Origin of the sequence: Streptomyces sp. RG80 (assembly GCF_040446465.1) — a bacterium.
Classification (GTDB): Bacteria; Actinomycetota; Actinomycetes; order Streptomycetales; family Streptomycetaceae; genus Streptomyces.
Map to the genome: position 1 here is coordinate 277,394 of NZ_JBEAAJ010000002.1, position 54,438 is coordinate 331,831.

The window sequence follows — 54,438 nt, forward strand, 5'->3', positions numbered from 1 at the left end:
GCCGACGATGTGGTGGGCCAGGTCGAAGGCGGTGGTGTCGCGCAAGGTGCCCTTGACCGCGGTTCCGACGGGGGTGCGCTGGGCGGACACGATGACTGCCTCGGACATGGACGCCTCCAACTCGGTCAGGACACTGGGTGAGAACGCGATGAGAGCTCGGATGAGAATGTTACTCTCGCAAAACCAGAACATGACTCGCAAGGGAGCCGTCATGCAGATAGCAGGGTCGTCCGCGGTCGTGGTCGGCGGGGCGGGGGGTCTGGGCGAGGCGACGGTCCGCCGCCTCCACGCGGCGGGCGCGGCGGTCGTGGTCGCGGACCTCGCCGACGACAGGGGTCGGGCCCTGGAGAAGGAGCTGGGCGTCCGTTACATGCGCACCGACGCCACCAGCGAGGAGGACGTGCTGGCGGCCGTCGCGGAGGCGGAGTCGCTCGGCCCGCTGCGGATCTCGGTGGACACGCACGGCGGCCCCGCGAGCGGCGGACGCCTCATCGGCCGCGACGGCGAACCGCTGGACCTGGCCGGCTTCCGGCAGACCGTCGACATCTACCTGACCGCCGTCTTCAACGTCCTGCGTCTGACCGCCGCCGCCATGGCCCGCCACGAGCCCTGCGACGAGGACGGCGGCCGTGGCGTCGTCGTCAACACCGCCTCGATCGCCGCGTACGAGGGCCAGATCGGCCAACTCCCCTACGCCGCCGCCAAGGGCGGGGTCGCCGCCATGACCCTGGTCGCCGCCCGCGACCTGTCCCCCCTCGGCATCCGTGTCGTCACGATCGCACCGGGCACCTTCTTGACCCCCGCGTACGGCAAGGCGGGTGACCAACTGGAGGCCTACTGGGGCCCCAAGGTCCCCCACCCGCGCCGGATGGGCCGCTCCGCCGAGTACGCGGCCCTGGTCCAGCACCTGTGCGAGAACGACTACCTCAACGGCGAAGTCGTGCGCCTCGACGGGGCGTTGCGGTTCCCGCCGAAGTGACGGCGCGGCGGGTCTACCCGCCCGTCAGCCGCGCCAGGGTCACCCGGAAGTCCTCCGTCTGGAACGACTGCTCCTCGGCCGTGGTCGCGAAGTCGAGGGTCGCGAGGACCGCTCGTTCCAGGTGCAGGTTGAGGAGCCGTTTGGTGCTCTCGACGGCCTGCCTGGGCAGTTCGGCGATCCGCTTGGCGCAGGCCGTGGCCTCGGCCAGGGGGTCGGCGACCACGTGGTTGGCCAGTCCCATGGCGACGGCCCGTTCGGCCGGGATCCGGGCGCCGGTCAGGGCGTACTCCTTGGCGAGCAGCAGGCTGGTGTGCAGGGGCCAGGTCAGCGGGCCGCCGTCGGCGGCGACGAGGCCGACCTGGACGTGCGGGTCGGCCAGGTAGGCGGACTCGGCGAGGTAGACCGTGTCGCTGAGGGCGACGAGGCTGCATCCCAGGCCCACGGCGGGCCCGTTGACGGCCGCCACGACCGGGACGCGGCAGCGGACCATGCCGAGGACGATGTCCCGGCCGTGGGCGATGGTGCGGGCGCGCAGGTCCGCGTCCTGTCTGATCTCGTCGAGGTAGGCGAAGTCGCCGCCCGCCGAGAACGCCTTGCCCGCGCCCGTGAGCACGGCGGCGCGGGCGTCGCGGTCCTCGCTCAGGCGGGGCCAGAGTCGGGCGAGGCCGGTGTGGAGGGGGTCGTTGACGGCGTTGAGGGCGTCGGGCCGGTTGAGGGTGATGATCCGCAACGGGCCGTCGGCCTCGACCTGGATCTCCTCCGGCATGCCGTACAGGTTCACGTCAGGCTCCCAGTCCGAGGATGCGGTCGGCGATGATGTTCTTCTGGATCTGCGAGGTACCGCCCATGACGCTCTGCGCCCGGCTGTAGAGGTAGGCGTTCAGGGACTCCGCGTCGCGGGTGCCGCCGACCGCCAGGGCCGCGTGTCCGACCGTCTGCTCGGTCCAGGTCATGAGCAGCTTGTCCAGCGACCCCTCCGGGCCGTGCGAGACACCGTCGAGCCGCTCGGACAGCCGCCGCCGTACGTGCAGCCGCAGCATCTCCGTCTCCACGACCGCCCAGGCGAGCTCCGGCGGCGGGGTCCCCTCGGTACGGGCCGCGAGCTCGCGCACGAGCTTGCCGTACCGGGCCGAGAAGCCGAGCGTGGCGGGCTCCCGCTCGTGTCCCACGACCGTCATGGCGAGCGCCCAGCCCTCCCCCGGCGCGCCGACCATCTGGTCCGCGGGCACGGTCGCGCCGTCGAAAAGGACCTGGCCGAACTCCTTGGTCACCCCGCTCATCATCTTCAACGGGCGCTGCTCGACGCCGGGTTGGTCCATGGCGACGACGAACGCCGAGATGCCCTTGTGGCGGGGAGCGGCCGGGTCGGTCCGGGCCAGGAGCAGGCACCAGTCGGCGACGTCGGAGTAGCTGGTCCAGATCTTGTGGCCGCGCAGGACATAGGTGTCGCCGTCGCGGGTGGCCGTGGTGGTGAGGGAGGCGAGGTCGGAGCCGGCGCCGGGTTCGCTGAAGCCCTGGCACCAGCGTTCGGTGCCGTCGATCATGCCGGGCAGGAAGCGGCGGCACAGCTCCTCGCCGCCGTGCCGGCCCAGGCCCTGGACGAGGTAGCCGAGGCTGGGGCGGGGCGGGGTGCCCGCGCGGGCCAGTTCCTCGTCCAGGATGACGTCGTAGACGGGCGGCAGCTCCTGACCGCCGTAGGCCTTGGGCCAGGACAGGCCGAAGAAGCCGGCCGCGTGCAGGGCCCGGTGCCAGTCGCCCTGCCGGGCCCAGTAGGCGTCGCCCGAGGTCGGGAACGTGCCGGCCCGCTCGGTCAGCCAGGTCCGCAGCCGGCTCCGGAAGGCGGCCTCTTCCGGGGCGTCACGAAAGTCCACGGTCGATCTCCTCCAGGCGTACGGGGAACAGTTCGGTGGACGTCAGGGCCCGGCGCAGATGGACGTGGGCGAGGCAGTCCCAGGTGTTGCCGATGCCGCCGTGGACCTGGATCGCCGTCTCGCAGACGGTGCGGGCGGCGCGGGCGCAGTAGAGCTTGGCGATACGGGCCGCCCGGATCGCCTCTTCGGGCGGCAGCTCGTCGACGGCCCATGCCGCGTGCCGCAGGACGCTCACCGAGCCCTCGATCAGGGCCAGTCCCTCGGCGAGCGGATGGGCGACGGCTTGGTGCCGTCCGATCGGCCTGCCGTACTGCTCACGCAGCTTGGCGTGGTCGACGGCGAGCGCGTGGGCGCCGCGGGCCGTGCCGACCAGGTCGGCGGTGGTGGCCACGAGCCCCAACGCCCTTCGCCGGGCGGCAACTTCACCGGTCAGCGTCCCGACGGGTTCCGGTGGTCCGGTGACGCAGGCGTCGGGGCGGGTCAGGTCGGGTCCGGGCAGCTCGGGGCCGAGAGCGGCGGCCAGTACACGGTCGCCCTCGGCGAAGACGCCCTGCCGCAGGCCGCGCGCGTCCCGTGCCTGGCCGTCCACGACGACGGTCGCCGAGGAGATCCCGGGGGCCAGGTCGTCGGCGAGCACGGGGCCGAGCAGTGGTACGTCGACCAGACCGCGCCCGAACTCCTCGACGACCAGGGCGACTTCCACCCCCGACGCGCCGTCCGAGCGCAGTGCGCGCCACCCGGTGGCCTCGACCGCCTTCTCCAGCCGCGCGCGTCGGTCGGTGTCGTCCAGGTCGAGGACGGAGCCGGGTCCGAGGTCGTCGGCCAACCGGGCGGCAGCGGACCGTAGTTGGCGTTGCTCAGGGGTGAGACGTACGTCCATGACGCTCCTTGAGGACCCGGCGCAGGACCTTGCCGGACGGGAGTCGGGGGATCTCGGGCACGAACTCCACCTGGCGGGGCCGCTTGTAGGAGGCGAGCCGGGACCCGACGAGGTCGATCAGCTCGGCCGCCGCCACCGGGCGGGTCGTACGGACGGCCGCGACGATCGCCTCGCCGTCCGCCGGGTCGGGCACGCCGAACACCGCGCAGTCGGCGACCGCGGGATGGCCGTGAAGGACGGCCTCGACCTCCGCGGGCGCCACCTGGAACGCCCGCACCTTGATCATCTCCTTGGAGCGGTCGGTGAGCCGCAGCCAGCCGTCGGCGTCGACGCTGCCGACGTCCCCGGTCCGGTACCAGCCGTCGTGGAAGGCCTCCGCCGTGGCCTCGGCGGGCAGGTATCCGGCCATCAGGGAGTCCGACCGCACCTCGATCTCCCCGGTCTCGCCCGCGCCGACCGTCGTCCCGCTCTCCAGCGACACCACCCGCACACTCACCCCGGGCACGACCTGCCCCGCCGTGTCCAGACGGGCCCCACCGAGGGGGTTGCAGGCGATGACGGGCAGCTCGCTGGCCCCGTAGGCGGGCACCCAGGGGACGCCCGTGCGGCGCGTCACGGTCTCGGCGACGCTCGGGGTGACCGGTGTGGCGCCCCACATGATGTAGCGGAGCGAGGTGAGGTCGTACGACTCCAGTTCCGGGTGCGCGGCGAGGGCGAGCGCGATCGGGGCGACGGCCATCTCGACGGTGATGCGGTCGAGTTCGATGTGGTGCAGCAGCCGGTCCAGGTCGAAGCGCCGGTGCAGCCGCAGCCGGGCGCCGGTCTCCAGGGCGGTCACGATGTTGAGCAGGCCCAGGATGTGCGAGGGCGGTGTGGCGATCTGGATACGGTCCCGTGCGGTCAGCCGCAGGGCGTCCCGCCAGTGCCGTACGGCGGCGGCGAGGGACTCGTGGGTGTGGCGTACGGCCTTGGGCATACCGGTGGTGCCGGAGCTGAACACCAGGACGGCGTCGGCCTGTTGTGGGGGTCGCTCGAAGGAATCCGGCCCGGGTGCGATCGGCTCGTCCAGGTGCCGCATCGGCATGAGCTCCGCCAGTACCGGGTGGTCGCCGACGGCGTGCCCGGGACCAGTGACCTCCAGGGCGTGTTCGACCTCGCCCCGCTTCCAGGCCGGGCTCAGCAGGACGACCGCCGCGCCGAGCCGCCAGACGGCCTGGACGGCGCTCACGAACTCGGGCCGGTTGGACGACATCAGCGCGACCCGGTCACCCGCCCGCACGCCCCGGCCGTGCAGCTCGTCGGCCAACCCGTCGGCGAGGCCCGCCAGTTCGGCCAGGGTGTACTCCCGGTCCTCGAAGACCAGCGCGGCCCGTTCGCTCATCTCTCGCCCCCGCCCGTTGAGAGGGTCCCATCTACTCGATGAGAATAGTATTCTCGCATTGACAGAACCTTGATACCAGAGCTCGAGGAGGGCGTCCATGGCGAGCCCCGCCCTGTTCCGGCGTGCCACCGTCGTCAAGATCGTCCAGGAGACACCCGACGCCCGGACCTTCGTCCTCGACCCGCACGACGGCCCGTTCGCCTACCAGGCGGGGCAGTTCTGCGTCTTCCGGGTCCGGGTGAACGGCAGGGATCTGCTGCGCTCGTACTCGATGTCGAGCGCGCCGGAGACGGACGCCGAGCTGATGACGACGGTCAAGCGCGTGCCCGGCGGCAAGGTCTCGAACTGGCTGCACGACCATCTCGTCGAGGGCGACGAGGTCGAACTCACCCAACCCCGGGGGCTGTTCTGTCTCCGTCCGGCCGAGACACCGCTGCTCGGTTTCAGCGGCGGCAGCGGGATCACCCCGATCCTGTCGCTGGCCAAGAGCGCGCTGGCGACGACCGGCCGCCCGGTGCGGCTGCTGTGCGCCGACCGGGACCGGGCCTCGGCCCTCTTCGAGGCGGCGCTGGCGAAGCTGGTGGCCGACCACCCGGACCGGCTGACGGTCGTACGCCATCTCGACGCCGACCGGGGTTTCATGGGGCCGGACGCGATACGGGAGTTCGTCGGCGCGGACGGTGGCGCGGACGCGTACGTGTGCGGGCCTGAGCCGTTCATGGAGCTGGTGGAGTCGGCGCTGCCGGGGCCGGGCCGGGTGTTCAGCGAGCGGTTCGGCGGGGCGCCGAGGCCTGCGGCGGCGGTCCCGGAGACGCCCCCGCCGGATCAGGGCACCGTGACCGTCGTCCTCGGCGCCAAGCGTGCCTCCGTGCCCAAGCACCCGGGCGAGACCCTGCTCCAGAGCGCCCGCCGGGCCGGTCTCACCCCGCCCTTCTCCTGCGAGGCGGGCAACTGCGCGACCTGTATGGCCAGGATCACCGAGGGCAGCGCGACCATGCGGGTGAACGACGCGCTGACGGCGGACGAGGTGGCCGAGGGCTATGTCCTGACCTGCCAGGGCGTGCCCGACGAGGGATCGGTCACCGTCGTCTACGAGTGAGCGCCCAGCTCGGGCGGCGGACTGTACACCGGCTCGTACCCGGCGACCCTCACGGGGCTGCCGACGAGCCGGAAGTCACCGGCCCGCACGATCATCTCCGGGGTCGCATCCAGCGCCTCGGGGAGCGTGCGGACGGCGGCGGCCGGGATGCCGAGCGGCCGCAGCCGCGCCTCCCAGCCCCGGGCCGTGTCGGCGCCGAGCGCCCGCGTGACGGCGTCGAGGACCTCGTCCCGGTGCGCGGCGCGCTCGGCCATGGTCGGGAAGCCCTCGATCCCGGTCTCGGCGGCGAAGGTCTTCCAGAAGCCGTCGTGCGTGATGAACAGCGCCAAGTGCCCGTCGGCCGTGGGGAAGAGCTGGGCCGGCACATAGTAGGAGTGGGCGCCGTACGGCAGCCTGCGCGGCTCGACGCCGTCGTTGAGATAGGCGGACGCCCGGTAGTTGAGCTGGGCCAGCATCACGTCCCGCAGCGCCACCTCGACCTGCCCGCCGCGTCCCGAGACGATCTGCGCGAGCAGGCCCAACGCGGCGGTCAGGCCTGCGGAGTTGTCGACCGAGGAGTATCCGGGCAGGGTCGGCGGGCCGTCGGGGTCGCCGGTGAGGGCGGCTACCCCGGTGGCGGCCTGGATGACGTAGTCGAAGGCCGGGTCGTCGCCGCCGTCGAGGCCGTAGCCGGTGACGGCGACGCAGACGATCCGCTCGTTGTGCCGGCGCAGACTCTCGTACGTCAGCCCCAGCCGCCGTATGACCGACGGCTTGAGGTTGACCAGGAGGGCGTGTGCGTCGGCCGCCAACTCGCCCAGGCGGGACTGCCCTTGGTCCGTGGTCAGATCGAGACGGACGCTGCGCTTGCCGCGGTTGATGCTGGCGAAGTAGGCGGCGCCGACCTGTCGTGAGAGGTCCCCGCCGGGCGGTTCGACCTTGGTGACCTCGGCACCGAGGTCGGCGAGGAGCATGGTCGCGAACGGGCCCGCGAGGATGTGCCCGACCTCGAGAATGCGCAGACCCGCGAGGGGCCCGGGAGCCGCTTCGGCGTCGCGCCGGGGCTCTCGCCCGTCGGCCCTCACCTCAGTTCCGCCGCGACGCGCGCGATCATCTCGCGGGTGCGGCGTTTGGAGGCGACGAGTTCGTCGCGGCTCTCGCCGAGGGGCAGCAGACGTACGGAGAGGTCGGTGACGCCGGCGTCGGCGAACCGCCTGAGCCGTTGCAGGATCGCGGTCTCGTCGCCCGCCGCGCACAGGTCGCCGACGTCGCGCGCGTCGCCATAGTCCAGCAGGCGCTGGTAGTTGGGGGAGATCTCGGCCTCGCCGAGGATCCGGTTGGCGCGTTCGCGGGCGGCGTCGGTCTCGGAGGGGCGGCACAGACAGACCGGGATGCCCGCGACGATCCGGGGTGCGGGGCGTCCGGCGGCCTCGGCGGCCTTGGTGATACGGGGGACGACGTGCTCGGCGACGGCGCGTTCGTCGGCCATCCACAGCACGGTGCCGTCGGCCCGCTCGCCGGCGAGGGTCAGCATGACCGGTCCCAGGGCCGCGAGGAGGATCGGCAGCGGGGCCACGGGGGCGAGGTCGAGGGGGTTGTGGACGGTGTAGGTGCGGTTCTCGACGTCGATCGGGCCCGGGCCGTTGCGGGCGGCGTCGAGGACGTCGAGGTAGTCGCGGGTGAGGCCGGCGGGGCGTTCGTAGGGCAGGCCGAGCATGTCCTGGACGATCCAGTGGTGCGAGGGGCCGACGCCGAGCGCGAGGCGGCCGCCGGTGGCCGCCTGGGTGGAGAGGGCCTGGCGGGCGAGGGCGACGGGGTGCTGGGCCTGGAGGGGGACGACCGCGGTGCCCAGCTCGATGCGGCTCGTCCGGGTTCCCATCAGCGCCACGGCCGTCAACGCGTCGTAGTCCGTGGGTATCTGCGGGATCCAGGCGGTGTCCAGGCCGGCCGACTCGGCCCACTCCGCGTCGGCCAGCAGCCGCTCGGTCTTCCGCGCGCTGTCCCCCCGCTCGGGCCCGATCATGACTCCGATCCGCACGTTCCCTCCAGATGTCAGGTCAGATGTCAGGCGCCAGGTGTCAGGCGAGGTGTCGGGGCGCGGTGAGGGCGCGTACGTCCGCCACCACGACGTCCAGGGGTGTGCCGGTGGGGAACACGGCGGCGGCGCCCGCGGCCTTCAGGCGCGGCACGTCGGCGGGCGGGATGGTGCCGCCGACGACGACCGTGATGTCCCCCGCGTCCGCGGCCCGCAGGCCCGCCACCGTCCGGGCCGTCAGCGCCAGATGCGCCCCGGACAGCATGCTGAGTCCGACCATCGCGACGTCCTCCTGGACGGCGGTCGCCACGATGTCCTCGACCTTCTGCCGGATACCGGTGAAGACGACCTCGAAGCCCGCGTCCCGCAAGGCCCGCGCCACGATCTTGGCGCCGCGGTCATGGCCGTCGAGGCCGGGCTTGGCGATCAGGATCCTGGCGCCCATCAGAACACCACCGGCTGCCGGAACTCGCCCCACACGTTCTTGAGGGCGGTGACCATCTCGCCCACGGTGCAGTAGGCGCCCGCGCAGTCGATCAGCGGGCCCATGAGGTTGTCGGTGCCCTCGGCGGCCCTCGACAGCGCCGCGAGCCGGGCCCGGACGGTGGCGGGGTCCCGCTCGGCCTTGACGCGGGCGAGCCGTTTCAGCTGGACCTCGCGCCCCTTGGCGTCGAGTTCATAGGTGGCGACGTCGGGGGCGGGCTCGTCCTCGTCGACGTACCGGTTGACGCCGATGACGGGCCGCTCGCCCGCCTCGACCGCCCGGTGCAGACGGTAGGCCTCGTCCGCGATGAGCCCTTGCAAGTAGCCGTCCTCGATCGCCCGGACCATGCCGCCGTGCCGCTCCAGATCCGCCATGATCTCGACGATCCGCTCCTCGGTGGCGTCGGTGAGCGCCTCGACGAAGTACGAGCCGCCGAGCGGGTCCGCGACGCGGGCGACGCCCGTCTCGTGAGCGAGGATCTGCTGGGTGCGCAGGGCGAGCGTCGCCGACTCCTCGCTGGGCAGGGCGAAGGGCTCGTCCCAGGCGGCCGTGAACATCGACTGGACGCCACCGAGCACGGAGGCCAGCGCCTCGTAGGCGACCCGGACGGTGTTGTTGCGGGCCTGCGGCGCGTACAGCGAGGCACCTCCCGCGACACAGCCGAACCGGAACATCGCCGCCTTGTCGGAACTCGCCCCGTAGCGCTCGCGGACGATCGTGGCCCAACGCCTGCGGCCCGCCCGGTACTTGGCGATCTCCTCGAAGAAATCGCCGTGCGTGTAGAAGAAGAAGGAGACCTGCGGGGCGAACTGATCGATCGTCATGCGCCCGCGTTCCAGGACCGTGTCGACGTACGTCACCCCGTCGGCGAGCGTGAACGCCATCTCCTGCACGGCGTTGGCCCCGGCGTCGCGGAAGTGCGCGCCGGCGACGGAGATCGCGTTGAACCTCGGCACCTCGGCCGCGCAGAACTCGATGGTGTCGGCGATCAGCCGCAGCGACGGCTCCGGCGGCCAGATCCAGGTCCCGCGGGAGGCGTACTCCTTGAGGATGTCGTTCTGGATGGTGCCGGTCAGCTTCGCCCGGGGCACGCCCCGGCGTTCGGCGGCGGCCACGTAGAAGGCGAGCAGGATCGCCGCCGTGCCGTTGATGGTGAAGCTGGTGCTGATCCGGTCCAGCGGGATGCCCTCGAAGAGCACCTCGGCGTCGGCGAGGGTGTCCACGGCGACGCCGACCCGGCCGACCTCCTCGCTCACCTCGGGGTCGTCGGAGTCGTAGCCGCACTGGGTGGGCAGGTCCAGCGCCACCGAGAGTCCGGTGCCGCCCTGCTCCAGCAGATACCGGTAGCGACGGTTGGAGTCCTCCGCCGTACCGAACCCGGAGTACTGCCGGAGCGTCCACAGCCGCCCCCGGTAGCCGGAGGCGTAGTTGCCGCGCGTGAACGGGAAGGTCCCCGGTTCCGGCGGCTCGACGACCCGGTCCGCCGGTCCGTAGACCGGCCGGAGCGGGATGCCGGACGAGGTCTGGGCGAAGTCATTCATCGTTCGGATACGCTACTTGCAGAAAATGAGAATGCCAATACCGCTACGGAGAATCGAACCCCGTCTACGCTCACCGCATGGAACCGGTGGATCTCGACGACTGGCACACCGCCGATCCCGCGCGGGTCGCACAGGCCGCCGCCCGGATCGCCGACTCGCTCCCTCTGACCATCGGCATCGCCACCCGGCAGCCGCCGGAGCGGTTGAGCGCACTCCTCCAGCCGCTGTCACTGACGCTGGCCGGACCACAAGTGGACGCCACTCGGCGCGAGTTGATATCTGTGCCGGACCCGTGGAAGGCATACGCCGAACTGACCGAAGTCGGCGATCGCCGCCCGCAGACCACCGTGACGCTGGACCGGCTGCTGCGCCAGACACCCTCGCTCGGCACCCTCGACGGGCTGGCCGCCGAGGCGGCGGCGTACTCGATGCTGCTGGGCGGGAAGGAGTTCGCCGCCTGGCTGACCGAGCGCGGCCCCCGCGCCGCGCCGCCCCTCGACGGGGAGTGCGTCCGGCTGCGGCGGGACGGGGGCAGACTGTCCATCCTGCTCGACCGTCCCGAACGACGGAACGCGTTCGCCTTCCGGATGCGCGAGGAACTCTACGACGCCCTGGAGCTCGCCGTTCTGGACGACATGGTCACGGAGGTCGAACTCACCGGCGTGGGGCCGGTGTTCTGCAGCGGCGGCGACCTCGCCGAGTTCGGCACCGCCCGCGATCTCGTGGCCGCGTATCTGGTACGGCTCGACCGGGCACCCTGGCGGCTCGTCGACCGGCTGCGGGACCGGGTGACCGTCCGGGTGCGGGGTGCGGCCGTGGGTGCCGGCGTCGAGATGGCCGCCTTCGCCGGGCATGTGGTGGCCTCGCCGGACGCCTTCTTCCTGTTGCCGGAGGTGGGGATGGGGCTGGTGCCCGGCGCGGGCGGCACGGTGAGCGTGCCGCGCCGGATCGGACGCTGGCGGGCGGCGTGGATGATGCTGAGCGGGGCCCGGGTGGACGCCGCTACCGCCCGGCGCTGGGGGCTGGTGGACGAGATCGACGGCCATGAGCGCTGACGTTCTGCTGCGCGACGTGCGGGTTCCTTCGCAGGCGGGACTGGTGGACTGTCGGGTCCGCGGGGGCATCGTGGCGGAGATCGGCCCTCGGCTACGGCCGCGCGACGACGAGCCCGTCCTACGAGGTGAGGGGGGCGCCCTGCTGCCGGGGCTCGCCGATCACCATCTGCATCTCGCGGCCATGGCGGCACTGGACTCGTCCCTCGACGCCTCCGGCGTCCCGCGCGACGAGCTTGCGTCCCTGATCGCACGGGCCGTCCCCGGCGAGGACGGGTGGGTACGGGCGGTCGGGTACGACGAGGTGGTCCACGGCGACCTCGACCGGGACGTCCTCGACGGGTGGAACCGGGTGCTGCCGGTGCGGGTGCAACACCGCTCCGGCGCGCTGTGGGTGGTCAACTCGGCCGGGCTGGAACGGCTCGGGGACACCGGAACCAGGCTCGAACGGCTCGGAGACACCGGCGTCGAGCGCGGGCTGCTGTGGCGTGCCGACGCCTGGCTGCGCGAGCGGCTCGGCGCGCGGCCCCCGTCCCTGCGGGCGGTCGGTGCCCGGCTGGCCGCTCTCGGGGTCACCCATGTCGCGGACGCCACGCCGGACGCGGGGGCAGCAAGGGTCGTGCCCGACGCGGTGCGGCGCGGTGAACTCCCCCAGCACGTCATGGTGATGGCCGCCGACAGCGACCCGGCGGAACATCCCCGGCTGAGCGTCGGCCCGGTGAAGCTGGTGGTCGCCGACCACGCGCCCCCTGACCTAGCCGACCTCACCTCACGCATACGGCGGGCCCACACCGCGGGCCGCCCGGTCGCCGTGCACTGTGTGACCCGCGTAGCCCTCGCCCTGACCCTGGCCGCGCTGGACGGGGCGGGCGGCATGCGGGGCGACCGCGTGGAGCACTGCGCGGTCGCCGACACTTCCCTGGCACGGGAGTTGGCGGTACGCGGCGTCCGGGTCGTCACCCAGCCGACGCTGGTGACCCGGCGCGGCGACGACTACTGGGGTCGCGTGGATCCCGAGGACCGGGCGGACCTATGGCCGTACGGCGGTCTGGTGCGGGCGGGCGTCCAGGTGGCGGCGAGCAGCGACGCACCGTACGGGGACCCCGATCCCTGGGCCTGTCTACGAGCTGCGGCCGAGCGGCTTACCCCTTCCGGGCGGGTGCTCGGTCCCGGCGAACGTGTCCCGGCCGACGTGGTGTTGAGCGGTCTGCTGTCCCCGCTGCACGATCCGGGAGGGCTGCCACGGCGCGTCGAACCGGGTCGGCCCGCCGACCTCGTACTTCTCGACCGGCCGCTGGGCGAGGCGCTGTCCGCGCCCGACGCCGGGCATGTGCGGGCCACCCTCATCGCGGGGCGGGTGGTGTACGGATGAGGGCGTTGTCGGCACCCAGGTCGGCGGCGGCCCCCGCCGGGACCGGCGGTCGCGGCGGGAGCACCCGTCGGGTGTGGCCGGACCACGGGCAGGTCACTGTCCATCCGTCGGCGTCCCGGCGTACCGGATGCGGCCCGTGCTCCGGCTCGGGGGCTCCGGCGAAGGCGGCGGCGACATCGCGCATCGAGACGTCGATCAGCTCCCCGCCGCCTCTGGCCAGGGCCGTGAACGCGCCCAGGGCGCCGGCCAGTCCGGTGAGCGGGTCGGCGATCGCGTCGCCGCAGAAGACCGGGCCGTACGGCGTCCGCGCCACCAGTCCCCCGGCAACTGCGGCGTCGTCGCCGAAGGCGACCCGGTCGGGGTGGCTCCTGCCGTAGCCGGTGACAGCGACCCACACCTTGCCCGGGCGGTGCTCCAACCGCTCGACGGCAAGGCCCAGTTGGGCGAGCGCGCGCGGCCGGGACGCCTCGATCACCACGTCGGCGGCATCGACGAGTTCGGCGAGCGCCGTACGCCCCTCGGCCGTGGTGAAGTCGACGGCGACGCTCTCGTGGCCGGCGTGCAGCCAGTCGTAGAACCGTCGGTTCCCGGATCTGGCGCCGTCGGGTCTGCGCGTGCTCTCGACCTTGACCACCCGGGCACCCGCGAGCCCCAGCAGGTGGGCACAGAGGGGGCCCGCCCAGAGGGAGGAGAGATCGACGACGAGGACGCCGTCGAGGCCTGTCCTCGTGGCGGGTCCGGCGATGCGTGAGGTGCGGTAAGGCGTGTCGACCGGTGGGGGCCGGGTCGGCAGCGCGGCGGCCGGGAGCCCGAACAGGCGGACGTGCTCGGCGAGTTCACGGGCCTCGGTGGCGCGGGCGGCGGTGGCGAGGTCCTGCCACGGGTCGTGGACGTCGGTGCGGCCGAGGATCGCGGGGACCAGGTCGAGGTCGTCGGGGCGGGCCAGGGTGATGGCACACCAGCCGTCGGCGGCCCGCAGCAGTCGGGTGGCGCCGCCCGCGGAGGTCCGGCCGCGCCGGGTCAGGCCGAGGGCGCCGGCGCGGGCGCCGAGGAGGAGGGCGGGGTCGATGTCCACGGGGAGCGCGTCGACGAACTCGCGCAGGCGGGGCATGAGGCCGCCCGGCGCGAGGAGCGGCGGGCCGTCGTCCTCGCCGGTGAGCGCCATGGCACCGGACGCGGCCCAGTCCAGGTGCGGGCATCCCGGGTCGGGATCGTCGGGGTCAGGGCTCATCGACCGCGTTCGCACTGCGGTGTCGCTGCGGGAGCCTCTTCAGGGCGATCTCCCCCCACTGGAGGTTCGACCGTTCGAAGGCCATGCCGCCGAGGAGGGTGAGGTAGGGGCCGATGCGGTCGGCCTCGGCGAAGTACTCGTCCTCGGTGCGGCCGGCCAGCATGCGCTCCCGCATCCGTTCGTAGCGGGCCAGTTTGGCGGTGGACCGCTCCACGCGTTCGACGACCGCGGCCCGTACGGCGTCGGCGTCACCGATGTCGACGCACTGGACCTTGACCATCAGCTCGTCACGGATGGCCGTCGGCTTCGCGGGCACCTCGGCGATGTAGGCGCGCAGAACCTCCCGGCCGGCCTCGGTGAGGGAGAACAGCCGCTTGTTGGGGCGGCGCTCCTGCTCGACCACGCGGGCCGAGACGAGCCCGTCGGACTCCATCCGCTCCAGTTCGCGGTAGAGCTGCTGCGGGGTGGCCATCCAGAAGTTGGCGACGGAGGCCTCGAAGCCCTTGGCGAGGTCGTATCCGGAGGCCTCGCCCTCCAGGAGGGCGGCCATCACCGCGTTGCGCAGAGCCATGCCCTCAACCTAATTGATTACTCAGAGGGGTGCGTAGGCGCAGGCAGGAGCACCGGGAGCAGTTCGGGGCGCTTGGCCCGCCGGCCGTCGCCGGACGACCGGCCACGGACCCGGCGTACGAGCCACGGGCCGAGGAAGGTGCCGGCCCAGCGCAGTTCGCCGCCGACCGTGCGCAGTCCGGAGGCGGTGCGCCGGTCGGCGGGCAGGGGCAGGGTCCAGCTGTCGTCGCTGCCCGGCAGGCCGAGGGCGTCGGCGACCGCGGCGGCGATACGGGCGTGGCCGAGCGGGCTGGCGTGCAGCCGGTCGGCGCTCCACAGGCGCGGGTCGGTCACGACCGGGTGGTGCGAGGTCTCGGCGACCACGACACCGTGCCGGGCCGCCGCCTGGCGGATGCGGTCGTTGAGGGCGAGGACGCGGGGGCGGAGCGGCCGGGCCAGCGGGGTGATCCGGGCGACGTCCGGGAAGGTCACCGTCGCCACGCGCGCGCCCTGCGCGGTGAGCGCGGCGAACATCGCCTCCAGGTGTCCGGCCACCTCGTCGGCGTCGAAGCCCGACCGCAGCAGGTCGTTGACCCCGGCGACGACGGTGGCGAGGTCGGGCCGCAGGGCCAGGGCGGGCGCGAGTTGCTCGGCCCGTACCTGGCCGGCGAGACGGCCCCGGACGGCGAGGTTGGCGTAGCGCAACTCCGGTGTGTGCCGGGCGAGTTGCTCGGCGAGCCGGTCGGCCCAGCCGCGCAGTCCCGCCGCGTCGTCGCCGTCGCCGCACCCTTCGGTCTGGCTGTCACCGAGGGCGACGTAGCGCAGGGGCCCGTTCTCCGTCATGACCGACCGCCTCACCCAGTCAAGGAGTCACCTACTCACTTCGTTGACTATAACGGGAGTGGCCTCCTCACCCAAGGGGCGGTGCGCACGCCCCGCGAGCAGCAGCGCGCCCGCGACCATTCCCGAGGCGAGACCCAGGATGCCGACGGCGGTGGCGAGGCTGCCGACCACGGTTTCGAGGCCGATGAGGATCAGCGGGCAGACGAACTCGCCGAAGAAGAAGGCCGCCGTCCACAGGCCGGTCCCGCGGCCCCGGTCGGCGTAGTCCAGCCGCGACATCGCGACGGTGAGCAGGGACGGCAACAGGACACCCGTACCGAGGCAGTTGAGCACCGCTCCGGCGATCAGGAGCACGGGGCCGTTCGCCAGTCCCATGACCAGGAATCCGGTGCCGCACAGCGCGAAGACGACAGGCAGCCGGTCCGCGGGCGCGCCCGGCAGCCTGGTGAAGGCGATCGATCCGGCCACCGTGGCGGCACTGGCGAGAGCGGTGGCGAGGCCGATGGTGCCGGTGGAGGTGACGCCCAGGTCGTCCAGGAGATAGGCCGTTTCGACGGGCACGGTGTAGAACACCATGGCGCCGAACACCGTCAGCGCGCAGATGCCGGCCAGCCGTCTGACAGGGAACGGGCGTGCCTCGGCGGCGGGTTCGGTGATCTTCTCCTGGTCCGGCTTGGACAGGGTGGTCGCCATCAGGGGCGCCAGCAGCAGGCCGACCGCGTAGATCCAGAAGGGCGCGCGCCAGCCCGCCGAGCCGGCCGCGCCGCCGATCACGAAGAACGCGGTGGCGGAGGCGGATGCGCACATGGTCTGGAGGGCGAGATAGCGGTCCCGGACACGGCCCGTGTAGTAGTCGCCGATCAGCGTGGTGCAGCAGGTCATGATGGCGGCCTCGGTGATGCCGACGAGCACCCGGGAGGCGACGATCGCACCGAGTGAGTCCAGCCAGAGCGGTGCGGTGCCGAACAGTGCGTACAGCGAGGTCGCGACGACCAGCAGGCGTCTGCGGCCCAGCCGGTCGACGATGACGCCCGCGAAGGGGGCCAGCAGGGCGAGCGCCAGCGCCGGGACGGTCAGGACCACCGGGACGAGGGTCTTGGCGCCGGGCACCGAGTCGAAGTGGTCCTGCATCTTCGGCAGCACCGGGGCGATCAGGACGGCGCCGAGGACGGGCAGACAGCTGCCCGCCATGAGGAGAGGGGCGCGCAGGGGGACGGATCCGGGCATGGCGGGGCTCCACATGCGGTGGCTGGGGGTGCCGCGCCGCAGCAGGGCGGTCGCGCACCGGCGGGGACTGCGCCCGAAGCGGCGGGCGTCAGGAACTGCCCCGACTATGAGCGAGCGCGGGGTCCGCGCCTAGCCCTCAGCCGATCGATCTCCCGGATCGGGATCATCCACGACCTGGATGCCCGGCCCGCCCGCGACCGTCCGCTCGCCCTGATCCGCCGCTGCCTCCGCCACCGCCTCCGCCTCCCTCACCGTCACCGCCTCCGGCACCGCCGCTCCGACCCGCGCCGCCGTCTCGCGCAGCCACATGTGCGCGGCGTCATGGGTGTGCACCGGATGCCACCACAGGGCCTCCTGCAACGGCACCGTCTCGTAGGGCGCCCCCATGATCCGCACGGGTGCGATGCCGCGCAGCCGCTCGGCGAGGAGTTCCTGGACCAGGGCGATGCGCCGGGTGCCGGCGACCAGGAACGGCAGCACCTGGAAGCTGTCGACGGACACCTCGACCTTCGGTTCGATGCCCAGCATGCCGAGCTGGCGGACGGCCGGAGCGTCGTAGGTGCGCTGGTACGTCACCCAGGGCAGCCGCGCCACGTCGTCCCGGGTGAGCCGCTCGCCGACCTCCGGATTGTCGTCGGCGACCAGGAAGACCCACTGGTCCCGGTAGAGCTCGGTCGCGGGGAAGCCGCTGATGATGCCGTGCGGCATGAGGAGACCGTCGGTCGTGCTCAGCAGGGTGCCGGCCTGCTCGATGATGCCGGGCGGCGTCTGGACGAACCGCAGCCGGATACCGGGGGCCTCCTCGTGGACCGTGCGGGCGAGTGCGGCGCCGAAGACGGCCACGGCGTAGTCGGAGGAGACGATCGTGAACTCGCGCTCCTCGCTGGCCGGATCGAAGTCGGCCTGACTGGTGAAGAGGCGCTCCAGCAGGTCACAGGCGGTCGAGGTGCGGTCGAGGAGGACCTGGCCGAGGGCGGTCAGTTCGTAGTGGCCGCCGACGCGGGAGAGCAGGTCGTCGTCGAAGTGGCGGCGCAGCCGGGAAAGGGACGCGCTCATCGCGGGCTGGCTCAGACCGACCCGGCGCCCGGCGCGGGTGACGTTGCGCTCCTCCAGCAGGGCGCGAAGGGCGACCACGAGGTTGAGGTCGAGGCTGGCCAGGTTCATCGCGCGCCCTTCGGTCGTCATAAGCCGTCTTCATAAACCGCGTGGATGATCCGCATCCACGGAATCGATTTCCCAGATTACGAGAGGAGGGCCCAGATTAGTCACATCGCCATCAGGAGGACACGCCCGTGAAACCTGCAGCCTTCTCCGGACCGTTCGCGCTCGGTACCTTCTCCGCCCCTGACGAGGCCCCTTTCCCCGGCCTCCTGGTCCCCGAGGGGCAGGTGCTGGACCTTCGGACGGCTCTCGACGAGCCCGCCCCGACGACCCGCGCGGTCCTCGAGCGCTGGACCGAGCTGCTGCCCCGCCTGCACGAGCTGGCGGCTGACCCGACAGCCGGCCGCCGCCCCCTGGACGGCCTGCGCGTGCACGCCCCCGTCGAGCCCCGCCAGATCTTCCAGTCGGGTGCCAACTACCGGCAGCACGTGATCGACCTGGAGGTCGCCCACCGCTCCCCCGACGATCCGCGCACGGTGGAGGAGGCACGGGCCGAGATCGCGGAGATCATGGACCGGCGGGCGGCCGAGGACCTGCCGTACGTCTTCATCGGCCTGCCGAGCGCGATCACCGGCCCCTACGACGATGTCGTACTCCCCGACTGGGCCGAACAGCCGGACTGGGAACTGGAGTTGGCGGTCGTGATCTCCCGGCCCGCCTACCGGGTGTCCGTCGAGGAGGCCCTGGACCATGTCGCCGGGTACACGATCGCCAACGACCTCACCGACCGCGCCTCCGTGTTCCGCCGGGACATGAAGGCCATCGGCACGGACTGGCTGCGCAGCAAGAACGCGCCCGGCTTCACCCCGCTCGGCCCCTGGATCGTGCCGGCCGGATCGCTCGCCGACCCCGGTGACCTGCGGCTCACGCTCAAGCTCAACGGCGAGACCATGCAGGACGAGTCGACCGCGGACATGCTCTTCGACGTCGCGCGGATCGTGTCGTACGCCTCGCGGACGTCCCGACTGCTCCCCGGTGACCTGGTGTTGACGGGCTCCCCGGCCGGAAACGGTATGCACTGGGGCCGGTTGCTGCGGGACGGCGACGTGATGGACGCGTCGATCACCGGTCTCGGCGCACAGCGCACCCGGTGTGTGAAGGAGGGGTCGTGAACCCCGACGACCCCGAGGGCGCGATCGCCGAGGCCGCCAAGGTGTGCTCCAACTGGGGGCGTTGGGGCGAGGACGACGTGCTCGGCACCCTCAACTTCCTCGACGAGGCCAAGCGCCGGGAAGGCGCCGCACTCGTGCGGCGCGGTGTGAGCTTCTCCCTCGCGCAGAGCTTCGACATGAACGGCCCGCAGAAGGGCTGGCGGCGCCGCACCAACCCGGTGCACACCATGCTCGACACCGGCACCGACGCGGCCCTCGGCAACCAGGGCTTCCCGCACGGCATCGGCGGCGCCGACGACGTGATCGCGATGCCCTTGCAGTGCTCCACCCAGTGGGACGGGCTCGGCCACATCTTCGACCACGGCCGGGCCTGGAACGGCCGGGACGCGGCCCGCACCGTCACCTCGGACGGGGACCTCGTCACCGGCATCGAGCACATGGCACCGTATGTCGCCGGGCGAGGTGTCCTCCTCGACGTGGGTCAAGTGATCGGCGAGCGGGGCGAGTTGCCCGACGGCTTCGCCGTCACCGAGGAACACCTCGCGGCCACCGCCGAGGCGCACGGCGTGCATGTCGGCCGCGGTGACATCGTCGCCGTCCGCACCGGGCGGCTGGCCCGCGCCCGGCGCGAGGGCTGGGGCGACTACGCGGGCGGCGACTCCCCCGGACTGTCGTTCACCACGGCCGGCTGGCTGCACCGCACGGAGATCGCCGCGATCGCCACCGACACCTGGGGCTTCGAGGTGCGGCCCAACGAGTTCGAGCACGCCTTCCAGCCGCTGCACCAGGTCGCCATCCCCCACATCGGCCTGCTGATCGGCGAGATGTGGGACCTCGACGCCCTCGCCGCGGACTGCGCGACGGACGGCCGGTACGAGTTCTGGCTCACCGCCGCGCCCCTGCCCATCACCGGGGCCGTCGGCTCCCCGGTCAACCCGATCGCCGTCAAGTAACCCGCGGAACAAGGGAGTTCCCCATGAGCACACCCCGCACAGTCCTCGTCATAGGCGGCGGCGCCGCCGGCAACGCGGTGACGATCCTGCTGCGCCGTGCCGGCGTCACGGTGGACCTGATCGAGGCCAGACCCGACTGGAACGCCACCACCGGCTCCGGCATCACCCTCCAGGGCAACGCCCTGCGCGTGCTGCGCGAACTCGGCGTCTGGGACCAGGTCGAGGCGTCCGGCTTCGCCTACGGGGAACTCGGCGTGACCACCCCCGACGGCACCGTCGTCCACGTCGAGCAGGACATCCGCACCGGCGGCGAAGACCTGCCCGCCACCCTCGGCATGCAGCGCCCCCAGCTCCAGCGGATCCTCATCGACGCGGTCCGCGCCTCGGGCGCGACGGTCCGGCTGGGCACCACCGCCGAGAAGCTGACCCAGGACACCGACGGCGTCTCCGTGCGCTTCAGCGACGGCACCGAGGGCCGCTACGACCTGGCGATCGGCGCCGACGGCCTCAACTCCGCCACCCGCGCCGCGATCGGCATCACCGCGAGACCCGAGCCGACCGGCATGGCGATCTGGCGCACCCCCGCACCGCGCCCCGCGGGAGTCACCCGCACCGACCTGGCCTACGGCGGCCCGGCCTACATCGCCGGATACTCCCCGACCGGCGAGAACACCCTCTACGCCTACGTCGTCGAGGCCCGCCGCGAACGCGACTCCGTCGACCCGGCCGCCTACGCCGACGAGATGTGCGCACTGGCACGGTCGTACGGCGGATTCTGGCCCGAGATCGTCCGGCACATCACCGACCCCGCGAAGATCAACTACACCTGTTTCGAAAGCCTGTTGGTCGAGGGATCCTGGCACCGCGGCCGGGTCGTACTGATCGGCGACGCGGCCCACTGCTGCCCGCCCACCCTCGCGCAGGGCGCGGCGATGTCCCTGGAGGACGCGTCCGTGCTCGCCGAGCTGCTGAGCGACGGCCGGGACTGGAACGACGAACTGTTCCAGGGCTTCCACGACCGCCGTATCCCGCGGGTCAGATCCGTGGTCGAGGCGTCACTCCAGCTCGGCCGGTGGCAACTGGACGGCGTGCGTGACGCGGACGTGCCGGGGCTGATGGCCCGCACGATGAACCCCCTCAGGGAACGGCCGTGACCGGCCCGACCGTCGACGTGCACGCCCACGTCCTGATCCCCGAGGTCGAGGCGGCCGTCGCCGGGCTCCCCGGCCTGGCCGAGGCCCAGGCGCTCGACGCCCGCCGCAACGGCGCCGCGTCCCTCGCGGTCAGCGGCCCGATGGTCCGCTCCATCGTCCCGAAGGCGACCGACGTCGCCGTACGGCTGGCCGCGATGGACGCCCAGGGCGTGGACGTACAGCTGGTCAGCCCCTCCCCCTCGCATTACCACTACTGGGCGGACGAGGAGACGGCCGAGAAGGTGTACCGGCTCGCGGGCGAGGCGACGGCCGCGCACTGCGCGCAGTCGCCCGACCGGCTGCGCGGCCTGGGAATCGTCCCGCTCCAGCATCCCTCGCTGGCCGTCCGCGCTCTCGAGGACGCCCTGGACCAGGGCCTGTCGGGCGTCGAGATCTCCTCGCACGCACCGGGTCGGGAGCTGTCCGACCCGGCGTACGAACCCTTGTGGACCCGGGCCGAGGAGAGGGGCGCGATCCTCTTCCTGCACCCCTTCGGCTGCACCCTCGACGAGCGCCTGGACCGCTGGTACCTGTCCAACGTCGTCGGGCAGCCCGTCGAGAACGCCGTCGCGCTCTCCCATCTGATCTTCTCCGGTGTGCTGGACCGCCACCCCGGCCTGAAGCTGATCGCCGCGCACGGTGGTGGCTACCTCCCCACCCACATCGGCCGCTCCGACCACGCCTGGTCGGCCCGCTCCGACGCGGGCGCCGGCTGCGCGCACCCGCCGAGCAGCTACCTGAAGCGCCTCTGGTTCGACTCCCTGGTCCACGACCCGTACGTCCTGCGGGAGTTGGTCCGGGTCGTCGGCCCCGACCGGGTCCTGCTCGGCTCCGACTACCCCTTCGACATGGGCACCGGGGATCCCGTCGGCGCGTTGCGCGCGGCCCGGCTGCCCGACCCCGACTTCCACGCCGTACGGGGCGGCAACGCCGCCGCCCTCCTCCGGAAGGACTGACCGTCATGCGTCTGCTCACCCATCTGCGTCACGTCGACCTCGCCGTGCCCGACTACGACAAGCAGCTCGACTTCTACGCCGGCGTCTGGGGCCTGACCAAGGTCGCGGAGGACTCCGGGATCTCCTTCCTGGCCGCCGAGGGCTCGCCGGAGCAGTACGTCGTACGGCTGCGCAAGGCCGAGGAGAAGCGGCTGGACCTGGTGTCGTACGGTGCCGCTTCGGCCGCCGACGTGGACACCCTCGCCGAGGAACTCCTCGCGGGCGGCGTGCGGTTGATCTCCCGGCCGGGCAAGGTGGACACGCCCGGCGGTGGTTACGGCTTCCGCTTCTTCGACGTGGACGGCCGGACCGTCGAGGTCTCCGCGGACGTGGCGGTCCGCCGGCACCGCAAGATCGAGGAGAAGGAGGCGATCCCGGTCAAGCTGTCGCACGTGGTCCTCAACTCCCCCGATCTCAACGTCACCCGGGAGTGGTACGAGCGCCATCTGGGCTTCCGGCTCTCCGACACCCTCATGCACCCGCGCATGGGCGAGGCCATGCACTTCATGCGGATCAGCAACCAGCACCACTCCATGGCCATCGCGCAGGGCCCGCACACCGCCCTGCACCACGTCTCCTTCGAGATGCGCGGCATCGACGAGTACCTGCGCGGCTCCGGCCGGGTGATGCGGGCCGGCCACCGGAAGGTCTGGGGTCCTGGCCGGCACATGGCGGGCGACAACACCTTCACGTACTTCCTGGACCCGCACGGCAACACGGTCGAGTACACGACCGAGTTGGAAGTGCTGGACGAGGACACCTGGCACCCGCACGTCTACGACTTCTCCCGGCCGGAGGTCTCCGACCAGTGGGGCACGGCGAACCCGATGAACGAACTGGTCGCCAAGGAGTCGTTCAACGACGTCGACCGCGGCGTGTTCGTCGCCCCGCCGGTGTGAGGCCCCCGTGCGCATAGCCACCTATCTCCACGACGGCCGCCGCCGGGTCGGTGTCGTCGAGGACCCGGTCGTACGCCAACTGCCCGACGGCACCTCGCCGATCGAGGCCGCGTCCGGCGTGCGCCCGGTGGGGCCCGCCGTCCCGCTGGCCGACGTACGTCTGCTGGCGCCGCTCCAGCCGCCGACCGTCCGGGACTTCGTGACCTTCGAGGAACACGTCGAGGGCGTACGGCGCTCGATCGACGGCGACGCGGGGGTGCCGGACGCCTGGTACGACGCCCCGACCTTCTACTTCACCAACCCCTACGCGGTCATCGGCCCCTACGACGACGTGCCGGTGCCCCCGGGTTCGCGGGTGCTGGACTTCGAGCTGGAGGTGGCCGCCGTCATCGGGCGCGAGGGCCGGGACCTCACACCCGAGCAGGCCCGCGACCACATCGTCGGCTACACGATCCTCAACGACTGGTCCGCGCGCGATCTCCAGTCCCGCGAGATGCGGGTCAACCTCGGCCCGTGCAAGGGCAAGGACACGGCCGCGACCCTCGGGCCGTACCTGGTCACCGCCGACGCGTTGGAGGGGTACCGGGACCCGGACGGGTTCCTGCGGCTGTCCCTGACGGCGGCCGTGAACGGTGAGGTGGTCGGCAAGGACCTGCTCTCCAACATGAGTTGGACCTTCGAGGAGATGGTCGCGTACGCCTCTCGGGGCACCACGGTCCGCCCGGGCGATGTGCTGGGCTCGGGCACCTGCGGCAACGGCGGCTGTCTGGCGGAGCTCTGGGGCGTACGGGGGCGTCGGGACCCGGCGCCCCTCGGGCCCGGCGACACCGTGACGCTCACCGTGGAGGGCCTCGGCAGCACGTCCAACACCGTGGTCGCCGGCGTCGACCCGGTGCCGTTGCCGACCGGCCGGCGCCGCACCCGGGAGCGCCCGTGAAACGGCTCCTCGGCAAGGTCGTGGTCGTCACCGGCGCCGCCCGCGGTCAGGGCGCCGCCGAGGCCGAGGCCCTGACCCGGGAGGGCGCCCTGGTCGTCGCCACCGATGTCACCGACGCCCCGGGCTGCCGCCGCCTCGACGTCACCGACGACCAGGAGTGGGCCGAACTCGCCGCGGAACTACGCGAGTCGTACGGTCACGTCCACGGCCTGGTCAACAACGCGGGCATCACCTGGCGGGCCCGCGTCGGCGACGTACGCCCCGAGGACTTCGCCCGAGTCCACGCCGTCAACGTCACCGGCCCGCTGCTCGGCATCCAGCACCTCGCCCCGCTGATGCCGCCCGGCGCCTCGATCGTCAACGTCGGCTCCACGGCCGCGCTCACCGGGCACTACCCGGTCGCCTACACGGCCAGCAAGTGGGCCCTGCGGGGTCTGTCGAAGGCGGCGGCCACGGAGCTGGGCCCGCGCGGTGTCCGCGTGAACACCGTGCACCCCGGTTACATCGAGACCGAGATGACGGCCTCCGCGGCCCCCGCCTTCCGCCAGGCGAACATCCGCGAGACCCCCCTCGGCCGCACCGGCACGGTCGCCGAGATCACGCCGCTGGTGGTCTTCCTGCTCTCGTACGAAGCCTCGTTCATCACCGGCGTCGAGATCGCCGTGGACGGCGGCCTCACCGCGCACGGCGGCGTCAAGTCCCTCTCCGACGCCGTGCGGGACGGGGCCGGCTGAAAGCAGCGACCCCGGTACGGCAGGTGACGTCCGGCCCACCCGGAATTCGGGCCGGCGTCAGGGCTTGCGGGCCACGCCTCCGAAGTCGTCGACCTCCGGGCCCTCGGTGCCGGCCGGTCCCGGGCGCCAGCGGGACACCGACACCAGGCCCGGCTCGACCAGGTCCAGACCGTCGAAGAAGCGGGCCAGTTCCTCCGGGCTGCGGTTGACCCGCGGGTTGTCGCCCGCCTCGTTCCACTGCTCGATCATGGTGCGCATGCCCTCGGGGTCGAGCACCTCGGTGTCGTCGCAGAGCACGAGGTAGCTTCCGGAGGGCAGCGCCTCGACCAGCCGCCCGACGACGCCGTACGCCGCGTCGTCGACGATGTGGGCCGTGATGCCCAGCAGCACCAGCGCGATGGGCCGCTCGAAGTCCAGCGTCCGGGCGGCGGCCCGCAGGATGCCCTCGGGGTCGCGGATGTCGGCGTCGATGTAGTCGGTCGCGCCCTCGGGCGAGCTGGTGAGCAGGGCCTCGGCGTGGGCGAGTACGACGGGGTCGTTGTCGACGTAGACGATCCGGGTCTCGGCGGCGATGCGCTGCGCGACCTCGTGGGTGTTGTCGGCGGTGGGCAGGCCCGTGCCGACGTCCAGGAACTGGCGGATGCCCGCCTCGCGGACGAGGTGTTCCACGCTGCGGACGAGGAAGGCCCGTTGGGCCCGGGCTATGTCGAGGATCTGCGGATTCGCCTCGACGATCTGGTCGCCGACCTGCCGGTCGATCTCGTAGCAGTCCTTGCCGCCCAGCCAGTAGTTCCAGATCCGGGCCGAGTGGGGCACGTCGCTGCGGATGAGTTTCTCGTCAAGTGGCATGCGCTCTCCCGGAGTTGATCTGGACTGACCCCACCTCACCGCTTGACGGCACACCCCGTCAAGCGCGGTGGGCCGAAGGCGAGTCCGTTCTCGTCCAGGGCGTTGAAGACACTCACCCGGGCGTCCGGGAAGACGAAACTCACGTCCACGTTCCCCTCGGCGGCGTCCTTGCCGCTCCACACGAGGAGTTCGGCACGCTCCAGGGCCTGACCTCGCAGGGCTGCCAGTCCGGGCAGGGGGTCAAAACGCCACTCCAGGTCGAAGCCGGGCCAGTGGACCGGGCGGCCGGGGTCGATCGAGTTCCAGGTGAGGGAGACCTCGTCCAGCTTCCCGTGGTTGACCTCGACCCGCTCGCCATCGAAGTCGAACAGCACCGGGCAGTCGGCGAACCACTCGTCGTCCCGCAGATCCCAGACCGTCCAGGTCCTCGTCAGCACCCGCCCGGCCAGGGCCCTCAGGCGCGGCCCGTGCGCCCGCTCGACCGCGTCGCGGCTCCGCAGCCACCGCGGCTCGTATCCCTCGACACCGAAATCGAACACCGGATCATGGTGTCAGGTCCGTGGCGCGGCCCGTGCCGGTGGGGGCGCCCTGGTTCGCCCTGTCGGCGGCCGGGTACTCGTGGGCCACCTCGCACGACCCAGGAGGCCGCCATGCGTGATGGTGCCGATGCCCGGTTGTCGATCCGGGACCGTCTCGTCCTCAAGCACATCGAGACCGAGATGCGGCGCGACCGCCGCACGGACAGGCCGCCGGGAAGGACAGCGGGTACGCGGGGGCGCGACCCGTGGCTGGCCCTCTCTGTGGGGCTCCTGGGGGCGGCCTCGGTCTTCCTCGCAGTGGTGGGCATGGGCAGCTGGGATCCCGCGGTGCTCCTGGCCTTCGCCGCCCTGTGGCCGGTGACCCTGCTCCAGGGCTTCCGTCTGGTGTGCCGCTGGTCCAGGCCGCGTGCCGAGCGCTGACGCCCGCCCCGGGCGGACCGCGCGTACGCGGAACCGCCCGGGGCGCTCAGGCCCGCCTGGCTCGGGAAAAGCTCAGACGAGGGGGGTGCCGGGTGTGCCGGGCTCGTCGGGCCGGATGCGGCCCCGCCAGGCGCCCGTCTCGCCGCCCCGGTGCTCGATGTAGTCCTTGAAGCGGCGCATGTCGCCCTTGACCCGGCGGTCGAGCACACCGAGCATGTCCGCGCTCTTCTCGGCGACACCCCCGGGCTCGACGTCCATGGTGAGCTCCACGCGCGTGTGCGTGTCGTCCAGCCGCTGGAACCGGACGGTCCCGCGCTGCTGGACGTCACCCTCGACGACCCGCCAGGTGATCCGGTCGTCCGGCAGCTGGTCGACGATCTCGGTGTCGAACTCGCGCCGCACACCACCGATCTTGGTCGTCCAGTGGTTGTGCTTGTCGTCGAGCTGCCGCACCTCCTCGACACCTTCCATGAACCGCGGGAACTCCTCGAACTGCGTCCACTGGTTGTAGGCGGTGTGGACGGGGACCTCGACGTCCACCGATTCCTTGACCGTGCTCATCAGTCGTCCTCCTCACTGCTTGTGGTCCGCGCCGGGTACCCGGTCGGCGCCACGCGAAGACTTCCGGAGCATGTGAAGAACGGCCCGTTCGCCGGGGCCCTGGGTGGCGGGGATGCCGTACACGCCCTCCTCGCCGAGGTGGGGCAGGGCCGCGGCGACGGTCACGCCCTCCTCGTAGAGCTCGATCACCCGGGGATTGATGTACGAGGCCCGGCAGACCGCCGGTGTGTTGCCGAGGTACTCGGCCACCTCCCGCACCGCGCGGGAGATCGCACGGCGGCGGGCGCTCTCGCTGCGTGCGACGGGCTCCGAGACGGCCAGGGCCACGGCGGCCATGACCGTGGCGTGCCAGGTCCGGAAGTCCTTGGCGGAGACGTCGAGTCCGGCCACCTCCTTGAGGTAGGCGTTGACGTCGTCGCCGTTCACGTCGTGCCAGGCGCGCCCCTCCCAGTAGGCCAGGAGCCGGTCGCCGCCGCCCCGGCGCCGCAGCAGCGAGGTGAGGCTGCGGCAGGCGGCGGGATCCACGACGGTCTGGGCGATCTCCCGGCCGGCCTTCCCGGAGTAGCTGAACAGGACGGCCCCGGCCCGGCAGCGGGAGTGCTCGCGCAGCAGCGTGGTCAGGCCGTAGCTGTTGTTCAGTTCGGTGTAGCGGTCGCTGCCGATCCGGAAGAAGCCGAGGTCGAGCAGGCGTACGGCGGTGGCGAGGACCCGGCGGCGGGTCAGCCCGTGGTCACGCAGATGCTCCTCGACGACGTCCCGGACGGCGGGGAGCGTCTCGGCGAGGTCCAGCACGTGCTCGTGCTTGGCCTGCTCCTGCTCGGCGCGGAACCGCGGGTGGTACAGGTACTGGCGGCGTCCGGCGGCATCGGTGCCGACGGCCTGGAGGTGCCCGTTGGCCCGGGTGCAGATCCACACGTCCTGCCAGGCCGGCGGAATCACCAGGTCCCGGATCCGGGCGAGCTCGACCTGATCCCGTACGGGCTGTCCGTCGGCGTCGAGGTAGCTAAAGCCGCGTCCGTGCCGCCGACGGTGATATCCCGGCTCGGTGGGCCGGCTGTGGTGGAGCCGCATCCCCGCCTCCTCAAGAACACCCTCCTCCCCCGATTACCCGGATCCCGGTGGTGCAGCCCGCGGGACGGGTACCCGGGGCCCGACGGCGGTGCGCGGCCGACGGACCGCTCTTCGCCGGAGGGAAGGAGCGTGTGTCATGTCGAGCCCTGATCAGGGACCGCGACGGAATCCGGTACCGGGTGGCGGTGTGCCGCCCGGCGAGACCCCGCCCGCGGAGACGGGCATCTCCGGCATCTCCCATCCGGAGCCGCCGGAACTGCGCGGCAAAGGCTGGGGGGCCATGCCCCTGACCGTGATCGCGCTGATCGTGGCGCTGGTCGCGGTCGGGCTGATCGCCATGCTGGTGGAACTGAACCTCTGAGCTCCGGGTACGGCTGGTGACCTGAAACCTCCGGGGGGCACTTACCTCCGGGGGCCGCTTCCGACCGTGGCCGCCGGACCCTTCCTCATGGCCGTGCGGCGCGGACGACGACCAGTTCCTCCTGGTGGTCGTCGGTGCCGGACAGCCCCTGCCGTACCAGCCACGCCCGCCGGGAACGCAGCACGGGGCCGTACGGCACGGCGGCGCGTTCGGTGACCGAGGCGCTCAGGCCCCGGTCCCTCAGCCGCCGCAGCGTGGCGTCCGTCCCGCACAGGCCGGAGTGCACGATCAGCAGCACCCCGCCCGGGCGCAGCACGGTGGGGGCCGCCTCGCAGATCCGGTCCACGAACGCCCGGCCGTCGGCGCCCGCCTCCCAGGCCCGGGCCGCACCCCGGCGCGGCAGCCGGGCCGCGGGCGAGGGCACGTAGGGCGGGTTGCTGACCACCAGGTCGTACGACCGTCCCGCGACGGCCGTCGTGAGGTCGCCGCGCCGGACGCGGACCCGCCGGCCGGCCAGCAGCGCGTTGACGCGCGCGGTGAACACGGCGAGCCGTGAGACGTCCACCGCGGTCACCCGGGCGCCCAGCCGCGCCGCCTGCACGGCGACCGCGCCGCTGCCGGTCCCGAGATCCAGTACCTCGGTCGCGTTGTCGATGTCCTCCCGGCCCAGGGCCCGCATCAGCAGCCCGGTGTCCCATTGCGGGGCGTACACGCCCGGCGGGGTCAGCAACAGCGCCGGCGGGGCCGGCATCAGCGTCTCCGACACCATCGGTGATCTCCGTTCGTCGCCCCCGCGCTGCCTCTGCCGTCACTCTGGGTGCCCCGGACCCGGTGATCCAATCGCGGCACCCTTCTTTCGCGGCCGTTACCCGGAGGCTTCCGCGCTCACCCGGGTCACGACGACGATCGCGCCGGGCCCCGAGTGAGCGCGCCCGGCCAGGGGTACCCGGCCGTCCGGACGAACACCGCCTGGCTGCGGTCCCCGGCCCGGAACGGGGCCTGAGACCCGCGGGATACCCGCGGCATCCATCCGGGTGCTCGACACCGAACCATCCGACAGTGAGGCCGACATGAGCGAGCAGACCCCGTCCCAGGCGGAGGGCGAACAGCCGCAGACCTCGTCGAACGACGAGCCGCCGTCCTCCGATGCCCGGGACGTGCCCCGGACCACCCCGTCGCAGGCGGAGGGCGAGGACACGGACCAGGAGGACGAGGAGACGGACGCGGAGGCGAGCGAGGAGTGGAAGAGCGGCTGGTCCGGTCCGTGACCGGACCGGCGGGTACTGCGGCGGCGTGAAGACGGAGCCGCCTTCGAGCAAACCGGCCCCGGGGAAGGGACATTATGAACGTGCCGACACGGAAGTCGTCCGACGGTCCGGCACGGCACAGAATGCTGGGCATCTACCTCAACGATCATCTGGCCGGCGCGACGACCGGTACGGAACTCGCCCGACGCATGGTGCACGAGCACCGCAGAACGGCGTACGGCGGCAAGCTGGGGAAACTCGCGGCGGAGATCTCCGAGGACCGTCAGGCCCTGCTGGGGCTGCTGGCCGACCTCGGCGTCCCCGCGCGGCGTCACAAGGTGGTCGCGGCGTGGCTGGCCGAGCGGATCGGGCGGATGAAACCCAACGGCCGACTGCTGCGTCGCTCCGGTCTCAGCGTGCTGGTCGAACTGGAGGCCCTGCGGCTGGGGGCACTGGGCAAGGCGGCGTTGTGGCGTGCCCTGCTCTCCGTGTCGGCGCAGGAGGCCCGTCTGGACGCCGATCAGCTCGAACGGCTGCTGCGGAGGGCGGAGGAGCAGATCACGACGCTGGACTCCCTGCACGCCAGGGCCGTCGTCCAGGTGTTCCGGGTGCTGCGCCCCCGGTCCGCGCCGCCCCACGCCGCCCCGTGACCGCCGAGCCGGGGCCGACGTCGATCCGGCCATTGTCCGGCGGCTCGCCGGACACGGCTCGCCTCGGCCTGGCGACCGAGTAACTCGCCCGCCCTGGAGGCACGTTCGGGAGAGCGGAAGCTCCGCTTGCCCGAGCCCCGACCTGACGGCCGCCGCGCCGGAGCGAGGCACTCCCCCACCCGACCGTCCTCACCAGGTACCGGCCACCCGGGGCAGGTCCCCGCACCGATGTGCCCTATGGCCGGTTCCACCCGGTACCCGCCGTCCTCGCAGGTTGTGCCCGGCAGCGACGGGCACCCGACGCCGGCCCGGATCCGGCCGTCAGCCGAGGAGACTCTCATGGGCTTCAACCCGCTCGAACACCAAGGCATCCCACTCGACCGCCAGTTGCGCAACTGGCGCGAGCTCGACGTCGAACCCGTCGACCCCGATCACGGCGACCCGTACACCAAGTGCCGCGTGATCGCCATGAACGGCATCGAGGTCGAAGCGATCCTCTTCAGCCACCAGTTCGCCCGGCACTGCCCCGACCCGGACGTCAAGCGGCAGCTGGCGGAGGTCCGTTACATCGAGCAACAGCAGCAGAAGGCCGTCAACTGGCTGCTGCCCGGCCTCTCCTCGGTACTGGAGACCACCATCTCCTACGAGCAGGTCGCGGTGGACCTCACCGGCTGGATCGCCCGTCACGAGCCCGACCCGTATCTGAGGCAGGCGTACGAGTTCGGCGTCCTGGAGGACTTCGACCACCTGTACCGGTACTCCAACCTCTACGAGATGATCGAGCACCGCAAGGCCGAGTCGGTCGTCGACGGGCTGACCGAGGTCATGCCGGGCCGCCCCACCAAGTTCCACCACCGCCACCCGGCCGACAACGTGCGCGATCCCTACGACCGCACGACCGTCGACCCGCTGTCCCGGCTGCACGCGCTGACGATCATGTCGGCGGAGCAGCAGACCATGAACTTCTACATGAACGTCGGCCCCCAGTACATGGAGCCGATCGCGCGGCAGCTCTACCAGGAGATCGGGCTGATCGAGGAGGAGCACGTCACGCACTACGAGTCGCTGGTCGACCCGGGCGAGTCGTGGTGGGAGCAGCTCGTCACCCACGAGTACAACGAGTGCTACCTCTACCACTCCTTCATGGAGCAGGAGCCCGATCCCAAGGTGAAGGCGATCTGGGAGCTGCATCTGAACATGGAGCTCGAACACCTCCGTATCGCCTGCGAGTTGATGCGCCGCCACGACGGCCGCGAACCGCAGGAGATCCTCGCCCCCGAACTGCCCGACGTGCTGACCTTCGAGGAGAACAAGCAGTTCGTCCGCGGCGTGCTCGACACCCAGATGGACCTCACCACGCTGGGCGCCGGCTATGTCCGCGACGCGCACGAGCGCTTCGAGAGGATGCAGGAGCGGATCCACGGCGGCGAGGAGCCGCCCAGCGAGCGGGTGATGGCCCGGCACCGGGAGATGTTCGGCCGCGAGTACCGCGTCGAGACCGAGGGCGAGCACCCCGACGTCGCCTCCCGGGAGAGGAGCTGACATGGCCGGGATCGCGGCGAGCGACGCCGACGTCGTCGCCCTGTTGATGCGCCGGCACGGTGACATCCGCAACCTCTTCGACGAGGTCGAGCGGACCGTGGGGGACGAGCGCCGGGCCGCCTTCCGGAACCTGGTGCGGCTGCTCGCCGTGCACGAGACGGCCGAGGAGGAGGTGATCCACCCCTTCATCCGCGGTTCGGTACCGGACGGCGGACGGATCGTCGACGACCGGCTGGCCGAGGAACGGGAGGCGAAGGAGCTGCTGTCGCGGCTGGACGGCATGGACACCGACGACCCGAAGTTCCTGCCCGAGCTCCAGACCCTGCGCACGGACGTGATGCGGCACGCCCGCGCCGAGGAGCGCTACGAGTTCATCCACGTCCGCCGGCACGCCGACCAGGCCCGCCTGTCCGCCATGGCCACGGCGCTGCGCGCGGCCGAGGCGATGGCTCCGACCCACCCCCACCCGGGCACCGAGTCCGCGGCCGGGAATCTCACCCTCGGGCCGCTCGCCGCCCTGGTCGACCGCACCCGCGACGCGGTGCGCAAGGCGCTGGGCAAGGACGGCTGACCGGGCGCGGCACCGGCTGAGAAGGCGGGTGCTTCACCGGGATCTCTCGGGGGAACCCGGCCCCCATGAGCGCACTCGCAGGGGATCACCAGTCGTACTGGATGGAAACCGCACCCCCAGGAGCCCTCCACCCGCCCCTGGACTCCGACCTCACGGTCGACGTCGCCGTCATCGGCGCGGGCATCGCGGGACTGAGCACGGCCTGGGAACTGGCGCGCGCCGGCCGCCGGGTCGCGGTCCTGGAAGCGGACCGGATCGCGGCCGGCGTCACCGGCCACACGACCGCCAAACTGAGCGTCCTGCACACCCTGGTCTACGCACGGCTGCGACGCACCCGCGGGCCCGAGACCGCGAAACTCTACGCACGGTCCCAGACGGAGGCGGTCCGGCGAGCCGCCGAGGTGGCGGAGCAGCTCGGCGTCGACTGCGACTGGGAGGACACGGCGTCCTTCACCTACGCCCAGGAGCCGTCGGGGACACAGGAGCTGAAGGCCGAGGCGGAGGCCGCGCGCGAGGCGGGGCTGCCCGCCGAGTACGTCACCGAGACCGGGCTGCCGTTCCCGGTCGCGGGCGCCGTCCGGGTCGCCGAGCAGGCCCAGTTCCATCCGCGCAAGTACCTCCTAGCCCTCGCCGAGGACCTGGTCCGGCAGGGCGGCATCATCCATGAGCGGACCCGGGTCGTGGGCCTGGAGGAGGGCGAGCCCTGCACGCTGCGGACCGAGGGCGGAGCCCGGGTGCGGGCCGATGACGTCGTGGTCGCCACGCACTACCCCGTCTTCGACCGGGCCCTGCTGTTCACCCGCCTCTCGCCGCGCCGGGAACTCGTCCTGACCGCGCCGATCCCCGCCGGCCTCGATCCGGGCGGCATGTTCATCACGCCCGAGCAGGGCACCCGCTCGGTGCGGACCGCCCCGTACCAGGACGGACAGCGGCTGCTGATCGTCACCGGCGAGCACTTCACCCCCGGCACCGCCGATGTGAACGCCCGGTTCGACCGGCTCGCCGACTGGGCGCGCGAACAATTCGGCGACCTCGCCTTCACCCACCAGTGGGCCACCCAGGACAACGACTCCACGGACTCCGTACCGCTCGTCGGCCCGCTCCACCCGGGCAGCCGGCACACGTACGTGGCCACCGGCTTCGGCGGCTGGGGAATGAGCGGCGGCATCATGGCCGGCCGCCTTCTGGAGCGGCTGATCACGGGTCAGAAGTCCGACTGGAGCGATCTGTACGACCCCCGGCGCATCCGCTCCGTGGTCGGGGAGGCCCCCACCTTCCTCAAGACCCAGGCCAAGGTCGCCCGGCACTTCGTCGGGGACCGGCTGACCTCGGTGGCGGGGGGCTCGGTGGACGACATCGAGCGGGGCGACGGCGCCGTCGTCCGGGTCGGCGGACACCGCTGTGCCGTGTACCGCGACGAGGACGGAGAACTGCACGCCGTCTCGGCCCGCTGTACGCACCTGGGCTGTCTGGTCGCCTTCAACTCGGCGGAACGCGCCTGGGAGTGCCCCTGTCACGGGTCCCGCTTCACCCCCGACGGGGACATCGTCCAGGGACCTGCCCTGCGGCCGCTGGAGAAGCGGGACATCTGACGCCCGCACGAGAGGGAAGTGACGACCTGATGAGCGCTCCCGACCGGCTGCCCGTGCTGCGCACCCTCGGTGAACTCGCCGAACTGATGGCGCGCGGCCCCCACCTCTACGTGCGCTGGTCACGCGGTCCCGAGGCCGACCGGGAGCTGAGCGAGAGCCGCGACGGACTGACCGGCATCCGTATGTCCGGCCTGTCCGCCAACCCGCTCGCCGTCGAGCCCTGGTGGCAGGGGCGGCCCGTCGAGCTGTGGGTGGCCCGGCGGCTGTACGACTACTCCCACCTGCCGCGGGAGAGGGGTGAGGGGGTGCGCCCGTGGGTGCTCCACGGGCGCGAGGAGGGGCGCGGCCCCGACAACGAGCCGCTGGTCCAGGACGTCGAGCCGATCGGCTGGATCGACGAGAAGGTCATCGAGGAGGCGGAGACCGCGGTGATCGACCAGGAGGGGCCGTGGGGCCCGATGCGACGCCCCGGCCACCACGGCCGATGAGCCCCGCCGGCGCGGTGACCTGGCCCGGCGCGGTGACGTGCCCCGGCGTCAGCGCACCGCGTCATTCAGCGTCGCGGTCGAGGAGCTCCTTCACGCCCTGAGCCGTGAGCGCCAGCTGCTCGGGGGTGCCGGCGTCGATGACGAGCGTCAGGTCCTCCTCGGGCCAGTCATGCGCGAGGGCGCCGAGCACCACGCTGCGGTGCCGCCGGATCTGCGGTAGCGCCCGTTCCATCCGGGCTCGGGTGGTGAAGACCGGCACCAGCTCGGTGCCGTCCTCCTGTTCGTACACGGGCAGGCTCAGGGCCTTCGGGCCCGGCCCCTCCCCGTTGAGCACCGCGGGAACCAGTACCTCGGCGCCGGCGAGCGTGCTCAGCGCCGCCTCGTCCGGGCCGTGGGCGACGACGGTACGCAGGGCCTGCTGGGCCGCGGAGGCGGCGTTCTCGGGAGAGGGCTCGGTCATGGTTCTTCCCGTCGCCGTGATGGGCCCGGCCGCCGGACGGTGCCGGAGGCCACCGAGTACCCGCGCCCCGGGGCCTCAACAACCCGCACACCGCACTTCCCGCGGAGCGCCTAGGCACTGGTGAGGAGCTGCGGCGAGAGTTCCTTGATCAGGGTGTTGGTCCAGCGCATCTGCCGCAGTGTCTGCGGGTGGCAGTCCGTGACCAGGGCGAGGAGCCGTTCGTCGTGGGTGGCCTGTGCGGTCTGGGCGAGCATCTCCCAGTACAGGGAGTTGCGAGCGGCGGCCAGGTGCAGGTCGCGCAGGTCGTACAGGAGCAGCAGGCCGGCCTCGGGGCGTCGGCCGAGGGCCTCGGCGGCCTTCTCCCGCAGACCGGCGAGAGCGCCGGGTGAGGGGTCGTCGGCCGGGCCGTCGAGGTCGACGTCGTGGTGACGGCCCAGCTCGGCGAGCCGGGTGCTGTGCTCACGCGACCAACGGGCGAGGTCGCCCGCGACGTGGTGGACCTCGTGGTCACCGCGGTGCCGTTCGGCGGTGGCCAGGAGGTCCTTCTCCAGGGCCCGTTCGCCGTCGTGCAGCGCGCGCAGGGTGAGGGCGATGCCGCTCATGTCCGGCTCCCGACGTCGGCGCCGGTCCGTTCCCGGACCGTCGGTGCGGTGCGGCGGGCGACGAGGGTGACGCGCGCCGCGCACGTCTTGAACAGGGGCTGCTTGGAGACCGGGTCCCAGTCGGTGACCGTGGCCTCGTTGGCGGCGCGGCCGGCGCTCCCGTCCGGGGGCCGGTGGCCTTCGGGGGTGTCCCAGTAGCCGTAGTGGAACGGCAGGAAGACCACTCCGTCGCGCATGGCGGTGGCCCGCAGCCGGGCGCGCACCGCTCCGCGCGGGGTGCCGACCTGGACCAGGTCGCCGTCGCTGAGGCCCTGCCGGGCGGCCTCGGTGGGTGACATCTCCGCCCAGACCTCGGGGGCGGCGGCGTTCAGCTCGGGGGCGCGGCCGGTCTTGGTGCGGGTGTGGAAGTGGTGGACGGTCCGTCCGGTGATGAGCTGGAGGGGGTAGTCCGGGGAGACGTCCTCGTGGGGTGGCAGATACTCCGCCGCCTTGAGGACCGCCTTGCCGTGCGGGTTGAGCGAGCGGTACTCCACGGGCTCGACGGACGCCCCGGTGACCAGGTCCTTGCCGTAGCTCTCGCAGGTGTCGGCGTCGGCGAAGGAGATGCCGTCGGTGTAGAGGCGCTGTGTGCCGCCGGGCGTCTCCTCGGTGCAGGGCCACTGGATGCCGCCTTCCTCGCGCAGCCGGTCGTGGTCCAGGCCGGTGTAGTCGCAGGGGCGTCCCGCGCTGCACCGCCGCCAGGCCGCGAACGCCGTTTCCGGGTCGTGCCAGGTGATCAGCGGGCCGCCGTCCTTGTCCCGGAAGTCCATGCGGGCGGCGTAGTCGAGGAAGATGTCGAGGTCGGCGCGGGCCTCGCCCGGCGGCTCCACGGCCTTCTCCGACAGATGCACGGTCCGGTCTGCGTTGGTGAGGACGCCCGTCTTCTCGCCCCAGGTCGCCGCGGGCAGCACCACGTCGGCCAGCTGGGCCGTCTCGGTCAGGAACAGGTCCTGGACGACCACGAACAGCCGCTCCTGGGAGAGGACGGAACGGATCCGGGACAGCTCCGGCAGCGACACGGCCGGGTTGGTGCCGGTGATCCAGAGCAGCCGGATCGAGCCCTGCTCGGCGTAGCGGAAGATCTGCATCGCGTGAGTCGGCGGGGCGTGGTGCGGGATGTCCTGCGGGCGTACGTTCCACACCTTCGCCAGGTCGGCGACGTGTGTGTCGTTCTGCCAGTTGCGGAACCCCGGCAGGTCGCCGTCCGCGCCGCACTCCCGGGTGTTCTCCGCGCTGGGCTGGCCGTTCATCTGGAGCAGCCCGCGGCCGGGGCTGCCGAGCATGCCGCGGATCAGGTGCAGGTTGTTCACCTGGACGGCGGCCGCGGTGGCCTGGTGCGACTGGTAGACGCCCTGGAGGACGGTGGAGGTCAGCCGCTCGGCGGTGCCGAGGAGGTCCGCCGCGCGCTCGATGGTGGCCGCCGGTACGTCACAGATCCCGGCCGCCCAGCGTGGCGTGCACGGCTCGACCATGGCCGCCAGTTCGTCGAAGCCGACGGTGTTCGCCTCGATGTAGTCGCGGTCGACGAGGTCCCGGCGGATGATCTCGTGCAGCAGTGCGTCGAGCAGGGCGACGTTCGTGCCGGGCCGGGGCGCGAGATGCACCTCGGCATGCCGGGCCACCGGGGTGTGCCGGGGGTCCACGCACACCAGGCGGGGCGGCCGGGTCCCGGCGAGCCGGTCCAGTACCCGTGCCCACAGCACGGTCTGGGTCTCCGCCATGTTGTGCCCGAACAGGGCGATCACGTCGGCGTGGTCGATGTCCTCGTACGAGCCGGGCTGGCCGTCGCAGCCGAAGGTCTGCTTGAGCGCCTCGGCGGCGGTGGCCGTGCACAGCCGGGTGTTGCCGTCCAGGTGGTTGGTACCGATACCGGCGCGGGCGAGGACGGCCAGCGTGTAGTACTCCTCCAGGAACAGCTGTCCGGTGGTGTAGAAGCCGAGGGCTCCCGGGCCGCGCTGCTCCAGCAGCTCCCGTGAGCGGCCCACGACCTCGTCCATCGCGGTGTCCCAGTCGCACTCCACCAGACGCCCGTCCCGGCGGACCAGGGGGCGGGTCAGCCGGTCGGGGGAGCCGTTCGCCTGCCACCCGTACAGGTCCTTCGGGCCGAGCCGACCGCGGTTGACGCGGTCCGCGGCCCGCCCTCGCACGCCCACGATCCGCCCGTCGCGCACGGCGATGTCCATGGCGTCGCCGTTGGAGTGCAGCAGCGACGCGGACGGCACCCATCGTTCGACGTCGTCCTCGGCGAGGCCGGGGGCCAGGTGTGTGTCGGTGCGGGAGGGCCAGGGGGTGCCGGGGTCGTAGGGGGTGCGGGCTCCCCAGATGTCCTTGGTTCGGTCACGGTCGTCGGCCACCGTGTCACCTCCAGCTGTCCATGTGCGAGCGGGCTGCTTCGGCGAGTACCCCGCTGCGACCGCCTTGCGCGGGTCGCCGTGTGGGCCCGCCCGGTCCGGGGCACTCGGGACCGCGGCGGGGCCGTCCGGGCCGCCGCACCAGGGAGGTGGAGGACATGGGTCACGGTGGGAACGTCATCGACGAGCTGATGACCGATCATCGCGAGGTCGAGGAGCTCTTCGGCCGGATCGACGGTCTCGCGTCCGGCGACAAGGACCGCAAGGTGTACGCCGACCAGGTCACGATGGAACTGGTCCGGCACTCCGTGGCCGAGGAGGCCTATCTGTATCCGGCCGTGCGCGAGCACGTGGCGGGCGGGGACGCGCTGGCCGACCAGGAGATCGAGGACCACTCCCGGGCCGAGCGGCTCATGAAGGACCTGGAGGGCTGCGACGCCGACGATCCCGAGTTCGACCGGATCATGGCGACGCTGATGACCGAGATCCGCTCCCATGTGGCCGACGAGGAGCAGAACCTCTTCCCCAAGCTCCGGGCGTCCTGTCCCCCCGAAGCCCTCGACACCCTGGGCGACAAGGTCCGCCAGGCCAAGAAGCTCGCCCCCACCCGCCCCCACCCGTCCACGCCGAGCACACCCCCGGCCAACAAACTCCTGGCGCCGGGCGTCGGCATGGTCGACCGCCTCCGCGACACGCTCACGGGCCGCGGCAAGAAGGACTGACCCGTCCCGCCGCGCGCCCGCTCGTCCACCCCTGGGTGAGTCAGCTCTTCTCGGGCGCGGCGACGGCGGACCCGGCCAGGCCCGCTGTCCACTTCTCCTCGATGCGGCCGACCTTCCACACCAGCCAGGCCACCGCCCACGTGGCGAAGAACAGTGCTACGACGACGTAGCCGATGATGTTGAGGTCGAGGCCGGAGACCCAGTTCCAGAACGGGCCGTGCAGGTGGGCCTGGTCGGCGATCAGGCCGAGGAGTTCGACCGTGCCGATGAGGAGCGCGACGGCGACGGACAGGCCGGTGATGGTGAGGTTGTAGTAGACCTTGCGGACCGGCTTGGAGAACGCCCAGCCGTAGGCGAAGTTCATGAACGAGCCGTCGATCGTGTCCAGCAGGGACATGCCGGCCGCGAACAGGACCGGCAGGCACAGGATCGCGTACCAGGGCAGCCCGGACGCGGCGCCCGAGCCGGCCAGCACGAGCAGCGCGATCTCGGTCGCCGTGTCGAAGCCGAGGCCGAACAGGAGGCCCAGGGGGTACATCTGCCACGGCTCGGTGATCGACTTCATCAGCCGGCCCAGCAGCCGGTTCATGAAGCCCCGGTTGTTGAGCTGCTCCTCCAGCGCGGCCTCGTCGAAGTGGCCGGTGCGCATCTGCCGGAAGACCTTCCAGATACCGGCCATGATCACGATGTTGATGATCGCGATGAGGTACAGGAAGGTCCCGGAGACGGTGGTGCCGATCCAGCCGGTGACGCTGTGCAGCGTGGAGTCGTCGTCCGCGACCGGTCCGGCCAGCGCCTTCACCCCGAGCGAGAGCAGGAACGCGAGCGCGAAGACGATGCTGGAGTGCCCGAGGGAGAACCAGAAGCCCACGGACAGCGGCCGCTTGCCCTCGCTCATCAGCTTCCGGGTGGTGTTGTCGATCGCGGCGATGTGGTCGGCGTCGAAGGCGTGCCGCATCCCGAGGGTGTAGGCGGTGGCACCGATACCGATCCCGAAGCTCTTCGCGCCGAGGCTGTAGTGCTCCGGGGCGACGATCACCACCAGCGTGAACCAGCCGATGACGTGCAGCGCCAGGATGAACGCGGCCATGCCGCCGAGACTCGCCCACTCCTTCCGGGTCATGGAGGTGCGGATGCGGTGCGCGGTGCTCATGGGGGTGCGGGCCTCACTCGTCGGACAGCGGCCGTCTTCGGCCGCACCACCGAGCCTTCTGCGCATGACTCGCAGGTACAACAAGTCAGCGGTAAAGGCCCTGCCACGTTTCGACCAGCGCAGACGTCAAGTATTGGCAATGGTTTTCACATGGAACGGATTCGGCCATACTTCTGACATTCATTTTCATCTAGCGTGGTGCGCGTCCCCTTGTTCCACCCTCTCGTGGAGGATCCATGCCCACGCCCCCGTCCCGGCGCCTGGCCGCCCTCGTCGCCGGCGCCTCGCTGGCCCTGCTGGCCGGCTGCGGCTCGTCGGACTCCGACAGCGACGGGAGCGCCTCGCCGAGCCCGGCCGCCGCCTCCGCGATACCGGTCGTGGCCTCGACGAACGTCTACGGCGACATCGTCGGTCAGATAGGCGGCGCGAAGGTCGACGTCACCTCGATCATCAGCGACCCGGACCAGGACCCGCACTCCTACGAGGCCAACACCCAGAACCAGCTGGCCCTGTCGAAGGCGAAGGTCGTCGTCGAGAACGGCGGCGGCTACGACGACTTCGTCGACCGGATGCTGAAGAGCGGAAACTCCTCCGCCGAGGTCGTCAACGCCGTCAAGATCTCCGGGAAGACCGCCCCGAAGGGCGGTGAGCTCAACGAGCACGTCTGGTACGACTTCCCGACCGTCGCCAAGATCGCCGACAGTGTCGCCGCCGCCCTCGGCAAGGCCGACCCGGCGAACGCGGCCACGTTCACCAAGAACGCCGAGACGTTCAAGGCGAAGCTGAAGCCGCTGGAGGCCAAGGAAGCGCAGATCAAGAAGGCGCACGGCGGCGAGGCGGTGGCCATCACCGAGCCGGTGCCGCTGTACATGATCGAGGCGAGCGGTCTGACGAACGCGACGCCCGCGGAGTTCAGCGAGGCCATCGAGGAGGGCAGCGACGTCTCCCCCAAGGTCCTCCAGGCCGCGCTGGCGCTGTTCTCCGGCAAGAAGGTCCAGGCGCTGGTCTACAACGCGCAGACCTCCGGCCCGCAGACCGAGAAGGCCGAGGCCGCGGCCAAGGCGGCCGGCATCCCCGTCGTACCGGTGACCGAGACCCTGCCGAGCGGCAAGGACTACCTCGGCTGGATGACCTCCAACGTCGACGCGCTCGCGAGCGCGCTGGACAAGTGACGGGTCCGGTCCGGATCCCGGCCCAGGGCGGCAGCGGCGCGGTCGTCAGCCTGCGCGGCGCCGCCCTGTCGTACGGCGAACGGATCGTCTGGCGGGACCTCGAACTCGACGTGCGGCCAGGGGAGTTCGTGGCCGTGCTCGGGCCGAACGGAGCCGGCAAGACCAGCTTCGTACGCGCTCTGCTGGGCCGGCAGCCGCTGTCCGCCGGGAGTCTGACGGTGCTGGGCCGCGCACCGAAGGAGGCCGCACGGGAGATCGGATACGTGCCTCAGCAGGCGGAGTTGTCGGCGCAGGCCATGCTGCGCGCCCGCGACCTCGTGCGCTTCGGCATCGACGGGCACCGCTTCGGACCGCGGTTGCGCACCGGCGGTGTGCGCCGACGGGTGGACGAGATCCTCGAGTCGGTCGGGGCGTCGGCGTACGCGGACGTCCCGCTCGGCATGTTGTCCGGCGGGGAGCGCCAACGGGTGCGCATCGGACAGGCGTTGGCGACCGATCCGCGGCTCCTGCTGTGCGACGAGCCGCTGCTCTCCCTCGATCTGCACCACCAGCGAGCGGTCACCGAACTCGTCGACGCCCGCCGCCGTTCGCACGGCACGGCCGTGGTCTTCGTGACCCATGAGATCAACCCCGTGCTCGGCCTGGTGGACCGGGTGCTGTACCTGGCGCGGGCCGGTCACCGGGTCGGTCCGCCGGAGGAGGTCCTGACCTCCGCGTCCCTGTCGGAGCTGTACGGCACGCGGGTCGACGTCGTGCGTGTCCAGGGGCGGGTCGTGGTCGTGGGCGCCCCCGACGAGACGGTCGCACCGCCTCATCACGCCCCGCAGCCCGAGGAGGTGCGCTCATGACTCTCGCCGACGGGGTCTGGCAGCAGATCTTCAGCTTCGACAACTACGGCGAACTCCTCGCCCTGGTCCGCAACTCGCTCGTCGCGGGCGCCGCGCTCGGCCTGGTCGGCGGCCTCGCCGGGGTCTTCGTGATGATGCGCGACCTGCCCTTCGCGGTGCACGGCATCAGCGAGTTGTCCTTCGCGGGGGCGTCGGCGGCGCTGCTGCTGGACGCGAACATCGTGGCGGGCTCGATCCTCGGTTCGCTGCTCGCGGCGGGCACGATCGGGGTGCTGGGCTCGCGGGCGCGGGACCGCAACTCGGTGATCGGCATCATCATGCCGTTCGGTCTCGGCCTCGGCGTGCTCTTCCTCGCCCTCTACAAGGGCCGCGCGGCCAACAAGTTCGGCCTGCTGACCGGGCAGATCGTCGCCGTGGACACCCCGCAGATGGCCTGGCTGCTGGGCACCTCGGCGCTGGTCGTGGTGGCGCTGGCGGTCATGTGGCGGCCGCTGTCCTTCGCCAGCGCCGACCCGGACGTCGCCGAGGCGCGCGGGGTGCCGGTGCGCGGTCTGTCGTTCGCGTTCATGCTCGTGCTGGGGCTCGCGGTCGCCCTGTCGGTGCAGGTCGTCGGGGCGCTGCTGGTCCTGAGCCTGGTCGTCACCCCGGCCGCGGCCGCCGCCCGCGTCACGGCGTCCCCGGTACTGCTCCCGGCGCTCAGCGTGCTGTTCGCCGTGCTCTCCATCGAGGGCGGCATCCTGCTCGCGCTGGGCGGCTCCATCCCGATCAGCCCATACGTCACCACCGTGTCGTTCACGATCTACGTCGTCTGCCGTGCGGCGGGCCGGCAACGCGTACGGCGATGGGAAGCGCGCGGGACGATCCCGGCGGCCTAGGCGTCGGAGCGGACTCATATCAGGGGCGGTCCTCGCGGACCGCCCCTTCGGCCATCACTCAGGACCGCCCCGAAGTGCCGGTCCCCAGCAGGCCGTTGACCACGAGCGTCGCCAGTGATTCCGCCGTGGCCGTGGCTGTTCCGGGGAGGAGACGGCCTCGGGCCGCCCCAGGCGTCGCGCGAGGGGGCCTCCACCGTGCCGGAGATGGGCGGGACGATGGCCGATCTCCTGGAGCGGCGCGGAGTGTTGCGCGTACCGGCGGCCGCCGATCGTGGCCGTGCCGCTCGTCGGCGCGTCCAGGCCGATGATCATGCGCATGGTCGTGGACTTCCCGGCGCCGTCGGGGCCGAGGAATCCGGTGACCTCGCCGGGCTTGACGGTGAAGCTCAGCCCGTCGACGGCCTTCTTGTCCCCGTATCGTTCGGTCAGTTCGCGCACTTCGATCATCGGCCGTCTTTCGCGTCGCCTCCGCCACGGCGGGCCCGTGGCATCTCCTTTCATCGAGCCAGGCACGCCCCGGTGCCGGTCTCTGGGTCCGCGGAGGCCACTTCCGACCGCGACTGGTACCGCGGTACCAGTGGCGGGTCAGCCCGGAGGATGATCCAACGGCCTTCTTCGGCGAGTTCGGCGTAAGTATGGTGATCCCGTGAAGGCGCCACTCCCGTTGTCCGGGTCCCCGGCAACACAGGAAGAAAGGTTCAGCCTGATGAGCTCCAGGATCCAGCCGACCGCCCAGGTCGACGAGACGGCCACGATCGGCGACGGGACGACGGTCTGGGACCTGGCCCAGGTGCGGGAGGACGCGACGCTGGGCAGCGGATGCATCGTGGGCCGGGGGGCGTACGTCGGTCCGGGGGTGCGGATCGGCGACAACGTCAAGCTCCAGAACTACGCGTTGGTCTACGAACCCGCGGTGCTGGGCGACGGGGTGTTCGTGGGCCCCGCGGCGGTCTTCACCAACGACCACTTCCCCCGGTCCGTGGACCCGCAGGGCAAGTTGAAGCGCGGTGGCGATTGGGAAGCCGTGGCCGTCGTGGTCGCGGAGGGGGCGTCCATCGGAGCCCGTTCGGTGTGTGTGGCCCCGGTCCGCATCGGCCGCTGGGCCCTCGTCGCGGCGGGCGCCGTGGTGACCCGGGACGTGCCCGACTTCGCGCTCGTGGCCGGAGTCCCGGCGCGCCGGATCGGCTGGGTCGGCAGGGCCGGCGTGCGGCTGGTGGAGCGGGAGGGCGAGCCGGGCGGCTGGGAGTGCCCCGAGACCGGCGAGCGCTACGACGAGAAGGACGGCGAACTCTTCCCCCGCGTTTGACTCCCGTTCCCCTAAAAACGCAAATCCTCGAACATCTATAGCCATAACGTGTGTGCGATCTGTGCAGACCAAGCACAATGAGCACACGAACCGGTAGTGCCCAGGGGGGTTACGGGGGTGGGAACACCTATGCCTGCTGCCAGGAGCCAAGACCACTCCTGCGCCTGACGTCTGCCCTTTCCCCGCCGTACGGCCGACCACGCCGCGGCGATCTCCAGTCTGCGCAAAACAGGACCCACAGGGGGGTTGGTGTGCCCAGAAGATGACCACCACACGTCTGGCGGCCCTCGGCCATGAGGAACCGCCGCTGCTCTCGCTCGCCCAACGGCTGCTGTCCGTAGCCGAGTTGGGGCTGCCGGCGATGTTGCTCCCGGGTGGTGAGGCCTTCTCCTTCACCATGTCCGGAAGCAAAGCCCCGAGCGGTTCCTGGACGTTGGAACGACGCGGGACCAGCACCCGGTACGCGGCCATCACCGCGCTGGGCGTCGAGTTCCTCCCCGAGGACCGGCAGCGCGCGGTGCTCGCGGGGCGCAGCGCCCAGGAGTTCACGGGTCTGCTGATCGAGTCGCTGCCCGCGGTGACCAACCTCGGTGACGCGGCGCTCATCGCCTGGGCCGCCGCCGAGACCGCGCACCCCAAGCTGTCCGACGCCCTCGAGCGGGTCGAGGCGCTCGACGTGGAGGGCAGGCCGCAGTACACCGTCGAGGCTGCCTGGGTGCTCTCCGCCCTCGCGGCGGCGCGCGGCACGGTCGATGTGGAGAGACGTTTCAGCGCAGCTCGCGACCGGCTGCTGCGGGCCCGTATCGGAGACAGCCCGCTCTTCCCGCACGCCACCGGACCGGGCCTGGTGCCCTGGTACCGGTCGCATGTGAGCTGCTTCGCCGACCAGACGTACCCGCTCCAGGCCCTGGCCCGCGCGCACGCCAGCGACGACCAGGGCGGCGACCCGGAGGCGCTGGCCGCGTCCGAGGCGTGCGCGGCACGCATCTGCGAGCTCCAGGGCGACGGCGGGCAGTGGTGGTGGCACTACGACGCGCGCACCGGTGGGGTCGTGGAGGGCTACCCCGTCTACAGCGTTCACCAGCACGCGATGGCGCCGACCGCCCTGTTCGACCTCACCGACGCCGGCGGCAGCGACTTCGGCGCGTCGATCCGCAAGGGTCTGCGCTGGATGACGGAGGTGCCGGAACTGGCCGGACACACCGAGCGCCAGGAGCCGTTGATCCTCGACGAGCTCGGCGCCACGTGGCGCAAGGTCTACCGGGGCGACCCGAAGAAGGCCGTCCGCGCCGCCCGGGGCCTCGGTACCCGCCTCGCCCCGAACCTCCGGCTGAAGTCCCTGGACCGGGTCTACCGCCCGCTGTCGGTGGACCGCGAATGCCGGCCGTACGAGTTCGGCTGGATGCTCTACGCCTGGCAGGGGGGCCGGATATGAGCGAGCGCCGGACCCTGTTCGGGGTCGAGCTGGACCCGCTGACCATGGACGAGACCGTGCGGCACTGCCTCGAAGCGGTGCACGACGGGCGCCAGTTGGAGATCGGCGTGGTCAACGCCGCGAAGCTGGTGAACATGCGGCGCGACCCCCGGCTCGCCCAGGCGGTGGCCGGCTGCGATCTCGTCGTCGCCGACGGACAGGCCGTGGTCTGGGCCGGCCGGGTGCTGCGCGCCCCGCTGCCGGAGCGGGTCGCCGGAATCGACCTGTTCGTACGGCTGCTGGCGGAGGCGGAGTCGGCGGGCCTGTCGGTGTACTTCCTCGGCGCCAAGCCGGAGGCGCTGGCCGAGATGGAGCGCCGGGTGGCCGACCGCTTCCCCGGTCTGAAGGTCGCCGGCAGCCGCCACGGCTACTTCGACGACTCCGAGCAGGCCTCCGTCGCGGACGCGATCGCCCACAGCGGCGCCCAGTTGCTCTTCCTCGGCATGACCTCGCCGAAGAAGGAGATCTTCACCGCCGCCTACGGCGCGCGCACCGGCGCCCGGGTCGTGCACGGCGTCGGCGGCTCCTTCGACATCCTCGCCGGGGTCACCAAGCGGGCCCCCGCCGCCTGGCAGCGGATGGGGCTCGAGTGGCTCTACCGCGCGCTCCAGGAGCCGCGCCGCCTCGGCCGGCGCTATCTCACCACCAACGCCGCCTTCGCCCTGATGACGGCACGCGAGTTCATCCGCCTCACCCCGCAGACCGCTTCCGCGAACAGGAGTCACTGATGCGTGTCGTCGTGGTGGGACAGGGATACGTCGGTCTGCCGCTGGCCGTCCGCGCCGCCGAGGTCGGACACGAGGTGATCGGCTACGACGTCGACACCCGGCGGATCAAGAGCCTGGCCGCGGGCGAGTCCTTCGTCGAGGACGTCTCCTCCGAGCGGATCCGCGCGGCGCTGGACGACGGCAGCTACCGCCCGAGCGACGCGGCCCGGGACTGCGGCGGGTTCGACGTCGCCGTCGTGACCGTCCCGACCCCGCTGCACGAGGGCACGCCCGACCTGCGCTACATCCGGGAGTCGGCGGTCACGCTCGCCCGGTATCTGCGGCCCGGGGCCACCGTGGTCCTGGAGTCGACCACCTACCCCGGCACCACCCAGGAGCTGTTCGCGCCGATCCTGGAGGACGGCTCGGGCCTGACCGCGGGCGCCGACTTCCACCTCGGCTACAGCCCGGAGCGCATCGACCCCGGCAACACGGTCTGGGGCTTCAAGGAGACCCCGAAGGTCGTCTCCGGCGTCGACGCCGCGTCCCTGAAGGCCGTCCAGGACTTCTACGGCCGACTCGTCGACACCACCGTGCCGGTGAGCTCGCCCAAGGAGGCCGAACTCGCCAAGCTCCTGGAGAACACCTTCCGGCACGTGAACATCGCGCTGGTCAACGAGATCGCGATGTTCGCCCACCACCTCGACATCGACGTCTGGCAGGCCATCGAGGCCGCCTCCAGCAAGCCCTTCGGCTTCATGAAGTTCACGCCCGGACCGGGGGTCGGCGGCCACTGCCTGCCGATCGACCCCTCGTACCTGTCCTGGCGGGTGCAGCGTGAACTCGGCCAGAGCTTCCGGTTCGTGGAGCTGGCCAACGACATCAACAACCACATGCCCGACTACGTAGCGCGCCGCGTCAGCGACCTGTTCAACGCCCGCCGCCGTTCCGTGAACGGCTCGCGCGTGCTGCTGCTCGGGCTGGCGTACAAGAAGAACACCGGCGACGCCCGGGAGTCGCCCGCCCTGCGTATCTCCCAGCTGCTGCTGGACATGGGGGCCCAGGTCAGGGCGGCGGACCCACATGTGGTGGAGAGCCTGCCGGTGGACAACCGGCTGGTGCGGGTCGAGCCGACCGAGCAGGAGCTGGCCTCCGCGGATCTGGTGGTGCTGCTCACCGACCACGACAACTTCGACTACGAACTCGTCGCCGAACACGCCCCCTTCGTCCTGGACTGCCGTCGCCGGCTGCCGGCGGGACCCACGATCGAGGTGCTCTGAACCATGCCGCGCATCCTCTGCGTCGCCGGGGCACGCCCCAACTACATGAAGATCAAACCGGTGATGGACGCACTGGAACGCCGGGGCGCCGAGGTGCTCCTGGTCCACACCGGTCAGCACTACGACCCGGCGATGAACGACGTGTTCTTCGCCGACCTCGGCATCCGCCCGCCCGACCGCTTCCTCGGCGTCGGCTCCGGCACCCACGCCGAGCAGACCGGACGCGTGATGGCCGCCTTCGAGCCGCTTCTCCAAGAGGTGGCCCCGGACCTCGTCGTGGTGGTCGGCGACATCAACTCCACGCTGGCCTGCGCCCTGGTCACCGCCAAGGCCGGACCGCTCCTGGCCCATGTCGAGGCCGGTCTGCGCAGCCGCGACTGGGCCATGCCGGAGGAGGTCAACCGGGTCGCCACCGACCGGGTCAGCGACTATCTGCTGGCCCCCTCGCCCGACGCCGTGGAGAACCTGCGCGCGGAGGGGTACCGGGAGGACCAGATCCACCTGGTCGGCAACGTCATGATCGACACGCTGCTGGCCAACCTGGACCGCGCCAGGGCCTCGGACGTCCTCGGCCGATACGGCCTGTCCAGAGGCGAGTTCGGCCTGGTCACCCTGCACCGCCCCGCCAACGTGGACGACCCCGAGACCCTCGCCGGGCTCCTCAAGGCGCTGGGCGAGATCGCCGGCCACTGCCCGCTCGTGCTGCCCGTGCACCCACGTGCGTCACAGCGGCTCGCGGAGATCGGCGTCCCCGGTGGCATCAGGCTCGTACCGCCCGCCGGATACCTCGACTTCATCGCCCTTCAGGACGCCGCCCGCGTGGTGCTGACCGACTCGGGCGGTGTCCAGGAGGAGACCACCGCGCTGGGCGTGCCCTGTGTGACCCTGCGGGACAACACCGAGCGGCCCATCACCGTCGACCAGGGCACCAATGTGCTGGCCGGCCGGGATCCGGCGCGCATCGTGTCCACCGTGCACCGGGTGCTGGCCGATCCGCCCGCGCCGCGCCGGCCCGAACTGTGGGACGGCCGGGCGAGCGAGCGCATCGCCGACGTCCTGCTGCGAGGGGGCACCGCGAGCACCCGGCCCAGACCCACCGACCAGCCGAGACCCGGCGACCGAGCGCTCCCCATATGATCCGCTTGCAACATATGCTCATCGAACATCTGGTCGCTAGGGGGGACCGTCTTGGATCTCGCTGAGATCTTCCGGGTCATGCGCAGGCGTTGGTACGTCCTGCTGCCCGGACTCTTGCTGGCCGCGGGCCTGACGTTCGCCGTCACCGCGGTGGTTCCGGTCACCTACCAGTCGCAGAGCACGGTCAATCTGCTCAACTCCCGCAAGGCCACCGAGGCCTACGACGGCAACCCGTTCCTGAGCACCCAGACCTCGCTCACCGGCATGGCGGACAACCTGGCCCGCAACCTCAACTCCGATGTCTCCGTCCGGGAGCTCAAGTCCCGTGGCGCCACCGGCACGTTCGAGGCCAAGCTCGCCGACAACGCGCAGGGGCCACTGCTCTGGCTCACCGTCACCGGCACCGACAAGAAGTCGACGCTGGCCTCGGACCGCATCCTGACGGCGTACGCCAAGGAGCGGCTGAGGGAGTTCCAGGAGCAGCAGTCGGTCGCCGAGAACGCCATGATCCGGATGACCACGATCGTCTCCCCGCAGACGCCGGTGGCACAGACCAAGACGCGGCTCGAGTACATGATCATGGCGGGCGGCGGCGGCTTCGTGCTCACCATGATCGCCGTCTTCTACGTGGAGGCCCGCAAGAGGTCCCGCAGGCCCACGGCCGAGCCGAAGCCGCAGTCGGAGTCCGACTCCGAGGCGGAGCAGGAGTCGGAGTCGGAGCAGGACCCGGCCGCTCCCGCTCCCGCTCCCCCGGCCGGGGAACGGATCGTGGAGGAGACGCTCGCCATCCGGCGCCCGCCCAGCTGGACGCGGTCCCGCGACGACGGTCCGGCCGCCGAGCCCGAAGCGCCACGGCCCGTCATGGCCGTGGCGTCCGCAGCCGAGCCCCTCGACGAGGAGTCGACTCATGGACACCGCCCCCGCACCGGGCAGCGAGACCGGTGAGACGGGCGACTCTCCCGCTCCTCCCGCTCCCGCACCACCCCACCCCGCGCCCGACGCGCCTCCCGCCCTCGGCCGAAAGGTCCGTTCGGCGGCCCGGTGGAGCCTGATCAACACCGTCGTCCTGCGCCTGGGCAACTTCGCGACCGGCATCGTGCTGGCCCGCTTCGCCCTGGGTCCCGCGGAATGGGGCGTGTACGGCATCGCCCAGACCGTGCTGCTGGTCCTGCTGTCCGCGAACGAGCTGGGCGTGGGCCTGGCCATCGTGCGTTGGGAGGGGGACCCGCGACGGTTCGCGCCGACCGTGCTGACGATGAGTACCCTCTCCAGCGGTCTGCTGTACGTGGTGCTGTTCGCGGCGGCGCCGACGGTGGCCGGTCTGCTCGGCTCGCCGGACGCCGCGGGCGTACTGCGGGTGATGTGCCTGTGTGTGCTGATCGACGGCATCGCACAGGTCCCCGGTCACTTCCTCACCCGTGAGTTCGCCCAGGGCAAGCGGATGGTCATCGACGGGCTGAACTTTGTGGTCGCCACCTCGCTGACGCTGCTGCTGGCCTTCCAGGGCTGGGGCGCGATGAGCTTCGCCTGGGGGGCGGTGGCGGGCAACGTCGTGACGCTCGTCGGGTGCGCCCTGGCGGCCCCGGGCACCCTGAAGTACGGCTGGAACCCCGAACAGGCCCGGGCGCTGCTGCGGTTCGGGCTGCCGCTGGCGGGCGCGAGCATGCTGGCCCTCGCGGTGGTCAACGTCGACACGATGGTGGTCGGCGCGACGCTGGGCAACGTGGCGCTGGGGTTCTACGTGCTCGCCTTCAACATCTCCGGCTGGCCGGTCAGGATCATCTCCGAGGCCGCCCGCCGGGTGTCCTTCGCCGGCTTCTCCCGGCTGGCCGGGTCGCCGGAGGCGCTCGCCCAGGGCTTCAGCCGCGCCCTGGGCGTACTGATCACCGTCACCGTCCCGATCTGCGTCCTGCTGGGCGGCCTGGCGCTCCCGGTCATCCAGCTGATCTACGGGGACCGGTGGGGCCCGGCCGCCGCCGCGCTGCCCTGGCTGATGGCCCTCGGCCTGATCCGCATCGGCGCCGAACTCGCCTACGACTGCCTGGTCGCGCTCGGCCAGCGCCGCTCGCTGTTCCTGGTGCAGGGCCTGTGGCTGGTGGCGCTGGTCCCGGTCCTGCTGGCCGCCTCCCATCTGAACGGCATCGTGGGCGTCTCCCAGGCCCATGTCCTGGTCGCCGGCGGCCTGGTGGTGCCGGTGTTCCTGTTCGCCCTCGGGCGCGGCGGCATCGGCGTCGGCAGGATCGCCAGGGCCTGCGCGTGGCCCTTCCTCGGCGGGGCCGTGATGGCGGCGATCATCCTCTTCCTGGAGCCCCGGTTCGGCGACAGCCGGCTCGCGCTCCTCGCCATCTGCACGCTCGCACTGGCCGGCTACACGGTGTGCGTACTGCCCAGCCGCGACTTCCTGCGCGGCGTCGACCGCGGCGACCGGCCCCACCGAGGCCGGCACCGGGCGGCCACACCGGCCCGGTCCACCCAACAGGACGTGAGGTAACCGGATGTCACGGCGTACCAGCCGGAAGTCGCTCGTGGGGCTGCTGCTCGCCGCCTTACTGGCGGTCCTGGGAACGGCCTGCTCGGGGACGGAGAAGTCTGCGTCGCCGCCCCGCTCCCCGAGCGCCTCCTCGACGGCGCCGAACCCCGCTCCGTCGGCCACGGTCGGCGAGGCTACGGGGAAGCCCGCCTCCACCTCTCCGTCCCCGAAGTCGTCGCCCACCCCGACGGCGGGCCCGAGCGGTCCGTCCGGCTCGCCCACGGCCAACGCCAAGGCCAACTGCGCCTCGCCCGGCGCCTGCGGCTTCCCCGACGCCGACACGACCGGCCACCGCACCGAGCTCACCCCGCACAACACCGGCTACCTGGCCATCCGTGAGCACGGGAAGGTCATCCGCGGCTGGGACATCAAGGGCTCGCTCGACATCTACGCGAACAACGTCACGATCATCGACTCCCGGATCACCTCGGACAGTTGGTGGGGCATCAACCTGCGCCCCGGCTTCAGCGGCCTGAAGGTCCTGCACACCACCATCACCGCGGTGCCCGGCAAGGGCCCGGACAACGGCGGTGTGGACTACGCGGTGTCGAACATGGGCGGCAGCTCCATCGAGGTCGGCTGGTGCGACGTCTCGGTGTTCGGCGACGCCCTGTCCATGGGCCAGGGCAATCTGCACGACAACTACGTCCACGACATCGCCCCGTTCGTGAACCTGGGCGGCGAGTGGCAGCACACCAACGCGGTGATCAGCGGCGGCGGCAACACCGGGCATCTGATCATCCGCCACAACACCCTGCTGAACGCGACCAGCCTCAAGCAGGGAGCCTCGGGAAGCATCGGGCTGTTCGCGGACACCGGAGTGGTCCGCAACGTCACCGTCGACCGCAACTGGATCGCCGGCGGCGCGTACGCCCTCTACGGCGGCAGCACCGGCGCCACCGGGATCAAGGTCACCGACAACATCTTCTCCACGGAGTACCACCCGAACTCCGGCGGCTACGGCGTGGTCGCCCACTGGAACCACAAGGGCGCCGGAAACGTGTGGCGCAACAACCGGCTGTCCGACGGCCGCCTGGTCACCCCGGAGCCGTCCGCATGAGCGCGGTCGTGACGCGCCGTGTCGCGCGGGCGCCCTGGACGCTGCTCAAGGCGGTGTTCGGCTGGCTGGTGCTCTTCGAGGCGAGGAACAAGGTCGTGCTGGCCCCCTCGGCGCTGCGCCTGCGCCGGATCGAGGACGCCGAGACCCGACGCCTGGCCGCCGACCTCGGCTCACCGCCCTCGGCACTCGTCGCCACGGTCATCGCCACCCACCGCCGCCCCGAGGCACTGCGCGCCGCCGTCCGCTCCGCCCTGGCCCAGAGCGTCCGCGACCAGGTCGTCATCGTCGTCGACGACGGCGCGGGCCTGCCCGAACTACCGGACGACCCGCGCCTGTTCGCCGTGTCCCTGTCGGCCAACATCGGCACCGCCGGAGTCGTCCGCAACATCGGCATCCGCCTGACCCGCTCCCGCTACGTCGCGTTCCTGGACGACGACAACCTGTGGGAGCCCGACCACCTCGCCCGGGCCCTGGAGGCGCTGGAAGCCCCCGGCGGACCCGACGGCGTCTACACGGCACTGCGCCGCGTCCTGCCCGACGGCACCGACCGGGACATCCTCTCGGTCCCCTACGACCGGCGCCGGGCGGCCCGTGAGTCCTTCCTCGACACCAACGCCTTCGTCGCCCGCCGCACCCGCGCCCTGCGCTTCAGCCGGCTGCGCCGGACACCGGAGGTGATGCCCCGGGAGGACTGGGAGCTGATCCGCCGGTACGCCCGAAGGCACCGGGTGCTGCATGTGCCGCACCCGACCGTCCGGTACCTGATGAATCCCGCGAGCTTCTACACCCGGTGGTGACAGACCGGTTGCAGAGACCCACTCCTGCCCTCACCTCTCCCACGACCACAGGTGGTTGATCCCGTGCCCCGATCCCGCGCCCTCAGAAACAAGTTCGTCGACGCTCCCGGCTCCCTGGGCGAACGGATGCGCGTCGCCCGCTGGGAACGGTTCCGACGCTGCTTCCCCGGCATCGAGAACATGAGCGTCCTGGACCTGGGCGGGACGGCCGAGATGTGGCTGCGGGCACCGGTGCGCGCCAAGCACGTCCACCTGATCAACCTGGAGGCGCACCCCGCCGAACTGCCCGACTGGATCACCGCGGAGAACGCCGACGTCACCGACCCCGAGGTCGCCGCCGAGCTGAGCCGGCAGGGCGGCTACGACATGGTGTTCTCCAACTCGACCATCGAGCACGTCGGCGGCCACAGCCAGCGCCGGCTGTTCGTCGCCGCCGTGGAGCAACTGGCGCCGCTGCACTGGATCCAGACGCCGTACCGCTACTTCCCGGTCGAGCCGCACTTCGTGGCGCCGGGCTTCCAGTTCCTGCCGCTGGCCGCCCGCGCCCGGCTGGTGCGGCACTGGCCGCTCGTCCACAGCCGCCCGGACAGTCCGGAGTCGGCCATGAACGCCGTCATCAACATCGAGCTGCTGACCCGCACCGAGATGCGCTACCTGTTCCCCGACTCGACGCTCCTCAGCGAGCGGGTGCTCGGCGCCACGAAGTCGCTCATAGCCGTGAGAACGGAGCGGTGATGCTGAACAACCTGGTCAACCGACACGACGCCGACCGGCTGCTGCGCAAGGTCCGCAAGCTCGAACTCAACCCGGTGCTCGCCAAGTTGCGGGTGCGCGGCGGTGAGCGGGTCGTGCAGCACTGGTCCCAGGTCGACCCGTCGCTCACCGAGTGGTGGGCAATCCCCCCGGTGATCAAGCGCTGGAACCTGCTGATGACCGGCGACGCGGACACGTCGTTCCCCGAGTACGTCGCCGCCAAGCACTTCGCGCCGCGCACCGATCTGCGCGGCCTGTCGCTGGGCTGCGGCACCGGCGGGAACGAGCTGCTCTGGGCGAAGACCGGCGCGTTCGGTCTCCTGGAGGGCGTGGACGTGGCCCAGCAGCGCATCGACTTCGCCACGCGGTCCGCCGCGGAGGAGGGCCTCGCCGACGTCCTGCGCTTCCGGGTCACCGACGTCAACCGGATGACCAGCGACGGGGAGCGCTTCGACGTCCTGCTGGGACTGCAGTCCCTGCACCACTTCGACAGCCTCGCCGAGACGCTGCCCCGGCTGTCCCAACTGATCGAACCCGACGGCCTGTTCGTGATCGACGAGTTCGTCGGACCGACGCGGTTCCAGTGGACCGACGCGCAACTCGACGCGGCGAACGCCCTGTTGGCGCTGCTCCCCGAGGAGCGCCGCCGCCTGGCGGACGGCCGCGTCAAGCGGCGCGTGGTACGGCCCAGCAGGATGTCCATGGTGCTGGACGACCCCTCCGAGGCGGTCGACGCGGCGTCCCTGCTGCCGGGGCTGCGGCGGCACTTCGAGG

Annotated in this window: 57 protein-coding genes and 1 pseudogene (2 of these 58 only partly in view); 34 read left to right on the plus strand and 24 right to left on the minus strand. The window is 71.9% G+C overall.

What is annotated here, in order from left to right:
* Nucleotides 1–108 carry the beginning of a thiolase family protein gene (locus ABKA17_RS07255; protein WP_353691044.1) on the minus strand. The gene continues 1,041 nt to the left of window position 1, outside the view, so the window shows 108 of its 1,149 coding nt (coding positions 1–108); it begins with the start codon at nt 106–108; the stop codon falls past the left edge of the window.
* Nucleotides 109–211: 103 nt separating this feature from the next.
* Here ABKA17_RS07255 and ABKA17_RS07260 point away from each other — a divergent pair, with 103 nt between their 5' ends.
* A complete protein-coding gene (locus ABKA17_RS07260) occupies nt 212–979 on the plus strand; it encodes an SDR family NAD(P)-dependent oxidoreductase (RefSeq protein ID WP_353691045.1) in 768 nt (255 codons plus the stop codon).
* A gap of 13 nt (nt 980–992) precedes the next feature.
* On the opposite strand, the gene ABKA17_RS07265 is transcribed toward ABKA17_RS07260, so the two are convergent.
* The 4 genes from ABKA17_RS07265 to ABKA17_RS07280 are packed head-to-tail and all read right to left on the minus strand — an operon-like array spanning nt 993 to nt 5,111.
* Nucleotides 993–1,760, minus strand: coding sequence for an enoyl-CoA hydratase/isomerase family protein (locus ABKA17_RS07265; protein WP_353691046.1), 768 nt, complete (start codon nt 1,758–1,760; stop codon nt 993–995).
* A gap of 1 nt (nt 1,761) precedes the next feature.
* The gene (locus tag ABKA17_RS07270; RefSeq protein ID WP_353691047.1) at nt 1,762–2,850 is read right to left on the minus strand and encodes an acyl-CoA dehydrogenase family protein; all 1,089 of its coding nucleotides are present in this window, start codon (nt 2,848–2,850) and stop codon (nt 1,762–1,764) included.
* Nucleotides 2,837–3,730 carry an acyl-CoA dehydrogenase family protein gene (locus tag ABKA17_RS07275; protein ID WP_353691048.1) on the minus strand — a complete coding sequence of 298 codons (894 nt, stop codon included), beginning with the start codon at nt 3,728–3,730 and terminating at the stop codon, nt 2,837–2,839. Before ABKA17_RS07275 ends, ABKA17_RS07270 begins: the two co-directional genes overlap by 14 nt.
* On the minus strand, nt 3,708–5,111 hold the full coding sequence (locus ABKA17_RS07280) for a class I adenylate-forming enzyme family protein (protein WP_353691049.1): 1,404 nt from the start codon (nt 5,109–5,111) through the stop codon (nt 3,708–3,710). Before ABKA17_RS07280 ends, ABKA17_RS07275 begins: the two co-directional genes overlap by 23 nt.
* Before the next feature lie 97 nt (nt 5,112–5,208).
* Here ABKA17_RS07280 and ABKA17_RS07285 point away from each other — a divergent pair, with 97 nt between their 5' ends.
* Nucleotides 5,209–6,210 carry a 2Fe-2S iron-sulfur cluster-binding protein gene (locus ABKA17_RS07285; protein WP_353691050.1) on the plus strand — a complete coding sequence of 334 codons (1,002 nt, stop codon included), beginning with the start codon at nt 5,209–5,211 and terminating at the stop codon, nt 6,208–6,210.
* Here the strand turns inward: ABKA17_RS07285 and ABKA17_RS07290 are convergent.
* From ABKA17_RS07290 to ABKA17_RS07305, 4 genes are read right to left on the minus strand one after another with little or no spacing between them, the layout of a single operon-like run.
* Complete coding sequence (locus ABKA17_RS07290) at nt 6,201–7,274, minus strand: CaiB/BaiF CoA transferase family protein (RefSeq protein WP_353691051.1); 1,074 nt, start codon at nt 7,272–7,274, stop codon at nt 6,201–6,203. The two genes, ABKA17_RS07285 and ABKA17_RS07290, sit on opposite strands and share 10 nt — an antisense overlap.
* Complete coding sequence (locus ABKA17_RS07295) at nt 7,271–8,227, minus strand: LLM class F420-dependent oxidoreductase (RefSeq protein ID WP_353691052.1); 957 nt, start codon at nt 8,225–8,227, stop codon at nt 7,271–7,273. The genes ABKA17_RS07290 and ABKA17_RS07295 overlap by 4 nt, the downstream gene beginning before the upstream one ends.
* Before the next feature lie 40 nt (nt 8,228–8,267).
* Nucleotides 8,268–8,669, minus strand: a complete 402-nt coding sequence (locus ABKA17_RS07300; RefSeq protein ID WP_353691053.1) for a cobalamin B12-binding domain-containing protein — start codon at nt 8,667–8,669, stop codon at nt 8,268–8,270.
* Nucleotides 8,669–10,249 (minus strand): methylmalonyl-CoA mutase family protein, encoded by a 1,581-nt coding sequence (locus ABKA17_RS07305; RefSeq protein WP_353691054.1) that lies wholly within the window; start codon nt 10,247–10,249, stop codon nt 8,669–8,671. Before ABKA17_RS07305 ends, ABKA17_RS07300 begins: the two co-directional genes overlap by 1 nt.
* A gap of 77 nt (nt 10,250–10,326) precedes the next feature.
* Between ABKA17_RS07305 and ABKA17_RS07310 the strand changes: the two genes are divergently transcribed.
* Nucleotides 10,327–11,304, plus strand: coding sequence for an enoyl-CoA hydratase/isomerase family protein (locus tag ABKA17_RS07310; protein ID WP_353691055.1), 978 nt, complete (start codon nt 10,327–10,329; stop codon nt 11,302–11,304).
* Nucleotides 11,294–12,673, plus strand: coding sequence for an amidohydrolase family protein (locus tag ABKA17_RS07315; protein WP_353691056.1), 1,380 nt, complete (start codon nt 11,294–11,296; stop codon nt 12,671–12,673). Before ABKA17_RS07310 ends, ABKA17_RS07315 begins: the two co-directional genes overlap by 11 nt.
* On the opposite strand, the gene ABKA17_RS07320 is transcribed toward ABKA17_RS07315, so the two are convergent.
* The 5 genes from ABKA17_RS07320 to ABKA17_RS07340 form a co-directional block, all read right to left on the minus strand.
* Nucleotides 12,645–13,904 (minus strand): CoA transferase, encoded by a 1,260-nt coding sequence (locus ABKA17_RS07320; RefSeq protein ID WP_353691057.1) that lies wholly within the window; start codon nt 13,902–13,904, stop codon nt 12,645–12,647. The two genes, ABKA17_RS07315 and ABKA17_RS07320, sit on opposite strands and share 29 nt — an antisense overlap.
* On the minus strand, nt 13,894–14,475 hold the full coding sequence (locus tag ABKA17_RS07325; RefSeq protein WP_353691058.1) for a PadR family transcriptional regulator: 582 nt from the start codon (nt 14,473–14,475) through the stop codon (nt 13,894–13,896). Before ABKA17_RS07325 ends, ABKA17_RS07320 begins: the two co-directional genes overlap by 11 nt.
* 17 nt (nt 14,476–14,492) lie before the next feature.
* Complete coding sequence (locus ABKA17_RS07330; RefSeq protein WP_353691059.1) at nt 14,493–15,296, minus strand: SGNH/GDSL hydrolase family protein; 804 nt, start codon at nt 15,294–15,296, stop codon at nt 14,493–14,495.
* A 27-nt stretch (nt 15,297–15,323) separates the two neighbouring features.
* Nucleotides 15,324–16,523: an MFS transporter gene (locus tag ABKA17_RS07335; RefSeq protein ID WP_353691060.1), complete on the minus strand. Its 1,200-nt coding sequence runs from the start codon at nt 16,521–16,523 to the stop codon at nt 15,324–15,326.
* A 129-nt stretch (nt 16,524–16,652) separates the two neighbouring features.
* Nucleotides 16,653–17,687, minus strand: a complete 1,035-nt coding sequence (locus ABKA17_RS07340) for a LysR family transcriptional regulator (protein ID WP_353691604.1) — start codon at nt 17,685–17,687, stop codon at nt 16,653–16,655.
* Nucleotides 17,688–17,815: 128 nt separating this feature from the next.
* Between ABKA17_RS07340 and ABKA17_RS07345 the strand changes: the two genes are divergently transcribed.
* From ABKA17_RS07345 to ABKA17_RS07375, 7 genes are read left to right on the plus strand one after another with little or no spacing between them, the layout of a single operon-like run.
* A complete protein-coding gene (locus ABKA17_RS07345; protein WP_353691061.1) occupies nt 17,816–18,796 on the plus strand; it encodes a fumarylacetoacetate hydrolase family protein in 981 nt (326 codons plus the stop codon).
* Nucleotides 18,793–19,749 carry a cyclase family protein gene (locus ABKA17_RS07350; RefSeq protein ID WP_353691062.1) on the plus strand — a complete coding sequence of 319 codons (957 nt, stop codon included), beginning with the start codon at nt 18,793–18,795 and terminating at the stop codon, nt 19,747–19,749. The genes ABKA17_RS07345 and ABKA17_RS07350 overlap by 4 nt, the downstream gene beginning before the upstream one ends.
* A gap of 23 nt (nt 19,750–19,772) precedes the next feature.
* Nucleotides 19,773–20,903, plus strand: a complete 1,131-nt coding sequence (locus ABKA17_RS07355) for an FAD-dependent oxidoreductase (RefSeq protein ID WP_353691063.1) — start codon at nt 19,773–19,775, stop codon at nt 20,901–20,903.
* Nucleotides 20,900–21,898, plus strand: coding sequence for an amidohydrolase family protein (locus tag ABKA17_RS07360; RefSeq protein ID WP_353691064.1), 999 nt, complete (start codon nt 20,900–20,902; stop codon nt 21,896–21,898). The genes ABKA17_RS07355 and ABKA17_RS07360 overlap by 4 nt, the downstream gene beginning before the upstream one ends.
* Before the next feature lie 5 nt (nt 21,899–21,903).
* The gene (locus ABKA17_RS07365; protein WP_353691065.1) at nt 21,904–22,836 is read left to right on the plus strand and encodes a VOC family protein; all 933 of its coding nucleotides are present in this window, start codon (nt 21,904–21,906) and stop codon (nt 22,834–22,836) included.
* 7 nt (nt 22,837–22,843) lie between these two features.
* The gene (locus ABKA17_RS07370; protein ID WP_353691066.1) at nt 22,844–23,773 is read left to right on the plus strand and encodes a fumarylacetoacetate hydrolase family protein; all 930 of its coding nucleotides are present in this window, start codon (nt 22,844–22,846) and stop codon (nt 23,771–23,773) included.
* Nucleotides 23,770–24,507 carry an SDR family NAD(P)-dependent oxidoreductase gene (locus ABKA17_RS07375; protein WP_353691067.1) on the plus strand — a complete coding sequence of 246 codons (738 nt, stop codon included), beginning with the start codon at nt 23,770–23,772 and terminating at the stop codon, nt 24,505–24,507. Before ABKA17_RS07370 ends, ABKA17_RS07375 begins: the two co-directional genes overlap by 4 nt.
* 57 nt (nt 24,508–24,564) lie before the next feature.
* Here ABKA17_RS07375 and ABKA17_RS07380 read toward each other — a convergent pair whose 3' ends face one another.
* Together ABKA17_RS07380 and ABKA17_RS07385 are read right to left on the minus strand one after the other, a co-directional pair.
* Nucleotides 24,565–25,356, minus strand: coding sequence for an SAM-dependent methyltransferase (locus tag ABKA17_RS07380; RefSeq protein WP_353691068.1), 792 nt, complete (start codon nt 25,354–25,356; stop codon nt 24,565–24,567).
* Between the two features lie 35 nt (nt 25,357–25,391).
* Nucleotides 25,392–25,895 (minus strand): hypothetical protein, encoded by a 504-nt coding sequence (locus tag ABKA17_RS07385; protein ID WP_353691069.1) that lies wholly within the window; start codon nt 25,893–25,895, stop codon nt 25,392–25,394.
* 111 nt (nt 25,896–26,006) lie between these two features.
* Between ABKA17_RS07385 and ABKA17_RS07390 the strand changes: the two genes are divergently transcribed.
* Entirely contained in the window at nt 26,007–26,315 is a 309-nt protein-coding gene (locus tag ABKA17_RS07390; RefSeq protein WP_353691070.1) for a DUF3040 domain-containing protein, read from the plus strand.
* 72 nt (nt 26,316–26,387) lie between these two features.
* On the opposite strand, the gene ABKA17_RS07395 is transcribed toward ABKA17_RS07390, so the two are convergent.
* Nucleotides 26,388–26,876: an SRPBCC family protein gene (locus ABKA17_RS07395; RefSeq protein ID WP_353691071.1), complete on the minus strand. Its 489-nt coding sequence runs from the start codon at nt 26,874–26,876 to the stop codon at nt 26,388–26,390.
* A gap of 12 nt (nt 26,877–26,888) precedes the next feature.
* On the minus strand, nt 26,889–27,947 hold the full coding sequence (locus tag ABKA17_RS07400; protein WP_353691072.1) for a DNA topoisomerase IB: 1,059 nt from the start codon (nt 27,945–27,947) through the stop codon (nt 26,889–26,891).
* A 136-nt stretch (nt 27,948–28,083) separates the two neighbouring features.
* On the opposite strand from ABKA17_RS07400, the gene ABKA17_RS07405 reads away from it, so the two are divergent.
* Nucleotides 28,084–28,308, plus strand: coding sequence for a DUF6480 family protein (locus ABKA17_RS07405; RefSeq protein WP_353691073.1), 225 nt, complete (start codon nt 28,084–28,086; stop codon nt 28,306–28,308).
* 85 nt (nt 28,309–28,393) lie between these two features.
* On the opposite strand, the gene ABKA17_RS07410 is transcribed toward ABKA17_RS07405, so the two are convergent.
* Nucleotides 28,394–29,077 carry a HemK2/MTQ2 family protein methyltransferase gene (locus ABKA17_RS07410; RefSeq protein ID WP_353691074.1) on the minus strand — a complete coding sequence of 228 codons (684 nt, stop codon included), beginning with the start codon at nt 29,075–29,077 and terminating at the stop codon, nt 28,394–28,396.
* 301 nt (nt 29,078–29,378) lie between these two features.
* On the opposite strand from ABKA17_RS07410, the gene ABKA17_RS07415 reads away from it, so the two are divergent.
* The 6 genes from ABKA17_RS07415 (at nt 29,379) to ABKA17_RS07440 (ending at nt 34,398) form a co-directional block, all read left to right on the plus strand.
* Entirely contained in the window at nt 29,379–29,576 is a 198-nt protein-coding gene (locus ABKA17_RS07415) for a hypothetical protein (protein ID WP_353691075.1), read from the plus strand.
* 74 nt (nt 29,577–29,650) lie between these two features.
* Nucleotides 29,651–30,205: a hypothetical protein gene (locus ABKA17_RS07420; RefSeq protein ID WP_353691076.1), complete on the plus strand. Its 555-nt coding sequence runs from the start codon at nt 29,651–29,653 to the stop codon at nt 30,203–30,205.
* A 339-nt stretch (nt 30,206–30,544) separates the two neighbouring features.
* Complete coding sequence (locus ABKA17_RS07425; RefSeq protein ID WP_353691077.1) at nt 30,545–31,747, plus strand: hypothetical protein; 1,203 nt, start codon at nt 30,545–30,547, stop codon at nt 31,745–31,747.
* Between the two features lies 1 nt (nt 31,748).
* The gene (locus ABKA17_RS07430; protein ID WP_353691078.1) at nt 31,749–32,318 is read left to right on the plus strand and encodes a hemerythrin domain-containing protein; all 570 of its coding nucleotides are present in this window, start codon (nt 31,749–31,751) and stop codon (nt 32,316–32,318) included.
* A 65-nt stretch (nt 32,319–32,383) separates the two neighbouring features.
* Nucleotides 32,384–33,910, plus strand: a complete 1,527-nt coding sequence (locus tag ABKA17_RS07435; RefSeq protein WP_353691079.1) for an FAD-dependent oxidoreductase — start codon at nt 32,384–32,386, stop codon at nt 33,908–33,910.
* 29 nt (nt 33,911–33,939) lie between these two features.
* Nucleotides 33,940–34,398: a DUF6098 family protein gene (locus ABKA17_RS07440; protein ID WP_353691080.1), complete on the plus strand. Its 459-nt coding sequence runs from the start codon at nt 33,940–33,942 to the stop codon at nt 34,396–34,398.
* A 61-nt stretch (nt 34,399–34,459) separates the two neighbouring features.
* Here ABKA17_RS07440 and ABKA17_RS07445 read toward each other — a convergent pair whose 3' ends face one another.
* The 3 genes from ABKA17_RS07445 to ABKA17_RS07455 all read right to left on the minus strand — a co-directional run bounded on the left by ABKA17_RS07445 (nt 34,460) and on the right by ABKA17_RS07455 (nt 37,853).
* Nucleotides 34,460–34,858, minus strand: coding sequence for an SseB family protein (locus ABKA17_RS07445; RefSeq protein WP_353691081.1), 399 nt, complete (start codon nt 34,856–34,858; stop codon nt 34,460–34,462).
* Nucleotides 34,859–34,968: 110 nt separating this feature from the next.
* Complete coding sequence (locus ABKA17_RS07450) at nt 34,969–35,460, minus strand: hypothetical protein (RefSeq protein ID WP_353691082.1); 492 nt, start codon at nt 35,458–35,460, stop codon at nt 34,969–34,971.
* Nucleotides 35,457–37,853, minus strand: coding sequence for a molybdopterin oxidoreductase family protein (locus ABKA17_RS07455; protein ID WP_353691083.1), 2,397 nt, complete (start codon nt 37,851–37,853; stop codon nt 35,457–35,459). Before ABKA17_RS07455 ends, ABKA17_RS07450 begins: the two co-directional genes overlap by 4 nt.
* Before the next feature lie 155 nt (nt 37,854–38,008).
* Between ABKA17_RS07455 and ABKA17_RS07460 the strand changes: the two genes are divergently transcribed.
* Nucleotides 38,009–38,572, plus strand: coding sequence for a hemerythrin domain-containing protein (locus ABKA17_RS07460; protein WP_353691084.1), 564 nt, complete (start codon nt 38,009–38,011; stop codon nt 38,570–38,572).
* Nucleotides 38,573–38,612: 40 nt separating this feature from the next.
* On the opposite strand, the gene nicT is transcribed toward ABKA17_RS07460, so the two are convergent.
* Entirely contained in the window at nt 38,613–39,725 is a 1,113-nt protein-coding gene (gene nicT, locus ABKA17_RS07465; protein ID WP_353691085.1) for a Nickel transporter NicT, read from the minus strand.
* Nucleotides 39,726–39,961: 236 nt separating this feature from the next.
* On the opposite strand from nicT, the gene ABKA17_RS07470 reads away from it, so the two are divergent.
* The 3 genes from ABKA17_RS07470 to ABKA17_RS07480 are packed head-to-tail and all read left to right on the plus strand — an operon-like array spanning nt 39,962 to nt 42,620.
* Nucleotides 39,962–40,897 carry a metal ABC transporter solute-binding protein, Zn/Mn family gene (locus ABKA17_RS07470; RefSeq protein ID WP_353691086.1) on the plus strand — a complete coding sequence of 312 codons (936 nt, stop codon included), beginning with the start codon at nt 39,962–39,964 and terminating at the stop codon, nt 40,895–40,897.
* Entirely contained in the window at nt 40,894–41,745 is an 852-nt protein-coding gene (locus tag ABKA17_RS07475; RefSeq protein ID WP_353691087.1) for a metal ABC transporter ATP-binding protein, read from the plus strand. Before ABKA17_RS07470 ends, ABKA17_RS07475 begins: the two co-directional genes overlap by 4 nt.
* Nucleotides 41,742–42,620: a metal ABC transporter permease gene (locus ABKA17_RS07480; protein ID WP_353691088.1), complete on the plus strand. Its 879-nt coding sequence runs from the start codon at nt 41,742–41,744 to the stop codon at nt 42,618–42,620. Before ABKA17_RS07475 ends, ABKA17_RS07480 begins: the two co-directional genes overlap by 4 nt.
* A 219-nt stretch (nt 42,621–42,839) precedes the next feature.
* Here ABKA17_RS07480 and ABKA17_RS07485 read toward each other — a convergent pair.
* Nucleotides 42,840–43,067, minus strand: a pseudogene (locus ABKA17_RS07485) (ATP-binding cassette domain-containing protein); the annotation flags it as partial.
* Between the two features lie 259 nt (nt 43,068–43,326).
* On the opposite strand from ABKA17_RS07485, the gene ABKA17_RS07490 reads away from it, so the two are divergent.
* The 11 genes from ABKA17_RS07490 to ABKA17_RS07540 all read left to right on the plus strand — a co-directional run.
* The gene (locus ABKA17_RS07490; RefSeq protein WP_353691089.1) at nt 43,327–43,926 is read left to right on the plus strand and encodes an acyltransferase; all 600 of its coding nucleotides are present in this window, start codon (nt 43,327–43,329) and stop codon (nt 43,924–43,926) included.
* Nucleotides 43,927–44,188: 262 nt separating this feature from the next.
* Complete coding sequence (locus ABKA17_RS07495; protein WP_353691090.1) at nt 44,189–45,361, plus strand: hypothetical protein; 1,173 nt, start codon at nt 44,189–44,191, stop codon at nt 45,359–45,361.
* Nucleotides 45,358–46,128 (plus strand): WecB/TagA/CpsF family glycosyltransferase, encoded by a 771-nt coding sequence (locus ABKA17_RS07500; protein ID WP_353691091.1) that lies wholly within the window; start codon nt 45,358–45,360, stop codon nt 46,126–46,128. Before ABKA17_RS07495 ends, ABKA17_RS07500 begins: the two co-directional genes overlap by 4 nt.
* On the plus strand, nt 46,128–47,387 hold the full coding sequence (locus ABKA17_RS07505) for a nucleotide sugar dehydrogenase (RefSeq protein ID WP_353691092.1): 1,260 nt from the start codon (nt 46,128–46,130) through the stop codon (nt 47,385–47,387). Before ABKA17_RS07500 ends, ABKA17_RS07505 begins: the two co-directional genes overlap by 1 nt.
* A 3-nt stretch (nt 47,388–47,390) precedes the next feature.
* Nucleotides 47,391–48,524: a non-hydrolyzing UDP-N-acetylglucosamine 2-epimerase gene (gene wecB, locus ABKA17_RS07510; protein ID WP_353691093.1), complete on the plus strand. Its 1,134-nt coding sequence runs from the start codon at nt 47,391–47,393 to the stop codon at nt 48,522–48,524.
* A gap of 51 nt (nt 48,525–48,575) precedes the next feature.
* The gene (locus ABKA17_RS07515; RefSeq protein ID WP_353691094.1) at nt 48,576–49,469 is read left to right on the plus strand and encodes a YveK family protein; all 894 of its coding nucleotides are present in this window, start codon (nt 48,576–48,578) and stop codon (nt 49,467–49,469) included.
* Nucleotides 49,432–51,015, plus strand: a complete 1,584-nt coding sequence (locus ABKA17_RS07520) for an oligosaccharide flippase family protein (protein WP_353691095.1) — start codon at nt 49,432–49,434, stop codon at nt 51,013–51,015. The genes ABKA17_RS07515 and ABKA17_RS07520 overlap by 38 nt, the downstream gene beginning before the upstream one ends.
* 4 nt (nt 51,016–51,019) lie before the next feature.
* Nucleotides 51,020–52,114, plus strand: coding sequence for a hypothetical protein (locus tag ABKA17_RS07525; protein WP_353691096.1), 1,095 nt, complete (start codon nt 51,020–51,022; stop codon nt 52,112–52,114).
* Entirely contained in the window at nt 52,111–52,911 is an 801-nt protein-coding gene (locus ABKA17_RS07530; RefSeq protein WP_353691097.1) for a glycosyltransferase family 2 protein, read from the plus strand. Before ABKA17_RS07525 ends, ABKA17_RS07530 begins: the two co-directional genes overlap by 4 nt.
* A 63-nt stretch (nt 52,912–52,974) precedes the next feature.
* A complete protein-coding gene (locus tag ABKA17_RS07535) occupies nt 52,975–53,646 on the plus strand; it encodes a class I SAM-dependent methyltransferase (protein WP_353691098.1) in 672 nt (223 codons plus the stop codon).
* Nucleotides 53,646–54,438 carry the 5' portion of an SAM-dependent methyltransferase gene (locus ABKA17_RS07540; RefSeq protein WP_353691099.1) on the plus strand. The gene runs 185 nt beyond the window's last position, so 793 of the gene's 978 nt are visible here — the first part of the coding sequence; its start codon is at nt 53,646–53,648; its stop codon lies beyond the right edge, outside the window. The genes ABKA17_RS07535 and ABKA17_RS07540 overlap by 1 nt, the downstream gene beginning before the upstream one ends.

Bases quoted from the DNA above. Each gene is read 5' to 3' on its own strand.
- ABKA17_RS07260 (WP_353691045.1), top strand. From the start codon at position 212: ATGCAGATAGCAGGGTCGTCCGCGGTCGTGGTCGGCGGGGCGGGGGGT.
- ABKA17_RS07275 (WP_353691048.1), bottom strand. From the start codon at position 3,730: ATGGACGTACGTCTCACCCCTGAGCAACGCCAACTACGGTCCGCTGCC.
- ABKA17_RS07280 (WP_353691049.1), bottom strand. From the start codon at position 5,111: ATGAGCGAACGGGCCGCGCTGGTCTTCGAGGACCGGGAGTACACCCTG.
- ABKA17_RS07285 (WP_353691050.1), top strand. From the start codon at position 5,209: ATGGCGAGCCCCGCCCTGTTCCGGCGTGCCACCGTCGTCAAGATCGTC.
- ABKA17_RS07300 (WP_353691053.1), bottom strand. From the start codon at position 8,669: ATGGGCGCCAGGATCCTGATCGCCAAGCCCGGCCTCGACGGCCATGAC.
- ABKA17_RS07305 (WP_353691054.1), bottom strand. From the start codon at position 10,249: ATGAATGACTTCGCCCAGACCTCGTCCGGCATCCCGCTCCGGCCGGTC.
- ABKA17_RS07310 (WP_353691055.1), top strand. From the start codon at position 10,327: ATGGAACCGGTGGATCTCGACGACTGGCACACCGCCGATCCCGCGCGG.
- ABKA17_RS07315 (WP_353691056.1), top strand. From the start codon at position 11,294: ATGAGCGCTGACGTTCTGCTGCGCGACGTGCGGGTTCCTTCGCAGGCG.
- ABKA17_RS07320 (WP_353691057.1), bottom strand. From the start codon at position 13,904: ATGAGCCCTGACCCCGACGATCCCGACCCGGGATGCCCGCACCTGGAC.
- ABKA17_RS07325 (WP_353691058.1), bottom strand. From the start codon at position 14,475: ATGGCTCTGCGCAACGCGGTGATGGCCGCCCTCCTGGAGGGCGAGGCC.
- ABKA17_RS07330 (WP_353691059.1), bottom strand. From the start codon at position 15,296: ATGACGGAGAACGGGCCCCTGCGCTACGTCGCCCTCGGTGACAGCCAG.
- ABKA17_RS07335 (WP_353691060.1), bottom strand. From the start codon at position 16,523: ATGCCCGGATCCGTCCCCCTGCGCGCCCCTCTCCTCATGGCGGGCAGC.
- ABKA17_RS07340 (WP_353691604.1), bottom strand. From the start codon at position 17,687: ATGAACCTGGCCAGCCTCGACCTCAACCTCGTGGTCGCCCTTCGCGCC.
- ABKA17_RS07355 (WP_353691063.1), top strand. From the start codon at position 19,773: ATGAGCACACCCCGCACAGTCCTCGTCATAGGCGGCGGCGCCGCCGGC.
- ABKA17_RS07365 (WP_353691065.1), top strand. From the start codon at position 21,904: ATGCGTCTGCTCACCCATCTGCGTCACGTCGACCTCGCCGTGCCCGAC.
- ABKA17_RS07380 (WP_353691068.1), bottom strand. From the start codon at position 25,356: ATGCCACTTGACGAGAAACTCATCCGCAGCGACGTGCCCCACTCGGCC.
- ABKA17_RS07390 (WP_353691070.1), top strand. From the start codon at position 26,007: ATGCGTGATGGTGCCGATGCCCGGTTGTCGATCCGGGACCGTCTCGTC.
- ABKA17_RS07395 (WP_353691071.1), bottom strand. From the start codon at position 26,876: ATGAGCACGGTCAAGGAATCGGTGGACGTCGAGGTCCCCGTCCACACC.
- ABKA17_RS07400 (WP_353691072.1), bottom strand. From the start codon at position 27,947: ATGCGGCTCCACCACAGCCGGCCCACCGAGCCGGGATATCACCGTCGG.
- ABKA17_RS07405 (WP_353691073.1), top strand. From the start codon at position 28,084: ATGTCGAGCCCTGATCAGGGACCGCGACGGAATCCGGTACCGGGTGGC.
- ABKA17_RS07410 (WP_353691074.1), bottom strand. From the start codon at position 29,077: ATGGTGTCGGAGACGCTGATGCCGGCCCCGCCGGCGCTGTTGCTGACC.
- ABKA17_RS07415 (WP_353691075.1), top strand. From the start codon at position 29,379: ATGAGCGAGCAGACCCCGTCCCAGGCGGAGGGCGAACAGCCGCAGACC.
- ABKA17_RS07420 (WP_353691076.1), top strand. From the start codon at position 29,651: ATGAACGTGCCGACACGGAAGTCGTCCGACGGTCCGGCACGGCACAGA.
- ABKA17_RS07425 (WP_353691077.1), top strand. From the start codon at position 30,545: ATGGGCTTCAACCCGCTCGAACACCAAGGCATCCCACTCGACCGCCAG.
- ABKA17_RS07430 (WP_353691078.1), top strand. From the start codon at position 31,749: ATGGCCGGGATCGCGGCGAGCGACGCCGACGTCGTCGCCCTGTTGATG.
- ABKA17_RS07435 (WP_353691079.1), top strand. From the start codon at position 32,384: ATGAGCGCACTCGCAGGGGATCACCAGTCGTACTGGATGGAAACCGCA.
- ABKA17_RS07440 (WP_353691080.1), top strand. From the start codon at position 33,940: ATGAGCGCTCCCGACCGGCTGCCCGTGCTGCGCACCCTCGGTGAACTC.
- ABKA17_RS07445 (WP_353691081.1), bottom strand. From the start codon at position 34,858: ATGACCGAGCCCTCTCCCGAGAACGCCGCCTCCGCGGCCCAGCAGGCC.
- ABKA17_RS07450 (WP_353691082.1), bottom strand. From the start codon at position 35,460: ATGAGCGGCATCGCCCTCACCCTGCGCGCGCTGCACGACGGCGAACGG.
- ABKA17_RS07460 (WP_353691084.1), top strand. From the start codon at position 38,009: ATGGGTCACGGTGGGAACGTCATCGACGAGCTGATGACCGATCATCGC.
- nicT (WP_353691085.1), bottom strand. From the start codon at position 39,725: ATGAGCACCGCGCACCGCATCCGCACCTCCATGACCCGGAAGGAGTGG.
- ABKA17_RS07470 (WP_353691086.1), top strand. From the start codon at position 39,962: ATGCCCACGCCCCCGTCCCGGCGCCTGGCCGCCCTCGTCGCCGGCGCC.
- ABKA17_RS07480 (WP_353691088.1), top strand. From the start codon at position 41,742: ATGACTCTCGCCGACGGGGTCTGGCAGCAGATCTTCAGCTTCGACAAC.
- ABKA17_RS07490 (WP_353691089.1), top strand. From the start codon at position 43,327: ATGAGCTCCAGGATCCAGCCGACCGCCCAGGTCGACGAGACGGCCACG.
- ABKA17_RS07495 (WP_353691090.1), top strand. From the start codon at position 44,189: ATGACCACCACACGTCTGGCGGCCCTCGGCCATGAGGAACCGCCGCTG.
- ABKA17_RS07500 (WP_353691091.1), top strand. From the start codon at position 45,358: ATGAGCGAGCGCCGGACCCTGTTCGGGGTCGAGCTGGACCCGCTGACC.
- ABKA17_RS07505 (WP_353691092.1), top strand. From the start codon at position 46,128: ATGCGTGTCGTCGTGGTGGGACAGGGATACGTCGGTCTGCCGCTGGCC.
- wecB (WP_353691093.1), top strand. From the start codon at position 47,391: ATGCCGCGCATCCTCTGCGTCGCCGGGGCACGCCCCAACTACATGAAG.
- ABKA17_RS07520 (WP_353691095.1), top strand. From the start codon at position 49,432: ATGGACACCGCCCCCGCACCGGGCAGCGAGACCGGTGAGACGGGCGAC.
- ABKA17_RS07525 (WP_353691096.1), top strand. From the start codon at position 51,020: ATGTCACGGCGTACCAGCCGGAAGTCGCTCGTGGGGCTGCTGCTCGCC.
- ABKA17_RS07530 (WP_353691097.1), top strand. From the start codon at position 52,111: ATGAGCGCGGTCGTGACGCGCCGTGTCGCGCGGGCGCCCTGGACGCTG.